A 55868-nucleotide genomic window follows, 5' to 3' on the forward strand; every position below is an offset into this window, starting at 1 on the left:
ACACGCCAGGACCGCGGATGTCGTACTGCTGGGCTACCGTCCCCACAAGAGTCAGCCAGGTATCGGGTCGATGCTTCTTGGTCTGTACGACGGTTCCGAATTGAAGATGGTCGGTGGCGCTTCTGCTTTCACCGCGGCGCGGCGGATCGAGTTGTTGGCCGAACTCGAACCTTTGCGCCTCGGGGACGACGTTGTAGCCGAGGGAGAGGCCAGCCGGTGGAGATCGGCCGCAGACCGCTCCTGGATTCCGCTTCGTCCTGAGAGGGTGCTCGAAGTGGCGTACGACCAGATGGAAGGGGAACGCTTTCGGCACGCTGCACGATTCCTGCGCTGGCGTCCGGACAGGGTGCCCGACGAATGCACATTCGATCAGTTGGAGGTTCCGGTGCGATACGACTTCGCGGATGTTCTTGCAGGCGGTAAGTGATGGCGAGCCCGGCAGAGGAACTGGACGTCGACGGGATCGCGGTCCGATTGTCGAGCCCGGACAAGATCTACTATCCGCAGTTGGGTGAGGACGGCGGAACCAAACGGCATCTTGTCGAGTACTACCGAACGGTGGCGCTGCAGGGTGCAGCGTTGCGGGCGCTCCAAGATCGGCCCACGCATCTTCAGCGATTCCCCGACGGCATCGAGGGCGAAGAGGTTTACCAGAAGCGGCTGCCGGCAAAGCGGCCCGAGCACGTCGAATCCTGCGAGGTCACGTTCCCGTCGGGTCGCAAGGCCGACGTCCTTCGAGTGCGAAGTGCTGCGAACATCGTGTGGGCCGCCAATCTCGGGACTGTCACGTTTCATCCCTGGGCCGTGCGGTGCCCGGACACCGACCACCCGGACGAACTGCGCATCGATCTCGATCCGCAACCGGGGACCGGGTTCGACGAGGCCGTTGCCATCGCGGACGAGGTCCTTCGCCCTCTGCTCGCCGAGTTGGGATTGGAAGGATTTCCCAAGACGTCCGGTGGCCGAGGCCTTCACGTCTACATCCCGCTCGAGGCGCGCTGGGATTTTGTCGAGGTCCGCCACGCGGGTATCGCCCTCGCCCGTGAAGTCGAGCGTCGTAGTGCCGATCGCGCCACAACCGCGTGGTGGAAGGAAGAGCGGGGTGAACGGATCTTCATCGACTTCAATCAGAATGCCCGTGACCGGACGATCGCGGCGGCGTATTCCGCTCGTAAGACGCCGATCGCAACTGTGTCGACGCCGGTGACCTGGGACGAACTGCGCGACGTGCATCCAGACGACTGCACCATCGCCACGGTTCCCGGCTTGCTCGCCGATCGTGGTGATCCGATGGAAGCCATGCACGACAAGGCCTTTGCCCTCGATGTTCTGTTGGAGATGTGGGAGAGGGATCTGGCGGCAGGACTGGGCGATCTGCCGTACCCGCCGAACTATCCCAAAATGCCCGGTGAACCCAAACGTGTTCAACCGAGCAAGGACCGCGATCGGAAGAACAAAGACGGGTAGCGTCAGAGGCGGACATATCGGGTAATTCGATCAGACGTCGAATGTACGGTCACGTCGAATGCACTGTGGGGGTTGGATATGGATCGCCGGAAAATGCGAGCAGCAAGCTTAGCGGCGGGCGGCGTGATTCTTGCCGCCTTCGGATTGTCACTCGGTAGCGGAACAGCGTCTGCCGCGACGTTGGATTGTTCGGCGCGCGGGCAAGATCAGACGATCGTCGACGGGTCATCCGCATGCCGAGCGGTGGCAGATCCCTCCAGTTACGCGATTTCGCACGTCGAGGGCGACGGCGTCGGCGTCGCGGATTCTCGAGACGGCGGCAGGTCGGCAGGCCTCGGCCTCTTCGGCGGCGTTGCTGCGGCGGAGTCGCGCGGTGGGTTACTTGCCGCGGTCGCGTACGGCCCGGGTTCGCTCGCACTCGGTCGCACCGACTCCTCACCCTTTGCCGTGGTGCTCAGCGGACCTGGCGGCAGAGCGGCAGTGGGTGACGCGGACGTCGGGGCGATCTGCTCAGGTGGTCCCACCCTTGTTTTCAATATCGCCACAGGTCAGGGATGTTTCAGCGACGGCACTTCGACGTGGGTCACCCCGTGAGGGCACCCCGGCCCTGAGCCTCTTGCGTGACAGTGGTCACAATGGTGTCAAGCTCCTGCCACCGATCGGGTGACCGGGCAACTTGATCAGCGGGGATCGGAGGACGCGATGACTCCCAGTGCACGACGGGGTTCACTCGCCCGGGTGGAGGTGCCTTCGCGCACCGAGCTGTACGTGGACCGGCGATTCCTTCCCTTGGCCGACCGCTTCTTCGCGATGTATCGCCAACCGCAACAAGGCGGCGGCGCGCTGGTCGTGTACCTGGGAGGCGAGAAAGTTCTCGACATCTGGGCCGGCAATGCCGATCGTGATCGGCGCTGGGACCACGACACGGTGTCGCTGTCGTTCTCGACCGGCAAAGGCGTCGCCAGCACCGTCGTTCACCGACTCGCCGAACGTGGGTTGATCGACTACGACGCCCCGGTTGCTCGGTACTGGCCTGAATTCGCGGCGGCCGGCAAGGACAAGATCACCGTCCGCGAACTGATGTCACATCGCGCGGGCCTTCACCGAGTTCGCGGCTTGATGCCGCATCCTCTCGACCTGATGGACTACGACGCGGTCGTTGCCGCCCTGGCTGCCGAGAAACCGGATCCGCGTCGGCTTCGAGGCCCCGGCTATCACGCTGTGACCTACGGCTGGTTGGTAGCCGAACTTGTGGCCAGGGTGTCCGGTCAGCCGTTCATCGACGTCGTACAAGCGGAGATAGCGAAGCCCCTCGGAGTCGACGAATTCTGGTACCGCGTACCCGAAACCGAGCGTCCACGGATCGCGAAGCTGTTCCCACATATCAACCCTGCCGGCTTGAACTGGGCCTTCGCGTCGACCGTGCTCTCACACGTCGGTCCGACTCGCGGACTCGCGGAGGCCGCGATGCCGGACGGTTTCGACGTCATGGTGCGCAACCCGGCTGTCCACGACGCCGTCATGCCGGGCTGGAACGGAGTGTTCAGCGCGCGTGCTCTCGCGAAGATGTACGGCGCCATCGCGAACGGCGGCGTGATCGACGGGAAGCGGTTCCTGAAGGAATCGACCATCGACCAGATGTCGACCATCCAGACTCGCGATCGGGATTACGTGCTGGCGGTGCGGCCCAACTGGACTCTCGGTTACCACCCGCCAATCATTGCCGCGCGGCGGCAGCCGCGGAATGCGATAGGCCACTACGGAGTCGGCGGTTCAGGCGCGTATGCGGACCTGTCCAGCGGACTCTCGCTCGGTTTCACCACCAACAGGTTGGGTAGTGCTGTGACAGCTCTCGGTGATCTTCGCCTTGCGAGGCTCGGCGCCGAGGCGCAGGAGTTGGTTCGTCGAATCTGACACGAAGGGAATGCCATGAGCAGCAACGTGTACCGGGTGACCGAGATCGTCGGCTCGTCCACCGAGAGCAGTGACGCGGCAATTCGCACCGCCATCGCCCGGGCGAACGAGACGGTGCGCAACCTCGAATGGTTCGAGGTGGTGGAAACTCGCGGTCACATCGAGAACGGCGCCGTGGCGCATTTCCAGGTCACGTTGAAGGTCGGCTTCCGGCTCGACGGCGACGAATCTTGAGTCGTCGTTCATGAGTGTTGATCTCAGGGCGGCCGTCGGGTTTATGGCGGGACATGCCAGGACTCTCGATCGGCATCGGCTGAATTTGATTCTCGGACAGGGTGACCGGGCCGCGGTTTGTGCGGCCGTGGACGGTTATCGCAACCCGGACGGTGGGTACGGCTGGGGACTCGAACCGGATCTTCGCTCGGCAACCAGCCAACCTGGCGGAGCGCTGCATGCCTTCGAAGCCTTTGCCGACATCGGAACGCCGACGCCCAGAGCGGTCGAACTGTGCGACTGGTTGCAGACCAATTCGCTGGCAGGCGGCGGTTTACCCTTCGCCTTCCCGATTGCAGACCCAGCCGGGTGTGCGCCCTTCTGGGTGGATGCAGATCCGTTGGCGCCGTCGTTGCAGATCACCAGCATCGTGTGTGCTGCAGCGGCTCGCGTTGCCGAATTCGACGAGGCCGTCGCCGAACATCCGTGGTTCGCCTCTGCCGTTCGATATTGCCTCGACGCGATCGACGGGGCGGATTCTCTGCATGCCCTCGAGCTGGCCTTTGCCTTGCAGTTTCTCGACGCGGTTCACCGGAACAGTCCCGAAGCGTCGTCGTTGGTGAGCACTCTTGGTTCGCGTATCCCGGCTGACGGCTTTGTTCACGTGGACGGGGGAGCCGAGGGCGAATTCATGCGGCCCCTCGATTTCTCACCGCTTCCCGGCGGCCCGACCCGCGCGTTGTTCGACGCATCAGTGATCGAGTCCGAACTGTCTGCGCTCGCTGCGCGACAACATGGCGACGGCGGTTGGGCGGTGGATTTCGACAGCTATTCGCCCGCCGCGGCGTTGGAATGGCGAGGTCACGCCACCGTGCAGGCGGTATGGCTGCTGAAGCGCAATGGGGTGATCTGAAAACGATTCTCGCGCCAAATTGGAACACGTTATAGTCTGGGAACCAGTTCGAGCTTCGTGTTTCAGGGATAGGGGAATGTCATGGCGTATGTGATCACGCAGCCGTGCTGCAACGACGCCTCGTGTGTTGACGTGTGTCCGGTCAATTGCATTCACCCGACACCGGACGAAGCTCCGTTCGCGACCACCGAAATGCTCTACATCGATCCCGACACCTGCATCGATTGTGGTGCGTGTGTGGACGAATGCCCGGTCGAGGCGATCTTCCCGGACAACGAACTCGACGAGGATGACGCGCCGTACCTGCAGATGAATGCGTCGTACTTCGAGAAGCATCCGATGGGCCCGGATTGGCCCGAGCCGATCACGATGGCCAAGATCGATCCCGAACTGGGAACGCTGAAAGTGGCGATCGTCGGCTCCGGCCCGGCTGCCTGCTATGCGGCGATGGAACTGACCGGCAAGCCTCGCGTCGAGGTCGACATGTTCGATCGACTTCCCACTCCCTACGGTTTGGTGCGCGCCGGCGTGGCGCCAGACCATCCCGGAACCAAGGGGGTCACCGATCAGTTCCGCGCCGTCGTCGCGAAGAAGACTGTGCGCTGCCACTTCAACGTCGAGGTGGGCACCCACATCTCGCATTCGGAACTCTTGGACCATCACCACGCAGTGATCTACGCGGTGGGCGCTGCCGGGGATCGCAAGCTCGAGATCCCGGGCGAGGATCTGCCGGGAAGTCACGCCGCCACCGAGTTCGTCGCCTGGTACAACGGCCACCCGGGATATGCCGATCGGACTTTCGATCTGTCCGGCGAGCGAGCGGTGATCGTCGGAAACGGCAACGTCGCACTCGACGTCGCACGCATCCTGGTGACCGACCCTGACCAGCTTGCGAAGACGGACCTCGCTGAGCACGCATTGGAAGCGCTGCGGAACAGCAAGATTCGTGAGGTGGTCATTCTCGGGCGTCGTGGGCCGGCGCAGGCCGCGTACACCAATCCCGAACTGTTGGCGCTCGGACAGATGGCGAACGTGGACGTAGTCGTCGACCCGATCGAAGCCGAACTCGACGAGGCCAGTCAGGCGTTCGTGGACAGCGATGCCGCCGAGCCGTCCGTCCTGCTCAAGGTCAAGCAGGCGCAGGAATTTGCTTCGCGTACCGCAGATCCTTCTCGCAAGCGGATCGTTCTCCGGTTCCTCACCTCTCCCGTCGAGGTCCTCGGCGACGGTGAAGTCTCACAGGTGCGGATCGTGAAAAACGAATTGGTGGCAACGCCGACCGGTCAGCTCTCCGCCCGGCCTACCGAAACCGAGGAGACGATCGACACTTCACTGGTGCTTCGGTCGGTCGGATACCGCGGCACACCGATGGCCGACTTGCCCTTCGACGACGCTCGCGGCGTGATCCCCAACGAGAAGGGCAGAGTAATCGACACCGAGACCGGCACGCCGATCCCGGGTGTCTACGTCGCGGGTTGGATCAAGCGCGGACCGACTGGCGTGATCGGCACCAACAAGTACTGCTCCGCCGAGACCGTGTCGATGATCTTCGACGACTTCGCTGGTGGGCGCCTCGCCACCCCGACCGAGGATGCCGACAAGTTGCAGGTTTTGTTGGCAGACCGGTCGCCGGATCAGGTGGACTATCAAGGTTGGCAGCGGATCGACAAGGCAGAACGCGCATCCGGTGCCGCAACCGGACGGCCGCGAACCAAACTCATCTCCATCGAATCCATGTTGGCGGCTGCCCGGAGCGAGGGATAGCAACGTTTGGGCGAACATCCGAATTGCTCGATTGCCGCTTTTGTGTGTTAATGACTATGGAAATGTGCGGTTTGCTCTCTTCGGCGTGCTCGGGTGTGTAGGTGTGCTCCGAGCGGGTGCGTCCGAATGGTGCATCGGCATCGGCATCGGTACCAGGCGGGTATCGATGCCGGCCGCGCACGATCCACGTGAGTACGTGGTCAGTCGAGCGAAGGTAGTGACATGGGCAGCAAACAGGGTCGTCGGACGTCACGGGTTGCCGTGGCAATCGTCGGAGCAGTGGCCGCCGGCCTGGCTCTGGCCGGACCCTCCGCGGCTGTTCCTCTCTTCCCCGGTGGACCCGACATTCCGTTGCCCGTCATTCCCGGCGTTCCGTACCTCGATCCGGCGATTCCGGTTCCGGGCATCCCGGGTACACCGATTCAGGCTCTCATCGGCGTCCCCAACTTCTCCGCGCCGTCGCTCAATCCGTCCGCGGGCGAGACCGTCGGTATCGCGCAACCGATCATCATTCGATTCAACGAGGCCGTCGGCGACCGTGCTACGGCCGAACGCGCGATTCGCGTGACCACCGATCCGCCGGTCGAGGGCAGCTTCTACTGGATCAACGACAGCCAGGTCCGTTGGAAGCCGACACAGTTCTGGCCGGCGAACATCTCCGTGACCGTCGACGCCGGTGATTCGCACTCCACGTTCAACATCGGTGACGCACTCGTCACCGTCGCGGACGACAACACCAAGCAGGTCACCGTCACCCGCAACGGTGAGGTCGTGCGCACCATGCCGACGTCGTTCGGCAAGCCGGGTCACGAAACACCGAACGGCACGTACATCGTCGGCGAGCAGTTGCGCGACATGTACATGGATTCGTCCACGTACGGCGTCCCGATCGATTCTCCCGAGGGTTACCGCACCTACGTCGAGTACGCGACACGAATTTCCTACAGTGGCATCTTCGTCCATGCCGCTCCGTGGTCGGTTGCGCAACAAGGTTTCACCAACGTCAGCCACGGCTGCCTAAATGTCAGCACCGAGGACGCCAAGTGGTTCTTCGAGAACGCAGGCAAGGGTGACCCGGTGATCGTGCAGAACACCGCAGGTGGAGTCCTCAGCGGCGCCGACGGATTGGGCGACTGGAACCGCTAGACATCGACGAGGAAGGCCCTGCGCGAGAAGTATTCGCGCAGGGCCTTTTTCGTGTCGCGTTCAGCTCGAGTGTCTTGTACGTTCACCATTCATTCGTTGCGGGCGGTCAGACTGCCTCAGTGAGATCGAGTCCGGAAAGAACGCTGCCCACATCAGGCAAGCCAGGTCTGTGGGGCAGACCATGGCGTGATTACGCGCTGTTCGCGCTCTTGGTAGGTCCCAATCTCGCGTTGCTGATCTTGTTCACCTATCGCCCGCTGGTGGACAACATCCGACTTTCGTTCTTCGACTGGAACATTGCGGACCCGAAGGCGACGTTCATCGGGCTGAGCAATTACCGCGAGTGGTTCGGACGAAGCGACACCTGGCAGATCGTCACCAACACAGTGGTATTCACATTGGTCACAGTGGTGGGTTCGATGGTCATCGGTTTGGCGTTGGCCATGCTGCTCGATCGCAAGCTCGTCGGGCGAAACCTGGTCCGGTCGGCCATCTTCGCTCCGTTCGTCATCTCCGGTGCAGCGATCGGTGTCGCGTTTCAGTTCGTCTTCGACCCCAACTTCGGCCTGATCCAGGATCTCCTGCACCGTGTCGGACTCCAATCGCCCGACTTCTATCAGGATCCCCACTGGGCGCTGTTCATGGTGACGGTGACATACATGTGGAAGAACCTCGGGTACACGTTTGTCATCTATCTCGCTGCACTGCAAGGAGTTCGGCAGGAGCTGAACGAAGCTGCCGAAATCGACGGCGCCAAGCCGTGGACCAAGTTCCGCCGGGTGCTCCTACCTCAGTTGCGCCCGACGACGTTCTTCCTCTCCATCACCGTCATGCTCAACTCGCTCCAGGTCTTCGACATCATCAACGTCATGACCCGAGGTGGTCCGCTGGGGACAGGGACGACAACGATGGTCTACCAGGTGTACAACGAGACGTTCCGAAACTTCCGGGCGGGCTACGGTGCGACGGTTGCCACCATCATGTTCCTGATCCTGCTGATCATCACCGTCTACCAGGTTCGTGCCATGGATCGGGGAGAAGAGAAATGACAGCGGTAGAGGAAAAGAAAAGCGCTGCTACGACTTCCGTCGTTCGGCCCGGCCCGGACCGCAAGAACGTGGACCGGCGTGAGGTCGGTGTGAAGATCCTCGGCTATGCGGCAATGGTGATCGCGTTGGTCATCATCGTCCTGCCGCTCTACTGGATCGTGATGACCTCGTTCAAGGAGCGCCCGGAGATCTACACGCAGCCGGCAACGTGGTGGCCGTCGTCGCTGCATCCCGAAAACTATTCGGAAGCAACCACATCGGTCCCGTTCTGGATGTTCTTGCGGAACTCGATAGTGATCACGACGATTCTGTCGGCGGCGAAGTTCGTTCTGGGGACTCTCAGCGCCTATGGGCTTGTTTTCCTGCGCTTCCCGGGGAAGAACTTCGTCTTTCTCGGAATCATCGCCGCATTGATGGTTCCGAACCAGATCACCGTGATCTCGAATTACGCGCTCGTGGCAGAGTGGGGCTGGCGTAACACGTTCCAGGGCATCATAGTTCCGCTCGCGGGTGTAGCCTTCGGTACGTTCCTCATGCGCAACCACTTCCTCTCGATCCCTTCGGAGATCGTCGAGGCGGCGCGGATGGACGGAGCCGGCCACTGGCGGTTGCTCTGGCGCGTGGTGCTCCCCGTTTCCGGACCCACGATGGTGGCGTTCGGCATCATCACGGTGGTCAACGAATGGAACGAGTACCTGTGGCCGTTCCTCATGTCCGACGATTCCTCGGTAGCACCGCTGCCGATCGGATTGACCCAACTGCAGAACAACGACGGACTTACCAACTGGGGTCCGGTCATGGCAGGAACGGTGCTGATCATGCTACCGATCCTGGTGATTTTCCTTCTGCTGCAACGACACATGATCAAGGGCCTCACCTCCGGTGCGGTCAAGGGCTGACAGCTTTCCCGTCACATTTCTTTCTCGAGGAGCAGTAATGGCAAACATGAACAGGCGCGGATTCTTGAGCCTCGGCGGTGCAATCGCCGCCGGAGCCGCACTGACCGCGTGCGCGGGATCCGGCGGGTCGAGCGCTGATGCTGCGGGAACATCCGGTGCGTCGGGTGATTCCAACACCATCACCTTCTGGTCGAACCACCCGGGTAAGTCCACCGACGTGGAGAAGGAACTGATCAACCGCTTCCAGACCAAGTACCCGGACCTGAAGGTCAACTTGGTGGACGGCGGCAAGAACTACGAAGAGGTGGCACAGAAGTTCAACGCTGCCCTCTCCGGTGGAGATGTGCCCGATGTGGTTGTGCTGTCCGATGTCTGGTGGTTCAACTATGCACTGGCCGGGGCAATCGAGCCGCTTGACGGACTCTTCTCCGAGGTGGGGGTCGACTCGGCCGACTACGTCGATTCACTGCTCGCCGACTACCTGTTCCAGGGCAAGCACTATGCGCTTCCCTACGCGCGGTCGACGCCGTTGTTCTACTACAACAAGGCGGTCTGGTCGCAGGCAGGTCTTCCCGACCGTGGGCCGGCGACATGGCAGGAGTTCGACGAGTGGGGACCCGAGCTGCAGAAGGTCGTGGGCAACGGCAAGTTGGCACACGGGTGGGGCAACGCGAAGGATTACCTCGGCTGGACCTACGAAGGCCCAATCTGGACGTTCGGCGGCTCGTACTCCGACCAGTGGAATCTGCAGCTCGACAACGAGAAGACCATTGCCGCAGGGCAGTTCCTCTCCAGCATGATTCACGACAAGAAGTACGCCGCGGTCTCCACTGACATCGCGAACGAATTCGGTACCGGCATTCTGGCGTCGACCATCGCGTCGACGGGCGATCTGTCCGGCATCAAGAAGACTGCCAACTTCGACTTCGGCACCGCTTTCCTCCCGGCAGTGGACGGAACTCCCGGTTGCCCCACCGGCGGTGCCGGGCTTGCCATCCCGTCCAAGATCTCCGATCAGCGTAAGAAGAACGCGCTCAAGTTCATCGACTTCATCACCAATGGTGAGAACACGGCGTACTTCTCGCAGAACGTCGGCTACATGCCGGTCCGCAAGTCGGCAACCTCGGAGCCGAGCATGAAGGCGTTCCTCGACGCGAACCCCAACTCCCGTACCGCTGTGGATCAGCTCTCGCGTACGCGCTCGCAGGACTACGCACGCGTGTTCGTCCCGGGTGGGGATCAGATCATCGGCACCGGACTCGAGCAGATCGCTCTCCAGAAGGCCGACGTCGCATCGACATTCGCCGGCGTTGCCACGCAGTTGCAGCAGATCATCGACCGGCAGATCACCCCCAAGCTGCCGAAGTAGTAGGAGAGAACACTCATGGCCAACGTGCAATTCGCGGGAGTCACGCACCGCTACGAAGGAACCGATCGACCGGCAGTCGACCGTCTCGACCTCGACATCGCCGACGGTGAGTTCCTGGTACTCGTAGGACCTTCCGGTTGCGGTAAGTCCACCAGCCTGCGAATGCTCGCCGGTCTCGAGTCCGCGTCGGACGGTCGGATCGAGATCGGCGGCACGGACGTCACGCACCTCGCTCCGCGAGCACGTGACGTCGCCATGGTGTTTCAGAGTTACGCGCTGTACCCGAACATGACCGTCGAGCAGAACATGGGCTTCGCGCTCCAGAATGCCGGAGTGGGAAAGACGGAGCGCCGGGAGCGGGTACTCGAGGCCGCGCGGATGCTCGAACTCGAACCCTTGCTCGGACGGAAACCGGCAAAGCTGTCGGGCGGGCAACGTCAGCGAGTTGCCATGGGTAGAGCCATCGTTCGCCATCCCAAGGTGTTCTGCATGGACGAACCACTCAGTAATCTGGACGCCAAACTGCGCGTCAGCACACGGTCGCAGATCGCCGCCCTACAGCGTCGACTCGGCACCACGACGGTCTACGTCACCCACGATCAGGTCGAGGCGATGACGATGGGGGACCGAGTGGCGGTGATGCTGGACGGTCGCTTGCAGCAGGTGGCGAAGCCGCGCGAACTCTACGACAACCCCGTCAACACCTTTGTGGCCGCCTTCATCGGATCGCCCGGCATGAACCTGATCGAAGCGCCGGTCGAGGGAACCGTCGCAGTGCTCGGTGATCTGCGGATTCCGCTGCCCACCGGGGCGTCTGAGCGGGAGCGGGTCGTCGTGGGAGTGCGCCCGGAATCGTGGGATCTGGTGGGAGCGTGGCGAAAGGGCTCGCTGGCCGTGGATGCCGATCTGCTCGAAGAGTTGGGAGCCGAATCGTTCGTCTATGCAAAGGGTGCCCCGGATTCGCAGTGGCAGAGCCGATCCGGTCGAATCGTCATTCGCGTCGACCGGAAGATGTCGGTGGCACCGGGGGAGTCGCTTCATCTGCTGCCCAAGGCCGGCGAGGTGTACTTCTTTTCCGCGGAGACCGGAGTACGTCTGTAGCGATACTGTGTGCGGCATGACCGTCGCACGTTCGCTCTTGCTGTTCGTACTCGCCGCGCTGCTCGAAATCGGGGGCGCGTGGTTGGTGTGGCAGGGAATTCGCGAGCACAAGGGATGGATCTGGGTGGGGCTCGGCGTCATCTCGCTCGGCCTCTACGGTCTGGTCGCCACCATGCAACCCGATGCGAACTTCGGGCGCATCCTCGCCGCGTACGGCGGGATCTTCGTCGCAGGTTCACTGCTGTGGGCGGTGATGATGGACGGATTCCGCCCGGATCGTTTCGACATCGCCGGTGCGCTGATCTGTCTGGTCGGCGTCGGGGTGATCATGTACGCCCGGTAGGCCTTCGGCCCCGTGCGCGCTCAGGGAGTCCAGGGGGTCCCTAAGCGCGCACAGGGGCTTGCCCCTGCTACCAGATCTTCACACGCTTCTCCGGCTCCAAATACAGTGCGTCACCGGGCTTGACGTCGAACTCCTCGTGGAACGTGTCGAGGTTGCGGACGACGCCGTTGCACCGGAACTCCGGCGGCGAGTGCGGGTCGACGGCCAGACGGCGAAGCGCTTCGGCCTCACGGGCCTTCGTGCGCCATACCTGCGCCCACCCGAAGAACACGCGCTGCAAGCCGGTGAGTCCGTCGATGACCGGAGGTTCGGTACCTTCGGTCGCGATCTTGTACGCCGCGATCGCGATCGACAGCCCGCCGAGGTCGCCGATGTTCTCGCCGATCGTGAACTCGCCGTTGACGTGGTGGCCCGGCAGTTCCTTGGGCTCGAACTCGTTGTACTGCTCGATGAGAGCCTTTGTGCGCTTGCCGAATTCGCTGCGGTCCTCGTCGGTCCACCAGTCGACCATGTTGCCGTCGCCGTCGTACTTGGCGCCCTGATCGTCGAATCCGTGACCGATCTCGTGGCCGATGACGGCGCCGATGCCGCCGTAGTTGGCAGCGTCGTCGGCTGCCGCGTCGAAGAACGGCGGCTGGAGAATGGCTGCGGGGAAGACGATTTCGTTCATGCCCGGGTTGTAGTAGGCGTTGACGGTCTGCGGTGTCATGAACCACTCGTCACGGTCGACGGGGCCGCCCAGCTTGGCCAGGTCACGGTCGTACTCGGCGGCGTATCCGCGACGGTAGTTGCCCACCAGGTCGGTTGCCGAGATCTCGAGTCCGGCGTAGTCGCGCCACTTGTCGGGGTAACCGATCTTCGGGGTGAACTTCTCGAGCTTGGCCAATGCAGCCTCACGAGTCTGCGGGCTCATCCACTCGAGGTCGGAGATGTTGCGGCGGTACGCCTCCTGCAGGTTTGCGACCAGTTCCAGCATGCGGGTCTTCGCCTCTGCGGGGAAGTGTCGATCGACGTAGAGCTTGCCGACGGCCTCGCCGAGCAGATCCTGGACCAGGCTTACCCCGCGCTTCCAGCGCTCACGGTTCTCTTCGGTTCCCGAGAGCGTGGTGCCGTAGAAAGCGAAGGTCTCGTCGACCAGGGCCGAATGCAGGTAAGGGGAGCGGGCATGAAGCACCTTCCACGCCGCCCATGCCTTCCAATCGTCCAGTGACTCCGACGCCCAGAGTGCGGTGAAGGTGTGCAGGAAATCGGGCTGGCGGACCACGATCTCGGCGAACTTCTCCGAATCGGCGCCGAGACCGGACAGCCATGCCGCCCAGTCCAAACCGGGGTTCTGTTCGGTCAGTTCCTCGAAGCCCACCAGGTTGTAACTCAGATCTGCGTCACGACGCTTGACGACGTCCCAATGCCCGGCCGCGATCTTCTTCTCGAGCTCGAACACACGCTGGGCGTCGTAGCCGACGCCGGCGAGGGTGAACATCTTGTCGATGTGCGCGACGTACTTCTCGCGGATCTCCGCGTAGTTGTCCTCGCGGTAGTACGACTCGTCGGGGAGGCTGATTCCCGACTGGCTGAAGTGGATCAGGTACCGCTCGGAGTTCTTGGCATCGGTGTCGACGTAATGCGAGATGGCACCGCCGACGCCGACGCGCTGGTGGCGTCCGATCACGGTGGCCAGCGACGACCGGTCCGGCGCATCGGCGACGGCGTCGAGCTCGTCGTCGATGGGGCCGAGGCCTGCGGCCTCCACGGCGTCGGCGTCCATGAAGCTCGAGTACAGGTCGCCGATGCGCTGTGCATCGGTACCGGCGGCCGAGTTGGACTCCGCGGCTTCGGTGATGATGGTCTGTACGTCTTCTTCGGCCTTGTCGTAGAGCGTCCGGAAGGCCCCGTCGACTGCGCGGTCTGCCGGAATCTCGTATTCGGCGAGCCATTTTCCGTTGACGTGGACGAACAGATCGTCCTGCGCCCGTGTGTCGCCGTCGAGGTGGGTGAGGTCGATGCCTGAGCGATGAGCCGTGGTCATTTCTCCATCCTTACACGATCATGACGAACTGCTCGGTGTGTGCGCGATCGCTCCACGCCGAGTTCATCTCTTGTGCTGGGCAACGTCGGTATGGCATGGCACGATCGAATACGTGACCAGCAGACCTGCCGCAGATCCGCACCTGCAGGACCTCGCGCGACTACGACGTGTGCGAGACCGTATCGACCGGGAGTACGCGCGGCCTCTGGACGTGGAGGCGCTCGCGCGGGGAGTGAACATGTCTGCGGGGCATCTCAGTCGCCAATTCCGTCAGGCATACGGAGAACCGCCGTACGCCTACCTGATGACCAGGCGAATCGAGCGAGCGATGGCGTTACTGCGGCGCGGAGATCTCAGTGTCACGGACGTCTGCTTCGAGGTCGGTTGCAGCTCTCTCGGCACTTTCAGCAGCAAGTTCACCGAATTGGTGGGGGTTCCGCCCAGTGTCTATCGGCGCGAGGCCGAGCAGTCGACGGCAGGAATGCCGTCCTGCGTGTCCAAACAAGTCACCAGACCGATCAGGAATCGAGAAGCGCAGACCGCGCAGCCGCAATTAACGTGATCGCCATGGACATCACCATTCACTCGAGTTTCCTTCCGCAGGACGACCCTGATGCCGCCCTGAACTTCTATCGCGACACGCTCGGCTTCGAGGTTCGCAACGACGTCGGCTACGACGGGATGCGTTGGATCACGGTGGGGCCGCCCGGCCAGCCCGGCACCTCCATCGTGCTGCATCCGCCGGCCGTCGATCCCGGAATCACCGACGAGGAGCGCCGCACCATCATCGAGATGATGGCCAAGGGCACCTACGGCGGACTTCTCCTGGCCACCAAAGATCTGGACGACACGTTCGAGCGGCTTCAGGCCGGCGACATCGACGTCGTCCAGGAACCGACCGAGCAGCCGTACGGCGTTCGCGATTGCGCGGTCCGGGACCCAGCGGGAAACCTGATCCGTATTCAAGAACTGCGCTGAGCCCGTCAACTGCGCTGAGACCGTCGGCGATCGACTGACAGATGGAGACACGATGACTGCCTTGCACACCGCAGACAGCCACGATTTGATCCGCGTGCAAGGCGCGCGGGTGAACAACCTCGAAGACATCAGTGTCGAGATCCCGAAGCGGAGGCTGACGGTATTCACCGGCGTCTCCGGTTCGGGGAAGAGTTCGCTGGTATTCAGTACGATCGCCGCGGAATCGCAGCGGATGATCAACGAGACCTACAGCGCTTTCGTTCAAGGATTCATGCCGACGCTCGCGCGGCCGGACGTCGATGTTCTCGACGGCCTGACCACCGCGATCATCGTCGATCAGCAGCGGATGGGAGTCGACCCGCGCTCGACCGTCGGAACCGCCACCGACGCCAACGCGATGCTCCGCATCCTGTTCAGCCGTCTCGGAAAGCCTCACATCGGTTCGCCTCAGGCGTTTTCGTTCAACGTGGCCTCGATCTCCGGAGCAGGCGCGGTCACGATGGAACGCGGCGGACGTCAGACGAAAGAGCGTCGCAGCTTCAAGATCACCGGCGGCATGTGTCCGCGGTGTGAGGGACGAGGGGCGGTCAACGATTTCGATCTGACCGCGTTGTACGACGACACCAAGTCGCTCAACGAGAGTGCGATCACGGTCCCCGGCTACAGCATGGAGGGTTGGTACGGCCGGATCTACCGCGGCTGCGGTTTCTTCGATCCCGACAAGCCGATCAAGAAGTACACCAAGAAGGAACTGAACGATCTGCTCTACAAAGAGCCGACCAAGATCAAGGTCGAAGGCATCAACCTGACGTACACGGGTCTGATTCCGCAGATTCAGAAGTCGTTCCTGGCCAAGGACGTCGACGCGATGCAGCCCCACATCCGGGCGTTCGTCGAGCGGGCGATCACGTTCACCACCTGCCCCGAATGCGACGGGACGCGACTGAGCGAGGGGGCGCGGTCGTCGAAGATCAAGGGCCTCAACATCGCCGACGCCTGCTCGATGCAGATCAGCGATCTCGCGGAATGGGTCAGCGGACTGAAGGAGCCTTCGGTCGCGCCGTTGCTCACGACGCTCGGTGAAACGCTCGACTCGTTCGTGGAGATCGGACTCGGCTACCTCAGTCTCGATCGGCCGTCGGGAACCCTCTCCGGCGGTGAAGCTCAGCGCACCAAGATGATTCGTCACCTGGGTTCCTCGCTCACCGACATCACGTATGTTTTCGACGAGCCCACCACCGGCCTGCATCCGCACGACATCGCGAGGATGAACGACCTACTGCTGCGCCTGCGGGACAAGGGCAACACCGTGCTCGTGGTCGAGCACAAGCCGGAGACGATCGTGATCGCCGACCACATCGTCGACCTCGGTCCGGGTGCGGGTAGCGCCGGCGGAAACGTCTGCTTCGAGGGCACCGTCGACGGTTTGCGTGCCAGCGACACCGTAACCGGCCGTCACTTCGACGACCGGGCCGCAATCAAAGAGACCGTGCGGGAGTCCACCGGAGCAATCGAGATTCGTGGAGCGAACTCACACAACCTGCAGGACGTCGACATCGACGTACCGCTCGGCGTCCTGGTCGTGGTCACCGGTGTCGCCGGGTCGGGCAAGAGTTCGCTGATCCACGGCTCGCTCGCGAAACGCGAAGACGTGGTGTCGGTCGATCAGAGCGCGATCCGCGGCTCGCGTCGGAGCAACCCGGCGACGTACACGGGGCTGCTCGACCCGATTCGCAAGGCATTCGCCAAGGCCAACGGCGTGAAGCCGGCGCTCTTCAGTGCCAACTCCGAGGGCGCCTGCCCGACGTGCAACGGCAACGGCGTCATCTACAGCGACCTGGCGATGATGGCCGGCGTTGCCACTCTCTGCGAGGAGTGCGAGGGCAAGCGCTTCCAAGCCGAGGTACTCGAATACAAATTCGGTGGCAAGGACATCAACGAGGTTCTCACGATGTCGGTGGCCGAGGCCGAGGAGTTCTTCGGCGACGGTGAGGCCAAGACCCTCGCTGCGCACAAGATCCTCGTCCGACTGGTCGACGTGGGGCTCGGATACCTCACGATCGGCCAGCCGTTGACGACGCTGTCGGGCGGTGAGCGTCAGCGCATCAAGCTGGCAACCCACCTGGGTGAGAAGGGCGGCGTGTACGTCCTCGACGAGCCGACCACCGGACTGCACCTGGCCGACGTCGAGCAGTTGCTCGGCCTGCTCGATCGACTGGTCGATTCCGGCAAGTCAGTCATCGTGATCGAGCACCACCAAGCGGTGATGGCACACGCAGACTGGATCATCGACCTCGGCCCTGGTGCGGGTCACGACGGCGGTCGGATCGTCTTCGAGGGCACTCCCGAGGAGCTCGTCGCCGACGGCTCCACCCTCACCGGAAAGCACCTCGCGGCATACGTCGGCAGCTGACCGGGCTCCTACCTCAGGCGTCGATACCCAGGTTGATGACGGCGAGGTAGGACCCGTCCGACTGCTTTTCGACGGTCATGAGGCCGGTGTCGTCGTAGATGCCGTCACTGGCGTTGTTCGTGTTGTTCTCACGACCGGTGTGCTCGCTGTACGGGGACTGCGAGTACACCTCGTCGAGAAGGGTCTCGTCGAAGAAGGTCTGCGACGTGAGGACCGTCTTCTTGTCGATGTGAACCTTGACGTGGATGTGGGTGGTGCGGCCCATGTACCAGCCGGGGAAGATCGTGGTGAACTGTGCGATGCCGTTTGCATCGGTGGTCTGCGCCCCGCGCAGATAGGTACCGTCGTCGGTGGTGGTGGCTTCGGTGTCGCCGACGCTGTACGAACCGTCGGAGGTCTCACCGGACCCTCCCATGCCGCCGCCCATTCCGCCGGGGGCGCCTGACGGTGGTTCGCCCATTCCGCCTCCGGGTGCACCTGACGGAGGTTCACCCATCCCGCCGGCCGGGGGAGTTCCGCCACCGCCGCCGCCGTTGGCGCTCAGCGAACCGGATTCGAAGCCGGAGTACACGCCGCCGGCGTCGCAGTGCCAGATCTCGACGACGGCGTTACTGACCGCGCCGATGCTGCCGTCGACGTTGCACTGGCTGTTGTCCTGCACGCGCATCGCAACCTGCAGCGTGGTGCCCGGACGGTCCTCGCGGATGTCGCCGCGAATGGAGTCGACGTCGAACCAGTAGGGACCCTGCGTCTCTTCCTTGCTCATGACGCACTGCGGTGCTTTGGCCAGCAGTGCGGTGACGGCATCGCCGGACGTGGCCGCTGCGGAAGCGCCGGAAGTGGTTGTCGTCGATGCAGCCGCGGCCGAAGTCGTCGTCGCGGTGCCACTGTTACCGGAACAGGCTGCGATGAGCCCGCCGAGACTGATGGTTCCGCCGAGAGCGAGGGCCCGTCGACGGCTCACGCGTAGCCTGCTCGCTTCGATGTCTTTGTTCACGCCGCTGTACCTCCATTGTGTGGGCTGTTGTCTCAATGGTGGACGGGCGACCTGGTGCGGAACTGGTTATCCGCTGTGAACTTGCTGGGAGAGCATCTGGATGCTCGAGGTGGCCCGTACGTAGACCTGTCCGCCGGCGTCGACGATGCGCGTTTCGATCAGCGCGAGCCTGCGCCCGGCACGAATCACGGAGGCCTCGGCGCGTAAGACCGGCCCGCCGATGTCGGGTGAGCGCAGGAAGTCGATCTTGTGGTCGAGGACGCGATAGTCCTGGTCGACGCTGGTCAGGGTCTGGGCAGACAGGCCAGTGATGGCGTCGACTGCCGAGATGAGGACACCGCCCTGAACGGCGCCCAACGGGTTGGCCATCCAGGCCACGGGTGCGAACTCACCGACGACGGAACCCGGGGTCACGTCGACGACAGCAAGATCGAGGAGTCCGGCGAGTGGACCGCGTTCGAGTTTGCCGTCGCGGATTCCTTCGACGACGTCGGACCCGGACAACCCGCTCAGGTCGCTTGTCTTCTCCGGCGTCGGGACGGGCAGCGGCTCGCCCTCTACGTAGTCGTCGATTCCCACGACGGGGGGACGCGAGACCACCATGGCGCGACCAGCCATCACTGCCAGAAGGGTGCCGTTCTCGTCGCGAAGTTGCCCGGATGCGAGTCCGACGCCGTCGTCGAGATGCACGAGTGTTCCGGTGGCACCGACGTCCGCGATGTCGGGGATGTCGGCGCCCGCACTGACCGTGACCTGCGCGAGCACGGACTGATGGCCCGAGGTCAGTCCCGAGTACACCGCGCCACCCATGGCACCGTCGATCATGACTCCGATGGAACCGAGCACGGTCTTGCCACGGTGATCGTGGAATCGCTCGCCGACGGCCTGCGCGAAGGCCAGGTCCCCGGGCTCGACCGAAACGGCGCGCACACCCATCAATGTGTTGAGTGGGTCAAGCTTCTTGACGGGCGCGGCGGAGTTGTCGATGCTCATCCGTCGAGTATCTCCAGCGCGCCGAGTCCTGCCGAGACCGGGTCTCAACCACCGATACGTGAATGCATCTCCCAGACGAGGACTTCGGCCCCGGCGTCGGAGGTCAGCTGCTGGCCACCCGAATCGCTCAACCGGACAGCATCGCCCTCGTACAGTGTGCCGACGCCCTCCATCTCGGCAGTGCCCTGCGCGACGAAGACGTGCAGGAACCGTGCGCCCGGAAGATTCACGGAGGTGCCCGGCAGAATGCGTGCGACATGCATGGCGGCGTTCTTGTTGTTGATGCGAATCGCCGAATGATCCTTGTAGCGCTCCATCCCGGAGGCAACCGGGATCAGACCGCCGCGCAGCAGTTCGTCGTCGATCTCGAGCTGTTCGTAACCGGGGGTCAGTCCACCTTCGTCCGGTACCACCCACATCTGAATGAAATGCACGGGGTCGGAATGCTGTTCGCCGCCGATACGCCACGAATCGTTCTTCTCACTGTGCATGATTCCGGTACCGGCGCTCATGCGCTGGGCGAGTCCCGGATAGATGACGCCGGTGTGGCCGATGGAATCCTGGTGCACGAGCGAACCGCGAAGCACCCAGGTCACGATTTCCATGTCCTTGTGCGGATGGGTGTCGAAACCGGTTCCCGCCAGTACGGTGTCGTCGTTGTTGACGAGCAGCAATCCGTGATGAGTGTTGTCCGGATCGTAGTGCTGTCCGAACGAGAACGAATGTTTCGAATCCAGCCAGGAGACGCGGGATTTCAAGCGATCGCCGGAGCGGTGCACATCGATGTGCGGTGTCGTCCGTGGGGCCTGTGCTCGACCAGATGCCATGGCTCCTCCTTCTGTACCACCGGGATCCACCACAATCGGGATCCGCCACTACCGGCATCCACCCTACGACGAACCTGCTGTGTAGTCCGAACATTGGGCGTACTCGGTGGTGTCGTCAGTTCGTCGACGCGTGCATCTCCCACACGAGTATCTCCGCATCGCCGATTCCCTCGACTCGTTGACCGCCAGTATCCTTGAGTCGCAACGAATCTCCCGGACCGAGCAATCCGACTCCCTCGACGTCGACAGTGCCACCGGCGATGAAGCCGTGCACGTACGGCGCATCCGGGAGAGATACCGACCCACCGGTCTCGAGGCGAGCAACATGCAGTGCCGCATGTTTGTTGTGCAAGCTGATCGCGCTGTGGTCGCGATGCGCGGGCATCCCCGACGCCAGGGTGATCAGGCCACCGCCGTCGAGTTCGGAGTTGATGTCGAGTTCCTGATAGCTCGGAGTCACTCCGGATTCGTCCGGGGGTATCCACATCTGGACGAGGTGAACGGGCTCGGTGACACGTGAGCCGTCGGCCCGGAAGCGATCGTTGCGCTCGGAGTGCAGGATTCCGGTACCGGCGCTCATTCTCTGCGCGAGTCCGCGATGGATGACTCCGGAGTGCCCAGCGGAATCCTGGTGAACCAGAGATCCGCTGAGCACCCACGTCACGATCTCGGTGTCGCGGTGCTGATGAGTGTCGAAACCGTAGTCGGCTTCGATGATGTCGTCGTTGTTCACCAACAGAAGTCCGTGCGCGTACGCGGCGTGATCGAAGTTTCCGGCGAAGGGGAAACTGTGACGCGCCGTGAGCCAGCCGTAGTTGAGATGCGCACGTTCGTCAGCTCGCTGGACGACTACCGACGACATGTCAGCTCAGCGTCTCGTGTGCCGCCGGGATGGATCCCAGGCGTCCGGCCTGGAAGTCCTCGAAGGCCTGCATGACCTCGGACTTGGTGTTCATGACGAACGGCCCGGCCATCGCGATGGGCTCACGAATCGGTTTGCCGCCGAGGATGAATACCTCGAGAGATTCGGTCCGTGAATCCTGGCGATCGGAAGCGGCGACGGTGATGGAGTCACCGCGTCCGAAGACAGCTGTCTGTCCGACACGAATGGGCCGACGCTCGGCCCCGACCGTGCCTTCGCCGGCGAGGACGTAGACGATCGCGTTGAACTCGGGGTTCCACGGAAGCGTCAGGCTCGCACCCGGGGCCACAGTCGTGTGGGAGAGCGCGATGGGTGTGTACGTCGATCCGGGTCCGGCGTGGCCGGCGATGTCTCCGGCGATGACGCGTACCAAGGCTCCGCCGTCCGGCGAGGAAAGCAGGGCCACCTTGTTACCGGTGATGTCCTGGTACCGCGGAGATGCCATCTTGTTGTCGCGAGGCAGGTTGACCCACAGTTGGACGCCGTGGAAAAGGCCGCCGCTGAGGACGAGGTGCTCCGGCGGAGTTTCGATGTGGAGGATGCCGCCACCCGCGGTCATCCACTGGGTGTCGCCGCCGCCGATAATGCCACCGCCACCGTTGGAGTCCTGGTGCTCCATGATGCCGTCGATCATGTAGGTCACGGTTTCGAAGCCGCGGTGCGGGTGCCACGGTGTGCCCTTGGGTTCTCCGGGTGCGTAGTTGACCTCGCCCATCTGGTCCATGTGGATGAAGGGATCGAGGGCGGAGAGGTCGATGCCGGCGAAGGCGCGGTGAACGGGAAAGCCTTCACCTTCGTATCCGACCGGTGCGGTGGTGATGCTCTTGACGGGGCGGTCGACTGCTGACTCTGCCGGCTCGTCGAGACGGGGCAGGGCCAAGATGTTCTCGACTGTCACAGCAGGCATGTCGTACTCCTTGTATCCGTGAAGCTGATGTCAGGTAGTTGATTGTTCAACTATCTCATTCGGAGTCAACAAAGTCGAGCCCCGGGTATTCCCGGGGCTCGACTGGTGTTCGGATCAGCGCAACATGCTGCCGAGGGTTTTTGCCGCTGCCATGACCTCGGCGCCCAGCGCTGCTTGGTCCTCGGAGTCGAAGACGGAAATTCCGAGGCTGGAGATGGCGTCGCGGCGTCGGCCGGGGATCACCGCTGAGATTCCCAGGACGGACGGGATGACCTCGCCGACGGTCACTGCGTAGCCGCGTGCGCGTGCCGCCGTCACTTCCTCTCGTTCCCCGCTCGTCGGCGGGAGTGAGGCAAGGATGGAAAGCCCGGCGGAGCCGCGGTCGATCGGATCGACCTGCCCTGGATGAAACGCGACGTGAACCTTGGCGCTGCGCGGTTCGACCACCATCAGCGCGCGCACTTCGGTATCGCTCTCGCGGACCACCAGGTGCGCTGTCGCCTCGGTGGCCTCGGCAAGTTCTTGAAGTATCGGGCGAGCGAGAGTGCGCAAATCCTGTTCCACCGGTTCGGCGAGGGTGACCAGGCCGGCGCCGAGAGTGACGCGCTTGAAGGAGTCCTTGCGGCACAGGTGATGAGCCTCGAGCGTGCGGATCAACCGATGTGCGACGGTTCGGTGGACTCCCACTCCGTCGGCGATGTCGGTGACCGACAAGCCGTGCGGATAAGACGTCAGGAGTTCCAGGATCTCGAGTCCGTGGTGCAGCGTTTTCGACATGCTGGAGTCCACTTGAACTGCACTTTTGCGCGGTCGGTGTTCCTCGCTCAGCTCTGACATCAAATCCCTTTCTTGACGTTTGTGAGGTATGCCACCTACGCTTTGAATATATCGCACAGTGTGTGCGATTATCGCACACTTTACGAAGCTGCACAACCTTCGGGTGGATGCAGCGCAGCGTGTTCGGAGAGAACCTTCATGAGCAACTACAGCGTCGTGGCAACGGAGGATGTTGCCGCAATTCACCAGCTGTACGGCCACCAGAGTCATTGCATAGACTCTGGGCGCCAGCAGGATTGGGCGCAGACATTCACCGATGGCGGTGAGTTTCATTCCCCCAGTTATCCGGAACCTGTGGTCGGTTTCGACGACCTTGCGGCTTTTGCTGCTCGCTTCTTCGCTGCGGCGGAAGCTGCCGACGAGGTGCATCGCCACGTTCTGACCAATCTCGTCGTCGAGGCGGTGGACGAGAGTGCTCTCACAGTGCACGGGTACCTGCAGATCGTTGCCACCGCTCGCGGCGGAGACTCGCGACTGGTGCGGATGACAACTGTCACAGATCACGTGGTTCGGGTCGGTGAGGGGTGGAAGATCGCCCGCCGCACCGTCTCCCGCGACGACGCGCCCCGAGCGTCCGAACAAGCTTGAAGTACCGAAATGTTTCTTGCACAACAATATTCAGTAGGAGAAGTACATCATGACCGAAAGCTCTGACCAGACGAACCCGGGCCGTACCGTTGTGACGCAGATGTCGGCGGTGTACCCGGAGTTGGCAGGCAAGGTCGCAGTGGTGACCGGCGCGGCTCAGGGTATGGGTGCGACGTTCGCCGAAGGACTGGCAACGCGCGGCGTACATGTCGTCGGCGCCGACATCAACGAAGAGCAGATGCTCGCCACGGCCGCACGAATCAACACGGACCTCGAATCGAATGCACTGGCGGACAAGCCGGGTCGCGTCGTCGGAGCTCGGGTCGACGTCACCAAGCCCGACGAGCATGAATTGCTTGCGCAGTTGGCGTTGAAGGAGTTCGGCCGGGTTGATTTCTGGATCAACAATGCGGGTATCTTCCCGTTTGCGCTGGCCGAGGAGATCACCCCGGAGCAGATCGGCGCAACGCTGAGTGTCAATGTCGAGGGAGTGCTCTACGGTGCTCAGGCGGCGGCACGTCACCTCGGTCCCGGCGGCGCCATCGTCAACATGTCTTCGGTGTCTGCGCTGCGTGTGCGGAAGGGGAGAGGCGCATACTGCACGTCGAAAGCTGCCGTTGCGCACCTCACGGAGTCTCTCGCAGTGGAGTTCGGCGACAAGGGTATTCGGGTCAACTCCATTGCACCCGGCTACATCGACACGGCGATGACGAAGTGGGTCCAGGAAGATCCGATCGCGCTCGCGAACGCACTCGACGCGGTACCACTGCATCGTCTGGGCTCGCCCGAAGAGGTCTTCGGCCCGCTGCTGTTCCTGCTCTCGGACAGCGCGCGTTACGTCACCGGGCACAGCATTGCGGTGGACGGTGGTTCGCGGCATGTCTGAGTCCACGACATATCCCGGCGTCGTTCTCGTTACCGGCGGTGCTGCCGGGATGGGGGCGCATCACGCGCGCACTCTCGCCGCGCGCGGTTCGCATGTCTGCATTGCCGATGTTTCGGATTCATCCGGCGTGGTCGACGACATCGTCGCCGCAGGCGGATCGGCGTCCGCTCATATTCTCGACGTCACCGATGTCGATGCCTGGGACCGGGTTGTCGACGAAATTCGCACCACCCGTGGGGAACTCGGCGGACTGGTCAACAACGCCGGCATCTCGCGTCGGCTCGAATTCATGGACACCCCGAACGACATCTGGGAACTGACCATGAAGATCAACCTCTTCGGCCCGTTCTACGGTATGAAGGCGGTGGCGCCGCTGATGCGCGAGAGTGGTGGCGGATCGATCGTCAACATCTCGTCCATCGCCGGTCAGATCGGATACTTCTCTCCGGCTTACTCGTCGAGCAAGTGGGGTCTGACCGGTCTGTCGAAGTCGGCCGCAGGTAACTTCGCGCAGTGGGGGATTCGCGTCAACTCGGTGCACCCGGGACTGGTCGGTACGGCGCTGCTCGGCGGCGCGAACGACTTCGTCGCCGCGTCACTGAAGTCGGTTCCCTTCGGACGCATGGGAACTCTCGACGAGATCACCGAAGCAGTGCTGTTCCTGCTCTCGAACAGTTCGACCTACACCACCGGTACGGAACTCACTGTCGACGGCGGGTTGGTGTCGAACGGTCTTTACCACCGCATCATCGCGGAGACTGGAGAACTTTCATGACCGAGCACTGGGACGTCGTTGTCATCGGTGGCGGCGGAGCAGGTCTCGCCGCTGCGGTGTCGGCAGCTGAAGAAGGCGCATCCGTTCTGCTGTTCGAATCCGAAACCGAACTCGGTGGATCCACCGCGCTGTCGGCCGGCATCTTCACGGCCGCCGGAACGAGCGTGCAGGCCGGCCTCGGCGTCGACGACTCGGCAGAGAAGTTCTTCCAGCACTACATGGACCTCAACCAGTGGATGCTCTCACCCGGATTGATTCGTGCGTTCTGCGAAAACGCCGGTCCGACACTGGAATGGCTCATCGGACTCGGCGTCGAGATTCCCGCGGCGATCTCGGGTAACGCTCACCAGCCGGGACTCGCCCAAGCCGGCGTCGAGGACGTCTGGCGCGGCCACGTGCCCAAGGACCAGGGATACGGACTGATTCAGGTGCTGGACAAGGCTCGTCGTAAGCACGGGATCGAGGTCATCTTCGGAACACGGGTGCAGAAGCTGATCGAGGAAGACGGTCGGGTTGTCGGCGTTGTCGCCGACGACATCGAGGTGCCTGCGGGCGCCGTCGTTGTTGCCTCCGGTGGATTCGCGCAAGATCCGGGTTTGGTGGAACGCCACTTCCCGGACGCGAACAAGGCCGGAGAGGCCTTGTTCGTCGTCGCAGCCGAGGGGAGCCGCGGAGACCATCTTCGTTTTGCCGAAGACCTCGGTGCTTCCCTGGCGGGCGACGGCTGGGGTCTGATGCTGCCCACCGTCTACTTCCAGCGATTCCACCACTGGCAGGCCGGCTTTCCGCCGAAGTCGCGGATCTACGTCAACCAGGACGGCCGTCGTTTCATGGACGAGGACAGCTCGTACGCGGTCTCGACCGGCATCATCGACCATCAGGGTGGATACGGTTGGATGATCTTCGACGAGAACGCTCGCGTGAATCTGGCTCCAGGATATGCGGATTGGAATCCCGAACGCATCGAGGAAGAAGTTGCCGCCGGTGGCACGATTCGTGCGGACACGATCGAAGACCTCGCAGTGGCTACGGGTGTTCCGGTTGCGACGTTGGCGCAAACCCTGCGTCGATGGAACGACCAACTGCCCAGCGGTCACGACGACGACTTCCTCCGCCATCGCACGTTGCGGAACAAGGGTGCCGTCGGCAATCCGGATCCTATTGCGACAGCTCCGTTCTATGCCGCGAAAATCCTTCCGGCAGAGCTCGTCTGTACGCATGCGGGAATGGAGATCAACACCGATGCGGCCGTGCTCGGCAGCACCGGAGTACCTATCGAGGGTCTGTACGCCGCAGGTGAGGCCGGCGCCGGAATCCTCGGACTGAGATACGTGGGCGGCGGCAATGCGGTTGCCAACGCTTTGACCATGGGCCGCGTAGCGGGACGTAATGCGGCGAATTACACCAGGACCAGCGCTGAGAGCGCACCGGTCCATTCCATCGCGCACTCCTGACGTCCGACGTCTGCGCGGCACCGAATCCAGTCAGTATCCAATCCAGGCAGGGAACAACATGTCAGAGAATGAGACCATGGCGAGAGCCGAATCCACCGAGGGCAGCAGCGTGGCAACCGAACGACAGTCGACGACGAAGGTAATTCGCGCGGCCATCGTCGGTACCGTCGTCGAGTACTACGACTTCGGTATCTACGGATACATGGCCACGACGATCGCCGCGCTGTTCTTCGTTTCCCATGACCCGAACGCAGCACTGCTCGGTACCTTTGCAGCATTCGCCGTGGCCTTCTTCCTACGCGTGCCCGGCGGCATCTTCTTCGGCCACATCGGCGACAAGTACGGCCGCAAGAACGCGCTGTCCTGGACCATCCTCCTGATGGTTCTCGCGACAGCCGGAATGGGCCTGCTGCCGACTTACGCCACGTTGGGTGTGTGGGCGACGTCCATCCTGGTTCTGGCTCGTTGCCTGCAGGGCTTCGCGGCCGGCGGTGAACTCGGCGGCGCCAACGCGTTCGTCTCCGAGTCCGCTCCCAAACGGTGGCGTGCGACGCAGACCTCGATGGTCAATACCGGCACCTACCTGGGTTCGCTGGCAGCTTCGCTCATGGCCCTCGGCCTGACGTCGGTGTTCTCGCAAGAGCAGATCCTCGAATGGGCTTGGCGTATCCCGTTCCTGCTCAGCCTGCTGATCGGTGGCATCGGTATCTGGATCCGCAGCCAGATGGAAGACACTCCTCAGTTCGAAGAACTGCAGGACAAGGGTGAGACCAAGAAGCTTCCCATCCGTGAGTTGCTCAGCACCTCCGGTGGCAGCGTCGTCAAGATCATCCTGCTGGGCGCACTCATCACCGGCGGTTACTACATCGCCTCGGTGTATGCCGCGACGTACCTGCAGACCACCGGCGGTCATTCGTCGCGCGTTGCTTTCCTTTCCACTTCTCTTGCACTGGTTCTCGGCGTCATCACGTTGCCGATCTCGGGATACATGGCAGACAAGTACGGGCGTCGGCCGGTGCTGTTCGCCGGTAGTGCCGCCGCAGTGGTTCTCGGAATCCCGATGTTCATGATGATGGCCGGTTCTGGCATCTGGCAGGCGGTTGTCGGTCAGTCAGTGCTCTTCATCTGCGTTTCCGTTGTCAACGGTGCTTCGTACGTGACCTATGTCGAAATGCTGAAAGCATCTGTGCGGTACAGCGGTCTGGCATTGGGTAACAACGTCACCAACATGTTCCTCGGTGGCACCGCGCCTTTCATCGCCACCTATCTCATCAGCTTGACCGGTAACTCTCTCGCTCCGGCTGGATACTTCGTCTTCTGTGCGGTGATCACCCTCGTCACGGTCTTCTTCATCAAGGAGACCAAGGGTGTTGAACTGCAGGTTGATTGATCATCGGGTAGAACAGGAGCCTGACCGTGTCCCTCGCTGACAAGCAAGAAATCACCGAAGTTCTGTATCGCTACGCTCGGGCCGTCGATCGGAAGGATTTCGACAGCGTGGCCCTCTGCTACTTCGACGACGCGATAGACAACCACGGCGGTTACATCGGAACCGTCGACGGGCTGATCGAAGACATGAAGCTCAGACACAAGACGATCGACTCGTCGATTCACTGCATTTCCAACATACTGATCGACGTCAACGGCGATGTCGCTCAGTGCGAGTCGTACTGTTTGTGCTTTCTGCGGCAAGAGCGTTCCGGTACGGATACGGTGCAGACGCTTGCGACGATCAAATGCCGTTACGTCGACAGGTTCGAAAGGCGCCACGGTGAATGGCGAATCGCCGATCGGATTGTCGTGTTCGACGAATCCCGTGAAGACGTGATCGAGAACATCCTGTCCACGGACTGGGTGACGCAACGTCGATCCTTCGACGATCCGGTGTACACCAGGACGCCTTGACCAGTAGTGCAGACGAAGGCCTTCACACACATCGTGTGTGAAGGCCTTTCGCCTGTTCACTTCTCGTGTCAGCCCACTGCGCCCGGTGCGGCGACCTCGGTCAAACGGCCGTCCGAGAGCCTGAGCCAGCGTTCGACCTTGACCTCGGCCAGGAATCTCTCGTCGTGGCTGACCACCACGAACGCCCCCTGATATGCATTCAGGGCACTTTCGAGTTGAGCAACGCTCACCAAGTCGAGGTTGTTGGTCGGCTCGTCGAGAAGAAGCAGCTGCGGGGCCGGATCGGCGAAGAGAACGCACGCCAATGTAGCCCGCAGTCGTTCACCGCCCGAGAGTGCAGCGACGGGAAGATGAGCACCCGCACCCCGAAAGAGGAAGCGCGCCAGGATGTTCATGCGTTCCGGTGCCGGTAGGCCTGGAGCAGACAAGGCAAAGTTCTCTGCGACGGTGCGTGCGGGGTCGAGTAGGTCGAGCCTCTGCGACAGGTATGCCACTCGACCGTCGGCTCGCGTGATCTCACCGGAAGTCGGCGCCACATCCCCGTTGACGATGCGTAGCAACGTCGACTTTCCGACGCCGTTCGGCCCGGTCAACGCGATACGCTCCGGTCCTCGAATGGCCAGGTCGATTCCGGAGTCGGCGAAGATCGCATGATCACCGAACGCGAATTGCATTCGCTCACCGAGGAACACCGTCCGGCCGGCGGGTACATGTGTGCCAGGCAATTCGAGTGAAATCGTCTGGTCGTCTCGAAGAGCGCGGCCCGCTTTGTCGAGTCGGTCCTTCGCCGCGTCGACCCGGGCGAGGTGTGTCTCGTTGGCCTTGCCTGCCGACTCCTGAGCATTGCGCTTCATGGTCCCCGCAAAGATCTTGGGCAAGCCCGCGTTCCCGAGATTGCGGGCAGCGTTACTTGCGCGTCGCGAAGCACGTTCTCGGGCCTGCTGCAGTTCGCGCTTCTCGCGCTTGACCTCTTGCTCAGCGTTGCGGATGTTCTTCTCCACCACTTCGCGAGCCGAGCGTGCCGCGGCTTCGTAGTCGGTGAAATTGCCACCGTAGAAGCTGATCTCGCCGCTGTGAAGTTCGGCGATGCGGTCCATGCGGTCGAGTAGTCCTCGATCGTGACTGACCACCAACAGACAACCACTCCAGTCGTCGAGAACGTCGTAAAGCCTGCGGCGCGCGTCCAGGTCGAGGTTGTTGGTGGGTTCGTCGAGGAGAAGGACATCGGGGCGTCGCAGGAGTTGCGCCGCCAGTCCGAGCGAGACGACCTGCCCGCCGCTCAGAGTGTCGAGGCGACGATCGAACGTCATGTCGGCCAAACCGAGTCGACCGAGTTGGGCTCGCGTTCGTTCCTCGATATCCCAGTCGGAGCCGATTGTCGTGAAGTGTTCTTCTCGTGTGTCCCCGGATTCGACTGCGTCCAACGCAGCGAGCGTCGGGGCGATGCCCAAGACCTCGGCAATGGTCAGATCGCCCGTCAGTGGCAGGTCCTGCGGAAGGTATCCGAGAACGCCGTCGACGGACACACTGCCGGCGCGCGGCCGCAACTGGCCGGCGATCAATCTGAGCAGAGTGCTTTTCCCGACGCCGTTCTGGGCCACCAGCCCGGTTCGGCCGCCGGGCACGGTGAATGACAATTCGTCGAAGACCGGAGTGTCGTCCGGCCAGGCAAAAGACAGATTCGAGCAAACGATGTAGGTATCGGACATGAATAGACCTCAGGTGTTGTGCGGGCGCGGCAACGCTGCTCCGCGAAGAGTCGGGTAAGTGAACGACAACATGGCCACGACGGCAGCGCTCCGAGGCGTCTGCCGGTGGCCGTCATGCCCGGTTTTATCCGGAGATGTCGAGTTCACCAACCATGTCTGATCCTTTTTGGTCTGTGTTGTTTCATCCGACGATAACAGGAGCCGGTATCTACATACGAGCAATACCGGCGCAGAGAAGTTCGACCAGTCGTCGATACACCCGATCCGGGTCGGTGCCGGCCGGTTGTCCCTCTACCGATTCGAGGATGCAGAAGCCGTGCAGCGCACTGCGAAGAGACCACGCCGCCTGCTCCGAATCATCTGGGCTCAGACCGTATCCCGCGATCACCTTGTTGATGACGTCGACCACCTCGCCGACGGCGGAGACCAGATCGGGATGCGGAGCAGTGGGGTAGCGGTCGGTGATGGCGTAGAGCCCGGGGTGTACTCGGACGAACGCACGCCATGCGTCCGCGAGCGCCATGACGGCGTCGTCGCGCGAGAGACCGACCGCGGCGGCACGCAGTTGTTCGGCGAGAAGGTTGCGTGCGAGGAGGCTGAGTTGATGGTGGACGTCGTCGACCCCGTCGACGTGTTTGTACAGCGCTGACTGCCGGACGTCGAGGGTCTCGGCGAGTTGACTCAGTACCAGAGCGTCGGCGCCTTTGCTGTCGACCAGATCGGCTGCGGCAGCGATCACGCGTTCACGGGTAACCGGAGTTCTCATGCACGCATCTTCCCTGTATGACAGGCTTCGCGTCGGTGATACATTATCACCATGAGTGATGAAGTATCGCCACGCGAGCCGTCCGGCGATCAACTACGCCGTCGTGACCTGCGCGTAGTCGTCACCGGTGCATGCATCCTCGGGTTGACCTCGGTGCTCTACGAACTCTCAGGAGTGTCTCCGTCGACGGGTGCATTCTTTCGGTGTCTCTATGCGCTCATCCCTCTCGGCATGCTCGTGCTCGTTCAGCGTCGTCGGTCACCCCGGCCTGCGATCTCGGCGCCCTGGATCGTGAAGTCTCTACTTGCCGGCGCGTTCCTCGGAATCGATCTGGTGCTCTGGCACGAGTCGATTCATTCGATCGGGGCAGGTCTTTCGACTGTGATCCTGAATTTGCAGGTGCTGTTCGTCGCAATCCTCGGCTACGTTGTCCTGCGCCAACGGATCGGCCGGGAACTGGTCGCCAGCCTTCCGTTGCTCTTCGTCGGAGTTGCTCTGGTAGCCGGGACGAGCACAACGCTCACCGGGTCGAATCCTGCTGTCGGAGTGTCGTTTGCCGTGATCGCCGCAGGCGCGTACGCGGTCTACATCTTCCTCATGGGTCTGGCTACTCGGGCGGCGGGCAGAACGGCGTTGCCGATGTTCGTCTCGACGGGAGCCACTGCCCTCACGGCAGGTGCATACGGCCTCGTGAGTGGAACTTTGGATCTGACACCGTCACTCGTAGCTCAAGGTTGGCTTGTGCTGCTCGCGTTGGTATCTCAGGTGATCGGGTGGCTGCTGGTAGCCAGCGCCAGTCAGCGTCTGCCTGCCAGTGCAGTCGCCGCCAGCCTCGTGTTGCAATCGGCGTCAGCACTGTTGTTCGGCGCAGTGCTGCTTGCACAGACCCCAACTCTCGTCCAACTTGCGGGTGCCGGAATGATTTTGGCCGGAGTGGTTGTGGCGACGCGGATACCCGCGAAGAAATCCTCGACGACTGTTGTCGGAAAACGAATGGAGACAAGCGTATGACCACGGCGGCTGACCACATCTACATCAACGGCGACATCAGGGCCATGGACGGTGCGGTCGGCGATAACGCCACCGCTGTGGCAGTCAAGGACGGCAGATTTGTCGCCCTCGGAACTGACGCCGAGATCTCGGCGCTGACCGATTCCGAAACCTCCGTTGTCGATCTCGCCGGAGCGGTGGTTGTGCCGGGGTTCATCGAGACGCACCTTCATCCGATGATGTGGGGTTTGATGCTCAGTGGGGTCGACGCAACGACGAATACGTGCCCGACCATCGAGAAGTTGATCACGGCGTTGGCCGCGCGGGCCGCGATCACACCAGTTGGCGAGCCCATCGAAGCGTGGGGCTTCGACGACAGCCTCGTGGCGGAAGATCGAGGCCTGACCGTAGCTGATCTGGACAAAGCTTCCACCGAGCATCCGATCCTGGTGCGGCACTTGTCTGCTCACGGGATCTATGTCAACTCGGTCGCACTGGAGAAGGCCGGAATCGATGCCACCACGGTCGATCCGGAAGGTGGTGTCATCGTTCGGGACAGCGACGGTGTACCCACCGGTGAACTGTGCGAGGTTCCGGCGATGTCTCTGGTTCACGGACTTGTTCCGGATATGAACCCGGACGCGTCCAAGATCGCGATGCTGCGGGCGCAGGAAGTCATGGCGTCGGTGGGCGTGACGAGTTTCCACGACATGTACGTCACGGCCGAGATGTACGAGGCGTACCGGCAACTCGACGCCGATGGTGACTTGAGGCTGCGTGCGCGCCTCTATCTCGGCCACGGGGTGCACGATCAGTTGGGTGAACTCGCCGATTCGACAGACCGAGTTCGTGTGGGCGGCGTCAAACTCATTTCGGACGGGTCGATTCAGTTGCACACCGCTGCGCTGACCGCGCCGTACCACGATCTGGGCGGATGCCACTGCGGCGGAATGGCAATCCCGGCAGGTGCGCTCGGGGCACTCGTCGAGGAACATCACGCCGCCGGCCGACAGGTTGCGATTCATACCAACGGTGATCAGGCCATCGATTTTGCATTGGACGCAATTGCAGCGGCACGGACGGCGCACCCGGACATCGAAGTTTCGCATCGCCTCGAGCACGTTCAGACGTTGCGGGAAGATCAGATCGCGCGGATGGTCGAACTCGGGGTGGTGGCGTCGATCTTCGTGAACCACGTCTACTACTGGGGTGACCGGCACCGCGATCGTTTTCTCGGACCGGGTCGCGGCGAGCGGATCAGCCCCGTGGCGTCGGTCGTGGCGGCGGGGCTTGCCTACGCGCTGCATTGCGACTGCCCTGTCACTCCAGTGAACCCGCTCTTCACGATGAACACCGCCGTACATCGTGTGACGCGAGAAGGTCATGTTCTGGGTGCGGAGCAACGGGTTTCCGCGTCCGAGGCGCTGGCCGGCTACACAAGCGCAGCCGCTCGTCTCACCGGTGAGTCATCGGACAAAGGTCGGATAGTGGTGGGACTTTTGGCGGATTTTGTTGTGCTCGACGGAGATCCGCTGCGCAGCGAATCGACAGACTTGAATGAATTGTCGGTCCTGCGCACGGTTGTCGGAGGTGAGACCGTCTTCGGGGCGTAGATGCTCGTCGTTTTACCTTGGGATTGGGTGCCGGTAGTCAACTCCTTACCGGCTTCGCAACTGTAGATGCACGTGGGCCGGGGAGCGAATTTGCTTCCCGGCCCACAGCTTTGGATGCAGAACGGGCAGTCGCGATTCGATGGTCGGACAAAGTTATTGGTGGAGTGCTGGTTTCGGAGCGCGCGAGAGTTTGTCCTGGCCGGCCGATCCGGCGGGGCGCAGCGATCGATGGCGCCCGTGTCCGTGGCGCTAGTGGACGAAATGCGGGGGTCTCGAAACGGCTCGATCCTTCTGTTTGCTCGAGGGTCGCTGTTCTCGGCGAGTTCGTTCGTGGATTCCCGGACATACCAAGAGTAGCTAGAACTTGTTCTTGTTTGGATCGGAATGAATCGCCCGTTCGATCGCAGAACACTTTTTGGTAAATAGTTGCGATGCACAGCTAACTATTTCTAACGGTACTGGTCAGGGTGCAGAATTAGCCCTTGAGGGATGTCGAAATTCCTTCTGAACGTTTGACCAGTAAAACCGCCACAAAAGCTGATACGTGTGATAAAAATTGATCCGAAGCGGAGCGGTTGCTATGTATGAGCGAGGGCATGCACAGCGTCACGGTTCGGCTCGCAAGCTTTCTGCAACATGTTTGGCACCGATGGCGGATGTACCTCGTTCCGCCATCTCTTCACCCAATGCCCGGCAACGGGACAGACGAAATGAGTCTTCACATGCCTCGATTTTTCCCGGTCGGGGACGGACGAGAATCCCGTCTCCCCCGGCGCGCCACTGCTGTGTTGGCGGCTCTGCCGGCTGCACTGCTCCTCGCGACCTCGGGTGCGCTGCTTGCACCTGGTAGCGCCGCGGCCGCCCCGGGCGACGACATCACTGACCAGTGCCTGGAGATGTCCCAGAACGGTGGACCCTGGGTGAAGCCGGCGGCCTTCGATCCCAGTGGAACCGACTACATCCCGATCCCCGGTGACGAGGGCACGCAGTTGGCCTTTAACGTTCGTAATGTCTGCGACCTTCCTGCCACGCTCACTCTTTTCAGTGAGAGCTGGTCCGTCTCGGGCGGCGGCACTGCGACAGTGCGGGGCAAGCTCGACGGCCAGGTCGGCCAGCAGTTCGTGATCGGGCCGAATGCGAATTCGTCGACGCGGATCGAGCTGGTGAAAACGCCTCTCGCACAGAACGCCAACGTGATGGCTGGTTTCATGATTGGCATCCCTGCCGGCGAAGTTTTGCAGGGATACGAGATCAACCCCGGGTGGGGTCTCGTCCTGGTGGAGGGCGAGCCCGTCGTTGTTGCTCCCAGTGCGCCGACCGGTTTGACTCTGGGTTCGGCCGAAGTAGAGGCGGGCACACCCGTCAAGGTCTCCGGCAAGGCAGAGCCGAACAGTACCGTCACCGTGACCGGAGGCGGCGCCACCTGCACCGCCACCGCGGATACGAGTGGGAACTTCAGCTGCAACCTGACGATCACCACGCCCGGCAGTCATCCGATCACCGCCACTGCGACAAATGAGGGTGGGACCAGCCCGGCCTCTACCGCGGTGACGGTGAAGGTCACGGCGAAAACCACCGATCCAGGTGGCAGCAGCAGCGGTTCGCTCGGAAGCAGCACCGGTTCGCTCGGAAGTCTCGACCTGTTCGGCAGCCTCGGCGGATAACCACTCCGGCCCAACCGGCCACTTAGACCTCGCGATGCGCGGGGCGATCTCGACCATCTCCGCGCATCGCCAACCTTCTCGGTCACCGAATTCAATTCGGCGGCTTCATTTCCCATGCCCCTTCCTGGGGCTGTTTCACCGGAGTGCACATCCGCACGGCCCGGGCTCAACCAAGCGCGTCGGATGTCCCGCCGCGAACTGCACAGGAGGAATGCCAGATGAACAAGACCACAAAGGGTGCGATCGCCGCAGGTGCGGCTGCTGTTCTGCTCGCAGGTGGTGCCGGAACCATGGCTGCGTGGAACGCGTCGACCGGCGCTGGCGGAAGCCAGACCGTCAATGCCGGCTCGATGACGATCAGCGAAGCGGCCGGCTCCGGCGTATGGAAGCTCGGCGCGAACACGTTCAACCCGGCCAGCGACAAAATTGTCCCCGGTGACGTACTCACCTACACCGCCACGTACAACTACACCCTCGTCGGCACAAACCTGAAGGCGACGCTGACACCTACCGTCGGCGGAATCTCCGGGGCTCTCGCGAGCAAGCTGGAGGTCGCGACTGCCGGTGGTCAGAACGCGAGCGTCTCCGCGGGCACTGGCACGCGCGATATCACCACGACGATCACGTTCAAGCCGGACACCACCAACACGGACGGCGCTGGCCAGGCAGCCACGCTGTCGGGAGCCTCGGTCACCCTCGAGCAGACGCTCACCCCGTAGTTAATCCGTAACCAGAAGAAGGTCACGTGAAGACCCAATACAAATGGGCGATCGCAGCGTCGTCGGTTCTGCTCATCGGGTTCGTCTCGGTGCAGCAGACCGGCGCGCTGTGGCGCGATACCGCAGAATCGACCGGCGGCACTATCCAGGCAGGCATGCTCGATATCTCTGCCGGCGGAGAAGGGGTCAAGCAGTTCAACCTCGATGGGTTCAAGTTGGACAACAAGGGCCCGGGCGACAGCATTCAGATGCCACTGCCGGTGATCAACTCCGGCAACGTGCAGATGAACTACGTGCTTTCCGATGTTGTACTCAACGGCGCGACCCCACCGCCGCTGAGCCTGCGCGTGGCCAAGGTAGCCAACGAGGCGGCCTGCACCGCCACTGGCGACGTGGGCACTGAGCTCTACAACGGTGCCATGGACGGCGCGGCCTTTTCCGAACAGCTGGTTCCGGCCGGGCAGATGCAGGTGTTGTGCCTGCGGGCCACGCTGGGCCAGGGCGCGGCAGCGAGCCAGCAGTCCAACGCGACGTTCACTTTCGACGCAAGCTCAGTGAGCCAGTCATGACCGTCACCGCGAGAAGCCGGCGTGCAGGCGAACGTGCCGAGTATCGACCCCGGCACAGCGCACACGTGGAAACATCTGAGCGGCAACATGATCCCGAACAAGGCGGAGACGACAAGACCACCCTATGGTGGTGGACTCGCACCATCGTCTCGTGGGTACTGCTGCTGCTGATGGTCGGCATTCTCGCGGTGATGGTCGTTATCCCTCGACTCACCGGCTCCACCGCGTACACGGTTCTCACCGGTTCGATGGAACCGACCATGCCCCCTGGCACGCTCATCGTGGTCAAGCCGACCCCCAACGAGGATCTGACCACCGGGGACGTGATCACGTTCCAGCCCGTCTCCGGCGATCCAGCGGTGGTCACCCACCGCATCGAAGGCATCTATTACACGGGGGAAGGGGAGCGTCGCATCCACACTCGCGGCGACAACAACCCCGTCGCCGACTCGTGGTCGCTGGTGCCCGAGCAGATCCGTGGTCGGGTCATCTACTCGGTGCCGTATCTGGGCCGGGTGAACTCGGTGATCAACGGGCAATCGCGTTCGATTCTCACCACAGGCGTAGCTGCGGGCCTGGCTGTATATGCCGTGTGGATGGTCGTCAGTGGCATCCGCGACAAGCGGGGCAAGGCCGGTGACGACGAAAGTGGCACAGACCCGACTCTTTCCGGCCCTGAACTCGGCGCGCCGGTATTGCCCGCCGATCCATCGGCACCAACCTCCGAATCGAAATAGGACAGCAGAATGTCTACAGAACAGAAATCGGGCGGCGACGCGCGTCTCGGGGCGCGGATGCGAAGCCGTCTGGGCGAGACCGGTTGGATACGGACCCGGGCCGTGCTCTCACTGGGCATGGTCCTGGGCCTCGGAGCGGTCGGCACGATGGCGGCGTGGTCCGACAGCGCTACTGCGACCACCGGCATGTTCAGCACTTCGTCGGTCCAGCTGAAAGTCGACAACCAGCGGCCCGCACACCAATTCACCGAACTCAAGCGCAACAGCATGCTGCCAGGCCAGAGTGAGGCTGGGGCATTGACGGTTCAGAACACCGGAACTGCCAACTTCCAGTGGGCGGTATCGGCAACGGCCACGGGTTCGTCCGCGCTGATCGGGAAGCTCAAGGTTTCCCTACATCAGACCGGCGCCAACGACGGCAGTACCTGTTCAGGACCGATCATCGGGACGCAGCAAGCGTTCTCCGGGAACCCGACACTCGTCTCTGGCCGATCACTCGCTGCCGGTGTTTCGGAGCAGGTGTGCATCAAGGTGACCGTCGATTCGACCGCGGGTCAGACGGAGCAGTTCAAGATCGCCGATCTGGGCTTCAACTTCACCGCAACGGGGCAGTGATCATCGCGATGGACAGCACCGATGAGGAGGTGAGCGTGGGACGCAGTCGTGGCAAGGAAATTGCCTTGAATGTGGCTGCGGTCGCCGGGCTCATCTGCATAATCGCCACTCTCGCGTCCCTGATATTCGGGATCAAACCACTGGTGTTTCGCTCGGGTTCGATGGAACCTGCAATTTCCACCGGTGCGCTGGCGCTGGCGAAGACCGTGCCTGCAACTGAATTGGCTGTCGGCGACGTGATCAGCGTCGACAACGACCAAGGCGTGCGCATCACCCACCGCGTGGTCGAACTCGAATCGGCAGGAGCGGACACCGTGCTCGCCACGCTCAAGGGCGATGCCAACAATGTGGCTGATCGACTGCCCTACACCATCACCGAGGCCGACCGAGTGTTCATCAGCGTCGGCGGGCTCGGCTATGTCGTTGCTTGGCTTTCCAGCCCGCTCGCAACCTTCCTTGGCGGCGGATTGGTAGGCGCGGTGCTGGTCATCGCATTTGGACGAACTAAAGACCGGCGTCTGGAGAATGCCCGCGCCGCCACTACAAATGACGCCCGCGTCGATGCTGACGAAACCTGCGGGGAGCTTCAGGAGGCTCATAATGATTGAAATGCGACGGGCTAGCACCCGCATGAAGTCGCTGCGGTCGTTGATCGCTGTCGGCGGCGCTGCTGCAATGGCTTTCGGTCTGGCTCAGGCCACTGGGACGTTGGCAAATCCAACTGACGTAGTCAATTCGACTGGCGCACAGGTGGCGACGGGCAACTTCTATCCGACGCCGCTGACCGCAAGTATCGGGTGCTCGACCTCAGGTTCTGTCACGAGCCAGCGTGGAAACCCCTATTGGAGCGCTGTACCCGGGGCAACGGGTTACAAGGTCGAACTGATGAACAGAAGTAACAACACCGTCAAGGACACAAGGACCTTCACCGCTACGCAACTTCAGTGGTCGAGCGTATCTGACTCGGATCGCTCGGGACTTTACATCAGGGTCTACACCATAAATGGCCCGATGACCTCGTCGGGATATACAACCGGCGCCGGCATGTCTTTCAAAGACTGGGTTAGTGGTCGCACCGCGTGCGAGGGTAGTTCGAGCACAAGCAAGCCAAACCAGGCTTGGGAGAACGTCTCCACCTGGGATCCGAGCACCCCGGCGCCGAACGGCGCGAACCCTCTGAGCAGGATGCAGGCCGAAGCGATGGTTGCGACCGAGCCGGAAGCTGTCGAGTCGGAATCGACCACCTCACAAGCTCCGTCGACGAGCGAGACCGCCTCTCCGACAACGCCTACCGAGCCGACGAGCACAACCGAGGCCCCGACCACCACGACGACACCGAACACGACAACCTCGGCACCGACTACGCCGGGAACCACGTCGCCGGAGACTTCTCCGACAGCGGACCCGAAGCCGGTGCTTACTGACACAGTCGAGAATGGTGGTCTCACCGGAGGCTGGACCGCGGGTGGAAACAAGGTTGCGGTCGTCGACGCCGACGGCAACGAACTCGCAAGCGGCCGTGTCGAATCGGGTTCCACTCTGCACTGGTACAACGGCCAGTTGTGGATTGTGGGGGCAACCGAGGTCTACCGCATCATGGAGTCGCCGCAGGACGGCACGTGGAAGTTCTACAAGGACAGCGGGCAGAACATGCCTGACTTCGGGTAGCGGCTCATCACTCGACCTCTCGACTGTGCCCCCGGGTCTCCGGACCCGGGGGCACGGCCAACAGTTTGTTGATCGGTGCGAGATCGAAATAGTCACGCCATGCCACAATTTTCGAGTCCATGATCTCGAAGATTCCCATGACCGGCAGGACTACGTGTTTGTCGCCGAGGTCGAATCGGTCGGTCCGTTCGTTGAGTACGGTCGCACCGTTGGCGGACTGGTGATGAATCGTGAATTCGATCCCACCGAAGGCCGAGATGAAGCCTTCCAGGAAAGTCAGGATCTCGACGCGTCCGACGATCGGTTCCATCGGAATATTATGGTATACAGCATCTTCACTGAAATACGATGCGATTGTCTCGGCACTACCGAGCTTCCACTCGGCGCAGAAGGCAGTGACCAGTTCTTCGGGGCTCATGGTGTGACCTCACGACAGGGTGAGACGTTCAGGTGCAAGCTTTGATGGCGGCGCACGAACATGCTGGGGACCCAACGGGGTGGGGATTCGGAATCGATTGTGAAGTGCGCACTGTTTTCGAGAAGGACTGCGATCGCGATCTTTGCTTCCAGACGAGCCAGCGCGGCCCCGACACAGAAATGTGCTCCTTTGCCGAAGGCGAAATGTGCTCGGGGATTGACTCTGTCGAGGTTCATCACCTGTGGTTCGACGAACGACTCGGGGTCGCGGTTCGCCGAACCCCACAGCAGTATGAGATGACTGCCGGCGGGCAGTGTCATGCCACCGAGTGTCGTGTCCGCGTTGACATGTCGGTGATGTCCGCGAAAGGGTGACTCGAGCCTGAGCGTTTCTTCCAGGAACGCGCCCACGAGTAGAGGGTCCTCGCGCAGCTGCGTCTGAATCTCAGGGCGCTCGGCGAGCAACCGTGCAGAGTTGGCGATCAGTCCGGCGGTCGATTCGCCACCCGCACCGACGAGTTGCACCAACATCAGCACGGCCACGTCTTCGCTGAGTTCGCCTGCGTCACAGCAACGGACGAGGTCTCCGAGTAGATCATCCACCGGGTGAGCCCGTGCGTCACGAAACTTGCTGTAGAGGTACCCGGTGAGTTCGGCCGCCGAGGTGACGACGCCTGTCAAACGCTCCGACGTCACGATGCCGCTGAGAAGTTCGGTGCTGTCGTACGACCACGCCAGCAATTGGGGGACGTCGTGTGCCGGCAGGCCGATCAGCGTGGCAACCATCTGCAGCGGCAGCGTGTCCGCTACCGACGTGACCCATTCGATCCTTCGACCGTCGAAGCCGTTGTCCCACAACTGCTGCGTGTACTCGGTCATCACCGGCTCGAGTGCTCGTATACGTTTGGCGACCAGTGTCGGCAAGACAAGTTTGCGCTGGTGTTGATGGTCGGGCTCGTCGGCAGTCGCGAGAACGTGAACAGCTTGGCCGCCGCCGTTCATGTCGAAGGTCACGGCCGAACCGTCCGGTGTACGAACCAGCACGCCGGTGAGGTTGTTAGAGAAGTCGTCGGTACGGGAAACGGCTTCGGTGACCAATTCCCACGTGGACACCAGATAGAAGTCGGTATCAGGAATGCGGTACACGGGGTGCTCGCGCCGGAGTACGTCGTATAGCGGGTACGGGTCGTCGATGTTCGACGGCAGGAAAGGGTTGATGTCGAGCGTCGATGGTGTCACGAAGGGAAGATTTCACGGCCGTCGAGGAGAAGTCAACAGGTGGAAAATGCCTCTGAACTGGCATTTTGAGAAAATCTCACGCACTTCAACCCCCTCGTACTTCTCCCAGGTCAGAGGCTCGCGGCCTTCCGTAGCCTTGAGATTTCTGATTGAATCTGTCTCAGAGTGAGACGAGGTGACGGAGAGTGACCGGTGCAAACGAGCGCCGCGCCGCCGACTGGTTGGCCGGCGGTAACCGCCGTGAACTCGCAACCGAGCGCATCTTCGCGGCTGCGGCAGAGCTGATTCGAGAACAGGGATTCGATCGGTTCAACGCCGACGACGTCGCTGCCCGCGCAGGCTGTTCGAGGGCAACGCTCTACCGCTACGTAGGTGGCAAGTCCGCGATCCGCGAGGGGTTGTTGTCACGAGGCGCGGCATCCGTGGCGAGCCAGGTCGCAACTGCCGTCGAATCACTGCACGGCGACGAGCGCATCGTGGAGTCGATCCTCGTCGCCGTCGACGCGATCAGATCCGACGCTGCCATGAGCCACGGCCTTGCGGCAGCGCGGGCCAACGGAATCGACGAGTATCTCGTGTCCTCGCCGTTGCTCCCGCGTACTGCACTGGAACTTGCAGGATTGGATCCTGAAGGTCAAGAGTCGCAGTGGGTGGTTCGGATCGTGTTGATGCTGTTGGCGTGGCCTCTTGCAGACAGGGCCGCCGAACGAGGGATGGTCGAGTCGTTCATCTACTCCTGAGCGGGATTCCGTGTTCGTGAACGGTGCATCGGATCGTCGCTGCTGTAGACGGTTCGGTTCATTGCTTCATTCCTCGGCTCGGTACTCTGAGCGTGTCCGCTGCCGCGAAGGAGAGAGTCACGATGGTCGTACGCAGGCCCCGCGACCGTAAGCAGCAGATTCTTGCGGCTGCAGGTGAGCTTTTCCGTGAGCACGGTTATCACAACGTGTCTGTCGCTCAGGTGGCTGCTGCAGTTGGAATCACGGCACCTGCGCTCTATCGGCACTTCAAGAACAAGCCGGATCTCCTCTACGCCGCGGTCAACGCAGGCATCGAATCGCTCTACGATCGGGTCGCAGGTGCCGAGGATCTGAAAACACTGATCACCGAACTTGCGGCATCGGTGTCCAAACGTCGGGGTCTGTCGCTCCTGTGGCAGCGAGAGGCACGCTATCTGCCTGACGAGCAACGTGAGGAAATGCGTTCGACCCTCAAGAGTGCAGCTTCGCGCGATGCAGCGCTGATCCGAATTGAGCGTCCCGACCTCGACGAGGAAGACAGCTATCTGCTCGCCTGGGCTGTCATCGCAGTCTTCAACAGTGTGTCTTCGCATCGAGTGTCCTTGCCGAGGCGTCAGATGGAACTGCTGCTTGTCGAGTTGGCAGACCGCGCTGCATACGCGGAACTGGGTCGCTCAGAAGTGAAAGTCGTGGCGGCAACGGGTCACCTGCCCGTTGTGATACCCAGACGTGAACTCTTGTTGACCGAAGCAATTCGGCTGTTCGACGAGCGTGGATATCAAGCAGTCAATACCGAGGACATCGGTGAGGCTGCAGGAACGACAGGCCCGAATGTGTACAACCACTTCGATGCCAAGATCGACCTGCTGATCTCCGCGGTCTCGAGGGGCGGCGAGCGTCGCCGGCTCGGCGTTGCACAGGCTCTCGGCGCCGCAACCGGCCCGGAGGACGCGCTGTCCGGATTGCTTGCCGCACATATCGATTTCGCGATCAACGAGCGTCATTTGATCGGGTTGTTGATCAGCGAACTCGACCAATTACCGGACAAGTTCCGCCGCACGTGTGAACAGAATCAACGTGAGTACGTCGCGCTATGGGTCAAGATGCTCGAAGAAGTCCGTCCGGGCCTCGAGTCCGCCACCGCCAGGATCACCGTCAATGCCACTTTGACAGTTGTGGAGAACGCCGTCCGAATCGGCCGGCTTCGCCGTCGCGACGACCTGTCGGACAGACTCTTCGAGATCGGCTGCGCCCTGCTGCTGGGCGCATGAAAAATTCGGGTAAGCGCCACGGGCGGCGGATCGACTCACGAAACTGATCGGAGACGTCATGCGTTTCGACGCAACAGAACTGACGATCGAGGAGCTTGCTCTTCAGGCTGAAGTGCGGGAGTACCTCGACAAGCGACTCACCCCCGGTACCTACTCGCTCGGACTCGGGATGGCCGGGGCGGTGGATCCGGTGTTCTCGCGAGATCTGGGTCGACGTGGGTGGCTCGGCATGTCGCTGCCGAAGGAATACGGCGGGGGCGGACGGTCAGCAGTGGATCGATTGGTCGTCGTCGAAGAACTTCTCGCGCGGGGAGCGCCGGTCGGCTATCACTGGATCGGAGACAGACAGTCGGGTCCGAGCATCGCCGCCAACGGCACGGAAGAACAGAAGCGGTACTTCCTTCCCGGTATCGCGAGCGGTGAGTTCTCGTTCTCGATCGGGATGAGTGAGCCCGACTCGGGTTCGGACCTGGCATCGGTGCGCACTCGCGCCGAACGTGTCGATGGTGGCTGGAAAGTCAACGGCACCAAGATCTGGACCACCGGCGCCTTCCATGCCACACACATACTCGCCCTGCTTCGAACCTCGGCAGACAAGCACAACGGACTCACTCAGCTGATCGTCGATCGCGACAGCGAGGGTCTGACCGTCTCACCCATTCCGTTCATCGACGGTAGTGAGGACTTCTGCGAGGTGTCGTTCCAGGATGTTTTCGTGCCGGATTCGCGTCGCCTCGGAGACGTCGGAGCGGGCTGGGGACAAAACACCGGTGAACTCGCACTCGAGCGAGGTGGCGTCGACCGTTGGATGTCGCTGATGCCGGTCCTCGAGAACTTCGCGGCCAACCAAGCAGCGCAAGGCGGTCCAGCTGCCCTCGCCGATCTGGGCTCGATTACCGCACGCTGCTGGGCTTTTCGCGGGATGTCGCTGTCCATCGCACGGATGGTCGACGCCGGTCGCTCGCCGGTCACGGAGGCCGCGCTGATCAAGGAGATGGCAACACGCTTCGAACAGGACTGTGTTGCGACCGTCGCGCGGCACCTCGGCCGGGCTCCGGACCTTGCATCCGACGATCCGTACGAGTCGCTGCTCGCCCGGGCCGTGCTGGTGGCGCCGTCGTGGTCGATTCGCGGCGGTACAAACGAAATTCTCCGCACCGTAATCATGAAAGGGTTGGACCGATGAATTCGGGGTCACAGATCAACGCGTACACATTCGACGCCGACCTCGAATCGATGGTCGAGCAATTTTTCGCCGAGAAGTCCGGCACCGAGGTGGTAGCGCAGGCGGAGATCGGCGGTCTGCCCGCCGGATTATGGAGCGCGGCAGTCGAACTAGGGTTACCTCTGGTCGGTCTTCCCGAATCGGTTGGTGGTTCCGGTGGCTCGCTCCTCGACGCCGTGACTGTCCAGCGCGCGGCGGCGAGGCACGCTGCGCCGCTGCCGCTCGCCGAGACGTACCTCGCGGGCAGGCTGGCAACAGCGGGCGGGTTACCCGTGCCCTCCGGAATCGCAACGGTCGCCCCGGGTTCGCCGCGCGACGATGTGCGCCGGACCGACGACGGTTTCCTGTCGGGAACCTTTCACGACGTGCCGTGGGGTAGTGCCGCATCAGTGCTGGCAGCAGTTCTCGGTGATCGCGTCGTACTCCTTGACATCTCCGACGCCGAGATCGGTGGCGGGACGGATCTTGCGGGGCAACCGCGTGAGAGCCTGACGTTCTCCGAAGCGCGGACCATTGACGGCGACAACCCGGTCGATGCCCGGATTCTCAGCAAGCTCGGCGCGTTCTTGCGCTCGGTGCAGATGTCGGGAGCGATGGAGTCGGCGTCGACGTTGACCCGGCGCTATGTGTCCGACCGGGTGCAATTCGGTAGGCCCGTCGCGCAGTTTCAAGCAGTCCAGCAGCATATCGTGACGCTTGCTCAGATGGCTTCGATGTCCACGCTGGCCGTCGATCGCACTGCACATGCACTCATCAGAGGCGACGCCGACTTCGAAGTGAGCGCAACCAAATTGGTGGTTTCGCAGAATGCGCTCGTGAGCGTCCGCGCCGCCCACCAGGCACACGGTGCAATCGGCATGACCCGCGAATACCGATTGCAACAACTGACGCGTCGACTGCACGCCTGGCGATCGGAGTTCGGCGACGAAATCGCGAGTGCGACGCAACTAGGAGAGGCCGTAGCGGCGTCGCCGTCACTGCACCGCTTGATCACCGACCCAGAACCGACATTGAAGCTGTAATCCTGACCGTCGTAAAGGATTACGTTGCGTTGCAACGAAGATCGCGCTTCAGCACCTTGCCTGCTGCCGACAGCGGCAATGCATCGACGAATTGGAAAGTGCGCGGAGATTTGTATCCGGCTATCAGCGTTTTCACGTGAGCGCGCAGTTCGTCGGCGTCGGCGTCGAAACCATGCCGAAGGACGACCACGGCATGGACACGCTCGCCCCACTGGGCATCGGGCAGACCGATCACGGAACAGGCCGCGACGGATTCGTGTTGTGCCAGAGCATTTTCGACCTCGGTGGAGTAGACGTTCTCGCCACCGGTGACGATCATGTCCTTGATGCGATCGACGATGAACAGGTAACCGCGGGCGTCGAGGTATCCGGCGTCGCCGGTATGCATCCACCCGTCGCGGAGCACTTCTGCGGTCTCCTTCGGTTTGTTCCAGTATCCGAGCATGACGTGGCTGCCGAACGTGACGATTTCGCCCACCTTGCCGGGTGGGAGTTCCGAGCCGGCCGGATCGACGATTTTCACCTCGCAATGAGGGAGCGCGCGACCAGCGCTGCGGAGGAGATCACCACCTTCGAGGTGATCGGCTGGACTCAGCATGCTGATGTGCGCGGTTTCAGTCATCCCATAGCCCTGAGCGAAGGAACTGTTGGGGAACATTTGCATGACCTGCCCGAGAAGCGTCGGAGATATGGGCGAGGCGCCGTATCTCAGGATCCTGACGCTGGACAGATCGTAGGTGGTTGCGTCTTCGCCCGTTTCGTTTTTGTGGGCGACCAACATCTGGAGCATTGTCGGCACCAGACCCACGGTTGTCGGGCGATAGCGGTCCACGGCCTCGAGGAACGTCCGTGGGCTGAAGTTCGCTACGAAGACCTGGGTTCCACCCATCAGCGACTGAGCCAACCATCCGACGATCCCGGCAATGTGAAACAGAGGGTTCACCGCGAGGTTCGTTCCGTTGCTGATTGCCACGCCGCCTGCCGCGAGAGTGCCCAGCGCCGAGGTCATCAGCGCTTGATGGCTGATCATCACGCCCTTCGGCACTCCGGTGGTCCCGCCGGTGTAGAGGAGTAGTGCAAGCGTGTCGCCGCCGACGCGCAGATCGTCGACCGGAATCGCCTCCGCGATCACCTGTTCGTAGTCGAGCATTCCGTCCGGAACTCGGTCGTTGCCGCAGTAGACGACAGTGGTCAGGCCTGGACACGCCTCGCGAAGGGTAGATCCGACGGAAGCAAAATTCTCGTCCACGAGTAATACCGTCGACCCTGAATCTTCCAGGGCGTACCTGATTTCCGCCGTGCTCCAGCGAGAATTGACCGGACTGGCCACTGCTCCGAACCACCAGCAGGCCAGGAGCGCCTCGTGGTAGTAGTCGGAGTTCGATGCCAAGATCGCGACTCTGTCACCGGTGTGCAGGCCTAACGTCTGCAGCCCGCCCGCGAGCCTCTTGATCCGGTCGACCGATTCGCGAGACGTGCGCACTCGGCCATCGGAGATCGTCATCACCGCTTCGGGCGACGCTCGTAGGGATCGGTGAACGAATTGAGTCAGCTGCATGCGATTCCTCCTGCGAGTGTGCGGCGAGTGCTCTGACTCGGATCAGTTCCGGCACTGATGCTATTGGCCTGACAATTGCCCTCACCCACCGCCTGAAATCATGCCCCACTCCGGTGCAATCTAGACGATTGTCCAGTTAACTCTGACGATTCCATCCTGCCGTGGGGTGATTTCTGCGAGAGTGTCGAACATGCGAGCAATCCTGGTAGCCGGTATGAGTGCGTTCGTGGCGGTCGTCTCGGCGCCCTCTGCCGGCGCCGAAACGACTACGAACCAAGTGCGCTCGTTTTCCGAGACCACGTCAGTCGGGGTCCACAATTCCTACGAGAAGGCGACGTTTCCGTACTTCGCCGACGCTTTGGATTCCGGGGCGTCGTTGCTCGAGCTGGACCTGTGGACCAACGGGGGCGGTCCGGACTGGCGTGTGTCGCACATGAATCCGGTGGCGAGCGAGAGCAACTGCGTCGGCGCTCAGGACGCATCCGGGTTGCGAAGCGGTCTACGAGATCAGGGATTCCGTGGATGCCTGGCAGATATGCGGGCGTGGCACGAGGCCAATCCCGAGCACCCGCCGGTGATGATCAAGTTGGAAATCAAGGACGGGTTCACTGCCGGGTACGGACGTGGGCCCGCGGATCTCGACGCCCTGATTCTCGGGACACTCGGAGACGCGGTTTTCACGCCGGCCGATTTGATGGGGGAGTCCTACTCCACCCCGGATGCCGCCGTCACCGAGCGTGGATGGCCGAGCAATTCCGAAATGACCGGGAAATTTCTGTTCGAGCTGATACCGGGAACGATCGAGGAGGGAAACCCTCTCGATACGGAGTGGACGGACCGGCAGTATGCGACGCACCTGCGAGATCTGTCCTCCGCCGGGCTCGTCGAACTCAGCGCCGCCTTTCCCGCTGTTCACCGTGCATCACCGGGAGACCCACGTCTCGACCGCTATACCGACCCGGGGATCCGTCCGTGGTTCGTGATTTTCGACGGCGACGCTCTCGACTACACCGCCGGAGTCGTGGATCCGAGTTGGTACCACGATCGCGGCTACCTGCTCGTCATGACCGACGCGCACAAGGTCGCTCCGCAGATCGACGGAACCCATGCCACCGAAACCGAGGCGAGCGAGCGTCTCGACCTGTTGGCCGGGCAGCACGCAAGTTACATCACCGCGGACTGGTCGAGGTTGCCGAACGTACTGTCCACCGTGGTGCCGCGTCGGTGATTTTCGAAAGGCCGGATCGTGAAGAGCGAGATCTGACGGGCGGCAATTCTCAGGAACAGGGTGCAGGATGGGTTCATGCGCACTGTCACGTGGAATCCCGAAGTCTACGGCCGCTATTCGGGTGAGCGGTCACGCCCGTTCGTGGACCTGGTGTCACGGGTGGCCACCGAAGACCCGACGCGGGTAGCCGACCTCGGCTGCGGATCAGGCACCCTGACCGCGATGCTCGGGGAAAGATGGCCGGACGCCTCGGTATCCGGATTCGACTCGTCTCCCGAAATGGTCGCGCAGGCCCCTACAGACCTACCGGGAAACGTCACCGTCGAGTTGGGGGACATCATGTCCTTCGACGCCACCGGTTACGACGTGGTCGTCAGTAACGCTGCATTGCAGTGGGTTCCGAGCCATCGCGAGCTGATCGACCAGTGGACGGACACCCTGGAATCCGGATCGTGGCTGGCGTGGCAGGTGCCGGGTAACTTCGATGCTCCGTCCCATGCGCTCATGCGAGATCTCGCGGAATCAGCGGAATGGAGTGAGCGACTGGGTGGCGTCCTACGCGGCCCGGAAGGCGTCGACAGTCCAGTTCAGTACGCGCAGCGTCTCCAAGAACACGGATTCGACGTCGACGCCTGGGAGACGACGTACGTACACGTGCTGGCAGGTGCCGACCCGGTGCTCGGATGGGTACGGGGGACGGGGTTACGACCCGTGCTCGACGTTCTCGGCGAAGCTGACGCTCCGGAGTTCGAGCGTCAGTATTCCGATCTGCTGAGGGAGGCCTACCCCGCAACAGCCGCCGGAACGCTCTTTCCGTTCCGGCGGGTGTTCTGCGTCGGACGCAAACGGTAACTACTCGGCTGGGTTGCGGTCAGCCGATCACTGCGCCGTGACAAAGCCTTCCGAGACCAGCCAGTCGCGGGCCACGTCCGCCGGCTCCTTGCCGTCGACGTCGACCTGCCGGTTGAGCTCGGTCATCACCTCGTTGGTCAGTCGCTCCGAGATCGGTGCCATGACTTCTGCTACCTGCGGATGTGCTTCCGCGAAGTCCTTTTTCATCACCAGTGCCGGATTGTATTTCGGGAAGAACTGGAGATCGTCGTCGAGCAGAACGAGATCAAGTGCGATGATGCGACCGTCGGTGGTGAACACCTCGCCGAACTTGCACTGATCGCCATCGGCCGTCGCCTGGTAGATGATGCCGGTCTGCAGGATCTGGCGTTGGGCACGAGAGGCGTCGAAACCGTATTTCGCTGCCAGGCCGGGATATCCGTCCTGGCGGACGTTGAACTCGGTCTCGACGCACGTCACCGCAGCTCCGGGATCGGATTCGACCAACTTCGCGTAGTCGGAAACGGTCTTGACACCGGTCTTCTCAGCGGTCTCCTTGCTCATCGCCAATGCATACGTATTGTTCATCGGCGCCGGATCGGTCCACACCATGTCGTTCGCAGCAAGGTCCGCATCGCGGACGGCCTCGAACTGCGCCTGCGAATCGGGAAGCGGTGTCTCGTTGCCGAGGTAGTTGATCCAGCCGGTTCCGGTGTATTCGTACGCAAGATCGATCTGGCCGTTCAACTGTGCGTCACGGGTGCTGTTCGAGCCCTGGATGTTCGTGAGATCTCGAACATCCGCGCCCGCAGCGGCCATCGCGAATTCGATGACGTACCCGAGCACGATCTGCTCGGTGAAGTCCTTGGAGCCGACGGTCATCTTCACACCCTCGAGCTCCGGAACCGGCTCGATGCTGCCGGGGCCGACGGCCAGGGGCAGTGCGCCACCGGACTCGAGACCACACGAAGCGACAAGTGTGAGGCCGATCGTGGCAACCGCGAGTTTCCAGCCCCACGTTCTGGTGATCGAAGTCTTGGTCATCGCAATCCCTTGGGCCCGAGATAAGTTTCGGCGAGCGCGCCGAGCCAGTCGATCAGCAAGGCCAGCGACACCGCCAGTACGGCACCGACAACGAGGGTGACGTTGTCGCGGAGCTTGTATCCGGTGTCGATCAGAATGCCGAGTCCGCCGGCACTGACCAGGAAGCACAGCGTCGCGGTACCGACGGCCAGAACGAGCGAAGTACGCAGTCCTGCAAGGATGTACGGGACGGCCATCGGGAATTCGAGTTGACGCAGGACCGTGAGCGAAGACATTCCCTGCCCGCGCCCGGCATCGATCAAGGTCTTGTCCACTTGCTGGTAGCCGAGGATGGTGTTGCGCAGCACCGGAAGCAACGAATAGAACGCGATGGGAAACACGCCGATCCAGAAGCCGGTCGTTCTTGTCGCGAGATAGAACAGCACGAGCAGGCCGATGGCAGGCGCTGCGGCTCCGATGTTGGCTATCCCCACGAAGAACGGTGCCAGCCGGGTGAATTTCGGCCTGGTCAGCAGGGTTCCGAGTGGAACTGCGATGGCGACGACGATGATGACCACGGCGGCCGTGATCAGTACGTGCTGCCAGGTCAGTGTGACGATGTTGTCGAGATTGATGCTCGCCTTCTGCGTCGCGTTGAGATCTCGGCTGAATGCCCAGATCAACACGCCCGCAACCAGGATCAGGACGATGACCGGCTGGACATACAGTCGCATCCGTTCCGCACGGCGCGTGGCGGCGTTCTCGGCCGCACCCAGATCGGGGGCGTCCGGTTCCATCTCAGGCGCGGAGACGCGCTCCTCTGTCGTGGCAGTCATGTTCAACCCTCGACGTTCTCGGTGTCTGGCTCTTCGTCGTGGTCGTGCGCATGCTCCTCGCGCATTTCGGAAAGATGGCTGACCAGTGTGTCGATGGTGATGAGACCGACGTACTCGCCACGCCGTCCGGTGACCACGGTGGACGCATTGCTCTCTGCGAGAAGAGCTTCCAACGCATCCTGCAGGGTGGACTGGATGGACACGGCTTCGCCGATCTCGTTACCGACACCTCGAAGAGTCGACGCATGGGCGAGGTGGCCGGGCGAGACCCAGCGAAGCGGCCGTCCGCGCTGATCGAGAATCAGGGCCCACTTCCACTTACGCGCTGCGAGTGCGGTTCTCAAATCATCGACCGAATCGGTTTCGCGGGCGGTGAGGCACTGCTTGAGTTTGATCTGGCGCACGCGAGTCAGGGTCAGCTGCTTGAGCGAGGCGTCCGCCCCGACAAATCCCGCGACCATGTCGTTTGCGGGATTGGCGAGAATCGCTTCCGGAGTGTCGTACTGCATGATGCTGGACTGATTGCCCAGCACGGCAATACGGTCACCGAGTTTGACTGCCTCGTTGAAATCGTGCGTGACGAAGACGATGGTCTTACCCAACTCCGACTGCAGACGCATCAGTTCGTCCTGGAGCAGGCCGCGGGTGATCGGATCGACGGCACCGAAAGGTTCGTCCATCAACAGCACCGGAGGATCGGCAGCCAGCGCCCGCGCCACGCCCACACGCTGTTGCTGCCCGCCGGACAATTGGCGAGGGTAGCGGTCGCGATAGGTATCGGGATCGAGGCCTACGAGGTCGAGCATCTCGTCGGTGCGCGCTGCGATACGTTTCTTGTCCCAACCGATCAGACCCGGGACAGTCGCGACGTTCTTCGCAATCGTGAAGTGCGGGAACAAGCCTGCCTGCTGGATCGAGTACCCGATGCCACGGCGGAGCTTGTCCGGGTCGATCGACAGCGCGTCCTTGCCGTCGATGGTGATCTTGCCGGAGGTAGGTTCGATCAGGCGGTTGATCATGCGCATCGTCGTTGTTTTGCCGCAACCCGAAGGTCCGACGAAGACCACGATTTCACCGGCCGGAACAGTCAGCGAAACATTGTCCACCGCTGCAGCTTTCTGGCCCGGGTACCGCTTGGTGACGGACTCCAGGACGATCTCGACCCCGGATACCTTCTGATCTGTGGATACGTCAGACGGAATGGTTTCAGTCATTGCAGCCCCTTCGAAGTAGTGAGACGACCGATGACGACGTAGATTCCGTCGAGAATCAGAGCGAGAATGACGATCAGTACGGTGCCGACCAGCGCTTGCGGAACAGCATTCGGGCTACCGACACGCGAGAGTCCGGAGAAGATCAGGTTTCCCAGACCAGGACCTTTGGCGTACGCCGCGATGGCGAGGATGCCCATGAGCATCTGTGTACTGACCCGCATGCCGGTGAGGATCGACGGCCACGCGATCGGTAGCTCGATTCGACTCAGTACGTGCATGCGATTCATTCCGACACCGCGGGCTGCGTCCGTGATCGCCGGGTTGACTGCATCCAGACCGATGATCGTGTTCCGAATGATCGGGAGCAGGGCATACAAGATCAACGCGGTGATCGTGGGAGCGACGCCGAGACCGAGAATCGGAATGAGCAGTCCGAGGAGGGCGAATGAAGGAACCGTCAGGATCGTGCTGGCCAACGCCGTAGCGATGGAGGATCCCGCCGGGCTCCGGTAGACGAGAATGCCGATGATCACGGCGGCAATCGTCGCGATGATCACGGACTGGATAACTGCTGAAACATGTAGGTACGAGTCGGTCATCAATTGTTGTCGTCGTGCAACGACAAAATCCCATAGGGCGCCCATATTTCCGAACCCACTTTCTTCGGACTTCTGCTCGCTCGAACGTCTTCCCTCGACACCGACCGGCGCACAAGGGCTTTCCCCGCAGCCTCCGTAGGCCGAGGGGTTTCCCTCGACTGTCGTCCAAAAACTGAGATACTGCAACTAATTCCGATTGCAGCGTGTCGGATGTTGTTCTGGACGTGAGATTTTGCGAGACGCGGGTATGTACCCACTGCGAGCAGAGTTGAAACGCGCTGGAGATGGCAAAGCGGGAGAGTTCCGCAGAACTCTCCCGCATTGCTTGATTTGTCCGAATTGGCCTCAGGCCCAGCTGAGCGCATCCTCATCGGAGAGGCGCGGCAGACGATCGAACCAGGGGTTCTCACCGGGATGGCCGATGTTCACCACGAGGATCGTCTTGAAACGTCCGTCTGCGAAGAATTCGCCGTCGATGCCGTCGGCGTTGAACCCGGCCATCGGGCCGGCGACCAGACCCTGTGCGCGAATCGCGAGGATCACATAGCCGGCCTGAAGTGCGGCATTGAACCGACTCGTCGAACTGGCGGCAGCCTCGTCGGATTCGAAGTAGTCCTTCATCTCCGGGCGAATGGGGAACAGGTTGGGGATGTGCTTGTAGAACTCGGTGTCCACCGCCAGTACGGCAACTGCAGGAGCGGCCTCGGTCTTGGCTTTGTTGCCGTCTGCCATGTGCTCGACGAGGCGTGCTTTGCCTTCCTCGGTACGGACGAACAGCACACGTAGCGGATTGGTGTTGGCCGCGGTCGGTGCCCACTTCGCGAGCTCCCAGATCGCAGTCAGTTCGTCGTCGGTCACAGGTTCGTTCGAGAAGGAGTTGGCGGTGCGAGCAGCAGTGAAGAGGAGCTCGCGGCCGGCTTCGTCGAGTTGCTGGGCGGTGAATGGGGTGGCTGCGTCGAGAGACATCGGGGGTTTCCGTTCCGTGGTAGCTCGACCGAGCATCACCCGGTAAAGCTAGTTGCTAGTAAAAAAATAGTGCCTACGGATACGTTAGCACTGTGGCTAGGATGGTGGGGTGGCAAGCAAGAGCGAAGCGGGACACGAGCCCCGCGCATGTGACGGGGCTCTGGCCCGCGCGTTCGGCTTCCTGGGCAAACGGTGGAACGGCGTCATTCTCGGCACGCTGCTGAACGGGCCGGCGGGATTCTCCGAACTCAAGCGCGCGGTGGGCGGGATCAGTGATTCGGTGCTCTCGGAACGCCTGACGGAGTTGGCAGGGGCAGGCCTGGTGACGAGGAGCGTCGATGCAGGTCCGCCCATCGCCGTGGAGTACGAACTCACAGCGTCGGGGCAGGCGCTGCTCCCCGCTCTCAGTGAACTGACAACGTGGGCCGCCGAAAATCTGCCACCCGAGAGTTGCTCGAACTGAGCGCTAGCTCGAACGGCAGTTCAGCGACTGCGCGGGTCCTGTTTCTGCCAGTTGTTATTTCCTTACCGTTTTTCCCGGGCGATACTGGCCGAACATTTGTCGGTTCGGGGCTGCCTGGGACGCCGGGTATGGCTCTTTTTGTGCTGCTGTTCACATGGCTGAAGGAGAACGGCCGCCCGGTGTTCTCGACGACTCGACCTATCAATCGCCTGACGGACTTCGAAAATTCGGCCGGACGAAGTCGGAAGTGTGGTTCCGGAACAAGAAGGCATACAACGCCTCTCGGATTGACGACGCCGCGGTCGAGGCCGCAAACGGGTAGTTGGTGCGGGTGGCTGGGCAGATGTCGCCGCCACGGGGTGGTGACGTGTCTGCGTTCGGAAGCGCAGACAGATTGGCCGGCATCTCAGGGTCTAGCGCCTGTGCCGCGAGATTCGGGCCGAGTCAGTGGAAATCTGCGCCGGCCGCGCAGGTACGACCGCAGGCTGTTGCGGGCCTTCTATCTGTCCGCGCAGCACAGTATCCGGCACAACGCTCAGTCGTAGGCTTTTTGTACCCGCAAACGGGCCGAGGGGCAGTGTCATACGCAGGCGGTTCTTGCGTTGGGAGGCGGAGACTGAACGTGTGGTGGGCGCTCCTCCGCGATAACGCGATCTATCAACTTGGACCGACTACCGCCGCGGCTGCGTGAGCGCCCTAGCGACTAACGCAGTGCGGTAGATGTATGTGCGCCGGGGGGAGTGTGGCTCGTAGCGCTGAGAATCCACGGTGTTGAGACATGTCCGAGCCCGCTATGGTTTCCGGTGATGGACCGGCCGTCGATGCTGCCTGCACCCGAGGCCACCGCCGGCTGAAGGAGACAATACTGTGCTGCATCTGCGTGTCATCTCGCCGAGTGAGCGGACCGGAGATGTGCTGAACATGTTGGCCGCCGAACCTGGGGCTACTCATGTGACACTCGCACTCAGAGCCGCTGTCGATCCGCCGGGAGATGTGATCGAGGCCGATGTAGCCCGCGCATGCGCGAACGACGTGCTTGCCGCGTTGACTGCTCTGGACCTGGTGAGGGCTGGCGGTATTTCGTTCGAGCCGGCGGGAACCATGCTGTCCTTCTCCGCAGAACGGGCGGACACTGCGGCCCCGAGAAGACCCGACGAGACAGTGGTGTGGGAGCAGTTGCTCGGTCAGGTGCGCGAAGGTGCCCGACTGACTCCGGCGTTCCTGGCCTTCCTGGTGATCGCGTTTTTGCTCTCGGCAGTCGGTGTTGCCACGGCGTCGCCGCTGACCCTGGTCGGTGCAATGGTGGTGGGGCCGGAGTTCCGGCCGCTGGCAGCGCTTTCAGTGGGTCTGGTACGTCGAGACAAAGATCTCGTGCGAAATTCGATTCGTACCCTCGCGATCTCGTTTCCGGCCGCGATGGCCCTCACCGGCCTGGCTACCATGCTGTGGATTCGTCTGGGCTGGGTCGGAATCGGCGATGTCGAGAACGCCCGCGCATTC

General features: G+C 62.2%; 58 protein-coding genes and 1 pseudogene (2 of these 59 cut by a window edge). 41 read left to right on the top strand and 18 right to left on the bottom strand.

Features of this window, described 5'->3' with window-relative positions; translation table 11 throughout:
- The 13 genes from PCS43_RS24240 to PCS43_RS24300 all read left to right on the top strand — a co-directional run.
- Positions 1 to 427: the final stretch of an ATP-dependent DNA ligase gene (locus tag PCS43_RS24240; RefSeq protein ID WP_151098204.1), read on the top strand. It extends 620 nt beyond the left edge of the window; the window shows 427 of its 1047 coding nt (coding positions 621-1047); its start codon lies off the left edge, out of view; the stop codon is at positions 425 to 427.
- Complete coding sequence (gene ligD, locus PCS43_RS24245) at positions 427 to 1467, top strand: non-homologous end-joining DNA ligase (protein WP_151098203.1); 1041 nt, start codon at positions 427 to 429, stop codon at positions 1465 to 1467. The genes PCS43_RS24240 and ligD overlap by 1 nt, the downstream gene beginning before the upstream one ends.
- Positions 1468 to 1545: 78 nt before the next feature.
- Positions 1546 to 2061, top strand: coding sequence for a DUF6764 family protein (locus PCS43_RS24250; RefSeq protein WP_039973227.1), 516 nt, complete (start codon positions 1546 to 1548; stop codon positions 2059 to 2061).
- Positions 2062 to 2169: 108 nt separating this feature from the next.
- The gene (locus PCS43_RS24255) at positions 2170 to 3381 is read left to right on the top strand and encodes a serine hydrolase domain-containing protein (protein ID WP_003940004.1); all 1212 of its coding nucleotides are present in this window, start codon (positions 2170 to 2172) and stop codon (positions 3379 to 3381) included.
- Between the two features lie 15 nt (positions 3382 to 3396).
- Complete coding sequence (locus tag PCS43_RS24260; RefSeq protein ID WP_003939815.1) at positions 3397 to 3615, top strand: dodecin; 219 nt, start codon at positions 3397 to 3399, stop codon at positions 3613 to 3615.
- Positions 3616 to 3625: 10 nt separating this feature from the next.
- Entirely contained in the window at positions 3626 to 4507 is an 882-nt protein-coding gene (locus tag PCS43_RS24265; protein WP_151098201.1) for a hypothetical protein, read from the top strand.
- 81 nt (positions 4508 to 4588) lie between these two features.
- On the top strand, positions 4589 to 6271 hold the full coding sequence (locus PCS43_RS24270) for an FAD-dependent oxidoreductase (protein ID WP_151098200.1): 1683 nt from the start codon (positions 4589 to 4591) through the stop codon (positions 6269 to 6271).
- Between the two features lie 222 nt (positions 6272 to 6493).
- The gene (locus tag PCS43_RS24275) at positions 6494 to 7417 is read left to right on the top strand and encodes a L,D-transpeptidase (protein ID WP_209909799.1); all 924 of its coding nucleotides are present in this window, start codon (positions 6494 to 6496) and stop codon (positions 7415 to 7417) included.
- Positions 7418 to 7491: 74 nt separating this feature from the next.
- On the top strand, positions 7492 to 8466 hold the full coding sequence (locus PCS43_RS24280; protein ID WP_003940557.1) for a carbohydrate ABC transporter permease: 975 nt from the start codon (positions 7492 to 7494) through the stop codon (positions 8464 to 8466).
- A complete protein-coding gene (locus PCS43_RS24285; RefSeq protein WP_209909796.1) occupies positions 8463 to 9365 on the top strand; it encodes a carbohydrate ABC transporter permease in 903 nt (300 codons plus the stop codon). Before PCS43_RS24280 ends, PCS43_RS24285 begins: the two co-directional genes overlap by 4 nt.
- Before the next feature lie 37 nt (positions 9366 to 9402).
- Positions 9403 to 10734: an ABC transporter substrate-binding protein gene (locus PCS43_RS24290; RefSeq protein WP_003940485.1), complete on the top strand. Its 1332-nt coding sequence runs from the start codon at positions 9403 to 9405 to the stop codon at positions 10732 to 10734.
- A 15-nt stretch (positions 10735 to 10749) separates the two neighbouring features.
- The gene (locus PCS43_RS24295) at positions 10750 to 11835 is read left to right on the top strand and encodes an ABC transporter ATP-binding protein (protein WP_007731405.1); all 1086 of its coding nucleotides are present in this window, start codon (positions 10750 to 10752) and stop codon (positions 11833 to 11835) included.
- Positions 11836 to 11851: 16 nt separating this feature from the next.
- Positions 11852 to 12178 carry a YnfA family protein gene (locus PCS43_RS24300; RefSeq protein ID WP_151098199.1) on the top strand — a complete coding sequence of 109 codons (327 nt, stop codon included), beginning with the start codon at positions 11852 to 11854 and terminating at the stop codon, positions 12176 to 12178.
- Between the two features lie 67 nt (positions 12179 to 12245).
- Here the strand turns inward: PCS43_RS24300 and PCS43_RS24305 are convergent, their stop codons facing one another.
- Positions 12246 to 14204: a M13 family metallopeptidase gene (locus PCS43_RS24305; protein WP_058037706.1), complete on the bottom strand. Its 1959-nt coding sequence runs from the start codon at positions 14202 to 14204 to the stop codon at positions 12246 to 12248.
- A 112-nt stretch (positions 14205 to 14316) separates the two neighbouring features.
- Here PCS43_RS24305 and PCS43_RS24310 point away from each other — a divergent pair, with 112 nt between their 5' ends.
- From PCS43_RS24310 to PCS43_RS24320, 3 genes are read left to right on the top strand one after another with little or no spacing between them, the layout of a single operon-like run.
- Positions 14317 to 14766, top strand: coding sequence for a helix-turn-helix transcriptional regulator (locus tag PCS43_RS24310; RefSeq protein ID WP_030535180.1), 450 nt, complete (start codon positions 14317 to 14319; stop codon positions 14764 to 14766).
- 5 nt (positions 14767 to 14771) lie between these two features.
- Positions 14772 to 15182: a VOC family protein gene (locus tag PCS43_RS24315; RefSeq protein ID WP_209909792.1), complete on the top strand. Its 411-nt coding sequence runs from the start codon at positions 14772 to 14774 to the stop codon at positions 15180 to 15182.
- A 52-nt stretch (positions 15183 to 15234) separates the two neighbouring features.
- Complete coding sequence (locus tag PCS43_RS24320) at positions 15235 to 17595, top strand: ATP-binding cassette domain-containing protein (RefSeq protein ID WP_209909788.1); 2361 nt, start codon at positions 15235 to 15237, stop codon at positions 17593 to 17595.
- Between the two features lie 13 nt (positions 17596 to 17608).
- Here the strand turns inward: PCS43_RS24320 and PCS43_RS24325 are convergent, their stop codons facing one another.
- The 6 genes from PCS43_RS24325 to PCS43_RS24350 all read right to left on the bottom strand — a co-directional run bounded on the left by PCS43_RS24325 (position 17609) and on the right by PCS43_RS24350 (position 23078).
- On the bottom strand, positions 17609 to 18592 hold the full coding sequence (locus PCS43_RS24325; protein ID WP_007731412.1) for an intradiol ring-cleavage dioxygenase: 984 nt from the start codon (positions 18590 to 18592) through the stop codon (positions 17609 to 17611).
- 66 nt (positions 18593 to 18658) lie between these two features.
- Positions 18659 to 19585: a PaaI family thioesterase gene (locus PCS43_RS24330; protein ID WP_063315809.1), complete on the bottom strand. Its 927-nt coding sequence runs from the start codon at positions 19583 to 19585 to the stop codon at positions 18659 to 18661.
- 44 nt (positions 19586 to 19629) lie between these two features.
- A complete protein-coding gene (locus tag PCS43_RS24335; protein ID WP_003940511.1) occupies positions 19630 to 20412 on the bottom strand; it encodes a pirin family protein in 783 nt (260 codons plus the stop codon).
- 115 nt (positions 20413 to 20527) lie between these two features.
- Positions 20528 to 21274 (bottom strand): pirin family protein, encoded by a 747-nt coding sequence (locus tag PCS43_RS24340; RefSeq protein WP_003939960.1) that lies wholly within the window; start codon positions 21272 to 21274, stop codon positions 20528 to 20530.
- Position 21275: 1 nt separating this feature from the next.
- The gene (locus tag PCS43_RS24345) at positions 21276 to 22241 is read right to left on the bottom strand and encodes a pirin family protein (RefSeq protein WP_007731415.1); all 966 of its coding nucleotides are present in this window, start codon (positions 22239 to 22241) and stop codon (positions 21276 to 21278) included.
- A gap of 114 nt (positions 22242 to 22355) precedes the next feature.
- Positions 22356 to 23078: an IclR family transcriptional regulator gene (locus PCS43_RS24350; RefSeq protein WP_003939719.1), complete on the bottom strand. Its 723-nt coding sequence runs from the start codon at positions 23076 to 23078 to the stop codon at positions 22356 to 22358.
- A gap of 138 nt (positions 23079 to 23216) precedes the next feature.
- Between PCS43_RS24350 and PCS43_RS24355 the strand changes: the two genes are divergently transcribed.
- The 6 genes from PCS43_RS24355 to PCS43_RS24380 all read left to right on the top strand — a co-directional run bounded on the left by PCS43_RS24355 (position 23217) and on the right by PCS43_RS24380 (position 28686).
- Positions 23217 to 23666 carry a nuclear transport factor 2 family protein gene (locus PCS43_RS24355; RefSeq protein WP_054781475.1) on the top strand — a complete coding sequence of 150 codons (450 nt, stop codon included), beginning with the start codon at positions 23217 to 23219 and terminating at the stop codon, positions 23664 to 23666.
- 49 nt (positions 23667 to 23715) lie between these two features.
- A complete protein-coding gene (locus PCS43_RS24360; RefSeq protein WP_007731420.1) occupies positions 23716 to 24552 on the top strand; it encodes an SDR family NAD(P)-dependent oxidoreductase in 837 nt (278 codons plus the stop codon).
- Positions 24545 to 25327 carry an SDR family NAD(P)-dependent oxidoreductase gene (locus tag PCS43_RS24365; protein ID WP_039973229.1) on the top strand — a complete coding sequence of 261 codons (783 nt, stop codon included), beginning with the start codon at positions 24545 to 24547 and terminating at the stop codon, positions 25325 to 25327. The genes PCS43_RS24360 and PCS43_RS24365 overlap by 8 nt, the downstream gene beginning before the upstream one ends.
- Entirely contained in the window at positions 25324 to 26781 is a 1458-nt protein-coding gene (locus PCS43_RS24370) for an FAD-dependent oxidoreductase (RefSeq protein WP_003940616.1), read from the top strand. The genes PCS43_RS24365 and PCS43_RS24370 overlap by 4 nt, the downstream gene beginning before the upstream one ends.
- Positions 26782 to 26857: 76 nt before the next feature.
- Positions 26858 to 28171 carry an MFS transporter gene (locus tag PCS43_RS24375; RefSeq protein ID WP_007731424.1) on the top strand — a complete coding sequence of 438 codons (1314 nt, stop codon included), beginning with the start codon at positions 26858 to 26860 and terminating at the stop codon, positions 28169 to 28171.
- A gap of 26 nt (positions 28172 to 28197) precedes the next feature.
- On the top strand, positions 28198 to 28686 hold the full coding sequence (locus tag PCS43_RS24380) for a nuclear transport factor 2 family protein (protein ID WP_030535188.1): 489 nt from the start codon (positions 28198 to 28200) through the stop codon (positions 28684 to 28686).
- Positions 28687 to 28754: 68 nt separating this feature from the next.
- On the opposite strand, the gene PCS43_RS24385 is transcribed toward PCS43_RS24380, so the two are convergent.
- Together PCS43_RS24385 and PCS43_RS24390 are read right to left on the bottom strand one after the other, a co-directional pair.
- On the bottom strand, positions 28755 to 30395 hold the full coding sequence (locus PCS43_RS24385) for an ABC-F family ATP-binding cassette domain-containing protein (protein ID WP_151098192.1): 1641 nt from the start codon (positions 30393 to 30395) through the stop codon (positions 28755 to 28757).
- 208 nt (positions 30396 to 30603) lie between these two features.
- Positions 30604 to 31161: a TetR/AcrR family transcriptional regulator gene (locus PCS43_RS24390; RefSeq protein WP_003940110.1), complete on the bottom strand. Its 558-nt coding sequence runs from the start codon at positions 31159 to 31161 to the stop codon at positions 30604 to 30606.
- A 51-nt stretch (positions 31162 to 31212) separates the two neighbouring features.
- Between PCS43_RS24390 and PCS43_RS24395 the strand changes: the two genes are divergently transcribed.
- The 8 genes from PCS43_RS24395 to PCS43_RS24430 all read left to right on the top strand — a co-directional run bounded on the left by PCS43_RS24395 (position 31213) and on the right by PCS43_RS24430 (position 38676).
- Positions 31213 to 32172, top strand: coding sequence for a DMT family transporter (locus tag PCS43_RS24395; RefSeq protein ID WP_151098191.1), 960 nt, complete (start codon positions 31213 to 31215; stop codon positions 32170 to 32172).
- Complete coding sequence (locus PCS43_RS24400; protein ID WP_209909785.1) at positions 32169 to 33764, top strand: amidohydrolase; 1596 nt, start codon at positions 32169 to 32171, stop codon at positions 33762 to 33764. The genes PCS43_RS24395 and PCS43_RS24400 overlap by 4 nt, the downstream gene beginning before the upstream one ends.
- Before the next feature lie 722 nt (positions 33765 to 34486).
- Positions 34487 to 35428, top strand: a complete 942-nt coding sequence (locus PCS43_RS24405) for an Ig-like domain-containing protein (RefSeq protein WP_003939877.1) — start codon at positions 34487 to 34489, stop codon at positions 35426 to 35428.
- 218 nt (positions 35429 to 35646) lie between these two features.
- Positions 35647 to 36147: an alternate-type signal peptide domain-containing protein gene (locus PCS43_RS24410; protein WP_003939763.1), complete on the top strand. Its 501-nt coding sequence runs from the start codon at positions 35647 to 35649 to the stop codon at positions 36145 to 36147.
- A gap of 26 nt (positions 36148 to 36173) precedes the next feature.
- Entirely contained in the window at positions 36174 to 36716 is a 543-nt protein-coding gene (locus PCS43_RS24415; RefSeq protein WP_019745195.1) for a hypothetical protein, read from the top strand.
- Positions 36717 to 36781: 65 nt separating this feature from the next.
- Complete coding sequence (locus tag PCS43_RS24420) at positions 36782 to 37453, top strand: signal peptidase I (protein ID WP_223304718.1); 672 nt, start codon at positions 36782 to 36784, stop codon at positions 37451 to 37453.
- A gap of 9 nt (positions 37454 to 37462) precedes the next feature.
- Positions 37463 to 38068, top strand: a complete 606-nt coding sequence (locus PCS43_RS24425) for a SipW-dependent-type signal peptide-containing protein (RefSeq protein ID WP_021332053.1) — start codon at positions 37463 to 37465, stop codon at positions 38066 to 38068.
- An 8-nt stretch (positions 38069 to 38076) separates the two neighbouring features.
- On the top strand, positions 38077 to 38676 hold the full coding sequence (locus PCS43_RS24430) for a signal peptidase I (protein WP_042453547.1): 600 nt from the start codon (positions 38077 to 38079) through the stop codon (positions 38674 to 38676).
- A gap of 384 nt (positions 38677 to 39060) precedes the next feature.
- Here the strand turns inward: PCS43_RS24430 and PCS43_RS24435 are convergent, their stop codons facing one another.
- A complete protein-coding gene (locus tag PCS43_RS24435; RefSeq protein ID WP_245361488.1) occupies positions 39061 to 39495 on the bottom strand; it encodes a hypothetical protein in 435 nt (144 codons plus the stop codon).
- On the opposite strand from PCS43_RS24435, the gene PCS43_RS24440 reads away from it, so the two are divergent.
- Positions 39482 to 39736: a hypothetical protein gene (locus PCS43_RS24440; RefSeq protein ID WP_225320132.1), complete on the top strand. Its 255-nt coding sequence runs from the start codon at positions 39482 to 39484 to the stop codon at positions 39734 to 39736. The genes PCS43_RS24435 and PCS43_RS24440 overlap by 14 nt on opposite strands.
- A 7-nt stretch (positions 39737 to 39743) precedes the next feature.
- Here PCS43_RS24440 and PCS43_RS24445 read toward each other — a convergent pair whose 3' ends face one another.
- Positions 39744 to 40154 (bottom strand): limonene-1,2-epoxide hydrolase family protein, encoded by a 411-nt coding sequence (locus tag PCS43_RS24445; RefSeq protein ID WP_065455228.1) that lies wholly within the window; start codon positions 40152 to 40154, stop codon positions 39744 to 39746.
- Positions 40151 to 41392 carry a cytochrome P450 gene (locus tag PCS43_RS24450; RefSeq protein ID WP_209909781.1) on the bottom strand — a complete coding sequence of 414 codons (1242 nt, stop codon included), beginning with the start codon at positions 41390 to 41392 and terminating at the stop codon, positions 40151 to 40153. The genes PCS43_RS24445 and PCS43_RS24450 overlap by 4 nt, the downstream gene beginning before the upstream one ends.
- Positions 41393 to 41577: 185 nt before the next feature.
- On the opposite strand from PCS43_RS24450, the gene PCS43_RS24455 reads away from it, so the two are divergent.
- The 4 genes from PCS43_RS24455 to PCS43_RS24470 all read left to right on the top strand — a co-directional run bounded on the left by PCS43_RS24455 (position 41578) and on the right by PCS43_RS24470 (position 45650).
- Positions 41578 to 42132 (top strand): TetR/AcrR family transcriptional regulator, encoded by a 555-nt coding sequence (locus PCS43_RS24455; protein ID WP_007731448.1) that lies wholly within the window; start codon positions 41578 to 41580, stop codon positions 42130 to 42132.
- A gap of 122 nt (positions 42133 to 42254) precedes the next feature.
- Complete coding sequence (locus tag PCS43_RS24460; protein ID WP_178377370.1) at positions 42255 to 43403, top strand: TetR/AcrR family transcriptional regulator; 1149 nt, start codon at positions 42255 to 42257, stop codon at positions 43401 to 43403.
- Between the two features lie 58 nt (positions 43404 to 43461).
- The gene (locus PCS43_RS24465) at positions 43462 to 44589 is read left to right on the top strand and encodes an acyl-CoA dehydrogenase family protein (RefSeq protein WP_021332062.1); all 1128 of its coding nucleotides are present in this window, start codon (positions 43462 to 43464) and stop codon (positions 44587 to 44589) included.
- Positions 44586 to 45650 carry an acyl-CoA dehydrogenase family protein gene (locus tag PCS43_RS24470; RefSeq protein WP_030535203.1) on the top strand — a complete coding sequence of 355 codons (1065 nt, stop codon included), beginning with the start codon at positions 44586 to 44588 and terminating at the stop codon, positions 45648 to 45650. The genes PCS43_RS24465 and PCS43_RS24470 overlap by 4 nt, the downstream gene beginning before the upstream one ends.
- A gap of 19 nt (positions 45651 to 45669) precedes the next feature.
- Here PCS43_RS24470 and PCS43_RS24475 read toward each other — a convergent pair whose 3' ends face one another.
- Positions 45670 to 47208 (bottom strand): acyl-CoA synthetase, encoded by a 1539-nt coding sequence (locus PCS43_RS24475; RefSeq protein WP_042922333.1) that lies wholly within the window; start codon positions 47206 to 47208, stop codon positions 45670 to 45672.
- A gap of 190 nt (positions 47209 to 47398) precedes the next feature.
- On the opposite strand from PCS43_RS24475, the gene PCS43_RS24480 reads away from it, so the two are divergent.
- Together PCS43_RS24480 and PCS43_RS24485 are read left to right on the top strand one after the other, a co-directional pair.
- Positions 47399 to 48436, top strand: a complete 1038-nt coding sequence (locus tag PCS43_RS24480; protein WP_073513616.1) for a phosphatidylinositol-specific phospholipase C domain-containing protein — start codon at positions 47399 to 47401, stop codon at positions 48434 to 48436.
- 75 nt (positions 48437 to 48511) lie between these two features.
- Positions 48512 to 49288, top strand: a complete 777-nt coding sequence (locus tag PCS43_RS24485) for a trans-aconitate 2-methyltransferase (protein ID WP_054825167.1) — start codon at positions 48512 to 48514, stop codon at positions 49286 to 49288.
- A gap of 27 nt (positions 49289 to 49315) precedes the next feature.
- On the opposite strand, the gene PCS43_RS24490 is transcribed toward PCS43_RS24485, so the two are convergent.
- The 5 genes from PCS43_RS24490 to PCS43_RS24510 form a co-directional block, all read right to left on the bottom strand.
- Positions 49316 to 50311, bottom strand: a complete 996-nt coding sequence (locus tag PCS43_RS24490) for a glycine betaine ABC transporter substrate-binding protein (RefSeq protein WP_003939988.1) — start codon at positions 50309 to 50311, stop codon at positions 49316 to 49318.
- Positions 50308 to 51126 (bottom strand): ABC transporter permease, encoded by an 819-nt coding sequence (locus tag PCS43_RS24495; protein ID WP_003939758.1) that lies wholly within the window; start codon positions 51124 to 51126, stop codon positions 50308 to 50310. Before PCS43_RS24495 ends, PCS43_RS24490 begins: the two co-directional genes overlap by 4 nt.
- A gap of 2 nt (positions 51127 to 51128) precedes the next feature.
- Complete coding sequence (locus PCS43_RS24500; RefSeq protein ID WP_007731456.1) at positions 51129 to 52340, bottom strand: ATP-binding cassette domain-containing protein; 1212 nt, start codon at positions 52338 to 52340, stop codon at positions 51129 to 51131.
- A complete protein-coding gene (locus PCS43_RS24505; RefSeq protein ID WP_019745160.1) occupies positions 52337 to 52984 on the bottom strand; it encodes an ABC transporter permease in 648 nt (215 codons plus the stop codon). Before PCS43_RS24505 ends, PCS43_RS24500 begins: the two co-directional genes overlap by 4 nt.
- Before the next feature lie 300 nt (positions 52985 to 53284).
- Positions 53285 to 53905 carry a malonic semialdehyde reductase gene (locus tag PCS43_RS24510; protein ID WP_209909779.1) on the bottom strand — a complete coding sequence of 207 codons (621 nt, stop codon included), beginning with the start codon at positions 53903 to 53905 and terminating at the stop codon, positions 53285 to 53287.
- A 109-nt stretch (positions 53906 to 54014) separates the two neighbouring features.
- Between PCS43_RS24510 and PCS43_RS24515 the strand changes: the two genes are divergently transcribed.
- The 4 genes and pseudogenes from PCS43_RS24515 to PCS43_RS24530 all read left to right on the top strand — a co-directional run.
- A complete protein-coding gene (locus PCS43_RS24515; protein ID WP_007731459.1) occupies positions 54015 to 54368 on the top strand; it encodes a winged helix-turn-helix transcriptional regulator in 354 nt (117 codons plus the stop codon).
- Positions 54369 to 54522: 154 nt separating this feature from the next.
- Positions 54523 to 54690, top strand: coding sequence for a hypothetical protein (locus PCS43_RS24520; RefSeq protein WP_155277909.1), 168 nt, complete (start codon positions 54523 to 54525; stop codon positions 54688 to 54690).
- 36 nt (positions 54691 to 54726) lie between these two features.
- A pseudogene (locus PCS43_RS24525) lies at positions 54727 to 55059 on the top strand (transposase); the annotation flags it as partial.
- Positions 55060 to 55235: 176 nt separating this feature from the next.
- A protein-coding gene (locus PCS43_RS24530; RefSeq protein ID WP_007731461.1) for a DUF389 domain-containing protein crosses the window boundary here: on the top strand, positions 55236 to 55868 show its 5' portion. It continues 330 nt past the right edge of the window; the window shows 633 of its 963 coding nt (coding positions 1-633); the start codon lies at positions 55236 to 55238; the stop codon falls past the right edge of the window.

The sequence above is a fragment of the Rhodococcus sp. C-2 genome, assembly GCF_027854095.1.
GTDB lineage: Bacteria > Actinomycetota > Actinomycetes > Mycobacteriales > Mycobacteriaceae > Rhodococcus_F > Rhodococcus_F qingshengii.

What these genes read in the sequence shown, in the direction of transcription:
- ligD (WP_151098203.1), top strand. Translation starts at nt 427, where the DNA reads ATGGCGAGCCCGGCAGAGGAACTGGACGTCGACGGGATCGCGGTCCGA.
- PCS43_RS24250 (WP_039973227.1), top strand. Translation starts at nt 1,546, where the DNA reads ATGGATCGCCGGAAAATGCGAGCAGCAAGCTTAGCGGCGGGCGGCGTG.
- PCS43_RS24255 (WP_003940004.1), top strand. Translation starts at nt 2,170, where the DNA reads ATGACTCCCAGTGCACGACGGGGTTCACTCGCCCGGGTGGAGGTGCCT.
- PCS43_RS24260 (WP_003939815.1), top strand. Translation starts at nt 3,397, where the DNA reads ATGAGCAGCAACGTGTACCGGGTGACCGAGATCGTCGGCTCGTCCACC.
- PCS43_RS24265 (WP_151098201.1), top strand. Translation starts at nt 3,626, where the DNA reads ATGAGTGTTGATCTCAGGGCGGCCGTCGGGTTTATGGCGGGACATGCC.
- PCS43_RS24270 (WP_151098200.1), top strand. Translation starts at nt 4,589, where the DNA reads ATGGCGTATGTGATCACGCAGCCGTGCTGCAACGACGCCTCGTGTGTT.
- PCS43_RS24275 (WP_209909799.1), top strand. Translation starts at nt 6,494, where the DNA reads ATGGGCAGCAAACAGGGTCGTCGGACGTCACGGGTTGCCGTGGCAATC.
- PCS43_RS24285 (WP_209909796.1), top strand. Translation starts at nt 8,463, where the DNA reads ATGACAGCGGTAGAGGAAAAGAAAAGCGCTGCTACGACTTCCGTCGTT.
- PCS43_RS24290 (WP_003940485.1), top strand. Translation starts at nt 9,403, where the DNA reads ATGGCAAACATGAACAGGCGCGGATTCTTGAGCCTCGGCGGTGCAATC.
- PCS43_RS24295 (WP_007731405.1), top strand. Translation starts at nt 10,750, where the DNA reads ATGGCCAACGTGCAATTCGCGGGAGTCACGCACCGCTACGAAGGAACC.
- PCS43_RS24300 (WP_151098199.1), top strand. Translation starts at nt 11,852, where the DNA reads ATGACCGTCGCACGTTCGCTCTTGCTGTTCGTACTCGCCGCGCTGCTC.
- PCS43_RS24305 (WP_058037706.1), bottom strand. Translation starts at nt 14,204, where the DNA reads ATGACCACGGCTCATCGCTCAGGCATCGACCTCACCCACCTCGACGGC.
- PCS43_RS24315 (WP_209909792.1), top strand. Translation starts at nt 14,772, where the DNA reads ATGGACATCACCATTCACTCGAGTTTCCTTCCGCAGGACGACCCTGAT.
- PCS43_RS24320 (WP_209909788.1), top strand. Translation starts at nt 15,235, where the DNA reads ATGACTGCCTTGCACACCGCAGACAGCCACGATTTGATCCGCGTGCAA.
- PCS43_RS24330 (WP_063315809.1), bottom strand. Translation starts at nt 19,585, where the DNA reads ATGAGCATCGACAACTCCGCCGCGCCCGTCAAGAAGCTTGACCCACTC.
- PCS43_RS24335 (WP_003940511.1), bottom strand. Translation starts at nt 20,412, where the DNA reads ATGGCATCTGGTCGAGCACAGGCCCCACGGACGACACCGCACATCGAT.
- PCS43_RS24340 (WP_003939960.1), bottom strand. Translation starts at nt 21,274, where the DNA reads ATGTCGTCGGTAGTCGTCCAGCGAGCTGACGAACGTGCGCATCTCAAC.
- PCS43_RS24345 (WP_007731415.1), bottom strand. Translation starts at nt 22,241, where the DNA reads ATGCCTGCTGTGACAGTCGAGAACATCTTGGCCCTGCCCCGTCTCGAC.
- PCS43_RS24350 (WP_003939719.1), bottom strand. Translation starts at nt 23,078, where the DNA reads ATGTCAGAGCTGAGCGAGGAACACCGACCGCGCAAAAGTGCAGTTCAA.
- PCS43_RS24355 (WP_054781475.1), top strand. Translation starts at nt 23,217, where the DNA reads ATGAGCAACTACAGCGTCGTGGCAACGGAGGATGTTGCCGCAATTCAC.
- PCS43_RS24360 (WP_007731420.1), top strand. Translation starts at nt 23,716, where the DNA reads ATGACCGAAAGCTCTGACCAGACGAACCCGGGCCGTACCGTTGTGACG.
- PCS43_RS24365 (WP_039973229.1), top strand. Translation starts at nt 24,545, where the DNA reads ATGTCTGAGTCCACGACATATCCCGGCGTCGTTCTCGTTACCGGCGGT.
- PCS43_RS24370 (WP_003940616.1), top strand. Translation starts at nt 25,324, where the DNA reads ATGACCGAGCACTGGGACGTCGTTGTCATCGGTGGCGGCGGAGCAGGT.
- PCS43_RS24375 (WP_007731424.1), top strand. Translation starts at nt 26,858, where the DNA reads ATGGCGAGAGCCGAATCCACCGAGGGCAGCAGCGTGGCAACCGAACGA.
- PCS43_RS24385 (WP_151098192.1), bottom strand. Translation starts at nt 30,395, where the DNA reads ATGTCCGATACCTACATCGTTTGCTCGAATCTGTCTTTTGCCTGGCCG.
- PCS43_RS24390 (WP_003940110.1), bottom strand. Translation starts at nt 31,161, where the DNA reads ATGAGAACTCCGGTTACCCGTGAACGCGTGATCGCTGCCGCAGCCGAT.
- PCS43_RS24395 (WP_151098191.1), top strand. Translation starts at nt 31,213, where the DNA reads ATGAGTGATGAAGTATCGCCACGCGAGCCGTCCGGCGATCAACTACGC.
- PCS43_RS24400 (WP_209909785.1), top strand. Translation starts at nt 32,169, where the DNA reads ATGACCACGGCGGCTGACCACATCTACATCAACGGCGACATCAGGGCC.
- PCS43_RS24405 (WP_003939877.1), top strand. Translation starts at nt 34,487, where the DNA reads ATGCCTCGATTTTTCCCGGTCGGGGACGGACGAGAATCCCGTCTCCCC.
- PCS43_RS24410 (WP_003939763.1), top strand. Translation starts at nt 35,647, where the DNA reads ATGAACAAGACCACAAAGGGTGCGATCGCCGCAGGTGCGGCTGCTGTT.
- PCS43_RS24425 (WP_021332053.1), top strand. Translation starts at nt 37,463, where the DNA reads ATGTCTACAGAACAGAAATCGGGCGGCGACGCGCGTCTCGGGGCGCGG.
- PCS43_RS24430 (WP_042453547.1), top strand. Translation starts at nt 38,077, where the DNA reads ATGGACAGCACCGATGAGGAGGTGAGCGTGGGACGCAGTCGTGGCAAG.
- PCS43_RS24445 (WP_065455228.1), bottom strand. Translation starts at nt 40,154, where the DNA reads ATGAGCCCCGAAGAACTGGTCACTGCCTTCTGCGCCGAGTGGAAGCTC.
- PCS43_RS24460 (WP_178377370.1), top strand. Translation starts at nt 42,255, where the DNA reads ATGGTCGTACGCAGGCCCCGCGACCGTAAGCAGCAGATTCTTGCGGCT.
- PCS43_RS24465 (WP_021332062.1), top strand. Translation starts at nt 43,462, where the DNA reads ATGCGTTTCGACGCAACAGAACTGACGATCGAGGAGCTTGCTCTTCAG.
- PCS43_RS24470 (WP_030535203.1), top strand. Translation starts at nt 44,586, where the DNA reads ATGAATTCGGGGTCACAGATCAACGCGTACACATTCGACGCCGACCTC.
- PCS43_RS24475 (WP_042922333.1), bottom strand. Translation starts at nt 47,208, where the DNA reads ATGCAGCTGACTCAATTCGTTCACCGATCCCTACGAGCGTCGCCCGAA.
- PCS43_RS24480 (WP_073513616.1), top strand. Translation starts at nt 47,399, where the DNA reads ATGCGAGCAATCCTGGTAGCCGGTATGAGTGCGTTCGTGGCGGTCGTC.
- PCS43_RS24485 (WP_054825167.1), top strand. Translation starts at nt 48,512, where the DNA reads ATGCGCACTGTCACGTGGAATCCCGAAGTCTACGGCCGCTATTCGGGT.
- PCS43_RS24490 (WP_003939988.1), bottom strand. Translation starts at nt 50,311, where the DNA reads ATGACCAAGACTTCGATCACCAGAACGTGGGGCTGGAAACTCGCGGTT.
- PCS43_RS24495 (WP_003939758.1), bottom strand. Translation starts at nt 51,126, where the DNA reads ATGACTGCCACGACAGAGGAGCGCGTCTCCGCGCCTGAGATGGAACCG.
- PCS43_RS24500 (WP_007731456.1), bottom strand. Translation starts at nt 52,340, where the DNA reads ATGACTGAAACCATTCCGTCTGACGTATCCACAGATCAGAAGGTATCC.
- PCS43_RS24505 (WP_019745160.1), bottom strand. Translation starts at nt 52,984, where the DNA reads ATGGGCGCCCTATGGGATTTTGTCGTTGCACGACGACAACAATTGATG.
- PCS43_RS24510 (WP_209909779.1), bottom strand. Translation starts at nt 53,905, where the DNA reads ATGTCTCTCGACGCAGCCACCCCATTCACCGCCCAGCAACTCGACGAA.
- PCS43_RS24520 (WP_155277909.1), top strand. Translation starts at nt 54,523, where the DNA reads ATGGCTGAAGGAGAACGGCCGCCCGGTGTTCTCGACGACTCGACCTAT.